Origin of the sequence: Sphingomonas sp. H160509 (genome assembly GCF_024124765.2) — a bacterium.
In the GTDB taxonomy this organism is placed as follows: domain Bacteria; phylum Pseudomonadota; class Alphaproteobacteria; order Sphingomonadales; family Sphingomonadaceae; genus Sphingomonas.
The window spans coordinates 889,098-946,768 of the sequence record NZ_JAMXSR020000002.1; the positions used below are offsets into that span (position 1 = coordinate 889,098).

A 57,671-nucleotide genomic window follows, 5' to 3' on the forward strand; every position below is an offset into this window, starting at 1 on the left:
ACCTATAAGGGCGGCGTCGACCGGCCCACCCCGCTCCGCTCGTTCGGTCGTCTGGTCAACGCGGGCGAATACCGCATCAGCGTCACCAAGCCCGCGATCTTCGCCGAATACCTGACCGAACAGCTGACGTTGCTGATCGAGGATTACGATGTCACCGTCGAGGCGGTCGAGGGTCGCCAGGAAATCCCGTTCCCCTATGTGATCGAGCCCGGCCACGCGCTGAGCCTCGACGAGGTCTCCGCCACTGAATTGTCGCGCCACTTCCCCGCGACCGAGGCTCGCGCATATCGGCGACGAGATCGCCGACGGCCTGTGGATCGCGCAGGACGAGACGCGCCCGCTCGCGCTGTTCGACGGCCTGCGTACCGATTTCAGCCTTGCCCGCCTGCGCCATTACATGGGCACGCCCGCCGAACATGCGCAGCGCTTCGTGCTGTTCACCAACTATCACCGCTATGTCGACGAGTTCGTCCGCTGGGCCGGCACGCAGTTGGGCGAAGGCTCGCGCTTCACCAGCCTGTCGGGCGCGGGCGGGATCACGATCTCGTCGGGTGACGATATCGACAAGATCATCTCCGACAGCGCATGGCGCCGTCACCAGATGCCCGCCTATCATTTGATGGCAGACGACCGCACCGGCATCACGCTGGTCAACATCGGCGTCGGGCCGTCGAACGCGAAGACGATCTGCGACCACCTCGCGGTGCTTCGTCCCGAGGCCTGGCTGATGATCGGCCATTGCGGCGGCTTGCGGCCCAGCCAGCGGATCGGCGACTATGTCCTCGCGCACGCGTATCTGCGCGACGACCATGTCCTCGACGACGTCCTGCCCCCCGAAATCCCGATCCCCGCGATCGCCGAAGTCCAGCTCGCGATGGCCAAGGCGGCGGAGATCGTCTCGGGTCAGTCGGGCGAGGAACTCAAGCGCCGCCTCCGCACCGGCACGATCGTCACCACCGACGACCGCAACTGGGAGCTTCGTTACTCGAAGTCGGCACTCCGCTTTTCGCTTAGCCGCGCGGTTGGCATCGACATGGAGTCCGCGACGATCGCTGCGCAGGGCTACCGGTTCCGCGTCCCCTACGGCACGCTGCTATGCGTCTCGGACAAGCCGCTCCACGGCGAACTGAAGCTGCCGGGCCAGGCCAACCGCTTCTACGAGCGCGCGATCAGCGAGCATCTGCGGATCGGGATCGAGACCTGCGAACAGCTCCGCCTCGAGGGCTCGAAGCTCCACAGCCGCAAGCTCCGCGCGTTCGACGAGCCGCCGTTCCGCTAAAAACCGGAGCGGATCGGACGGGAATGCGTTACGCTTCCGGAATCATTGCTGAGGGAAGATAGAAGTGGCCGACACCGACACGCCCGATACGGAAGCAAAGAAGCCCGCCGCCCGCCGTCGCGCGCCGCGCAAGACGAGCGCGCCGAAGGCTGCTCCGGCAGCGACGTCGTCCGCCAAGCCGGTCGCGCCCAAGCCCGTGCCGGTTGCGGACAAGCCTGTCACCGCCGCGTCGTCGAAACCAGTGGCCAAGCCGACGCCAAAGCCCCGCTCGACCAAGCGCAGCACGCCCCGCCCGGTGCCTGCACGAAACACGGCGACGCCTGTTCCGGTCGCCAAGCCACCGGAGAAGACCCGGGGGAAATGGGGGGCTGCTGCGATCTTCAGTGGAGTAGCGGTTGCTGGTGCCGCGGTTGGCGCGTTGCTGACCTTGCGCGGCAGCACGCCGAAGGCTCAGTCAGCGCCCAAGCCGAAGGGTACGCACGCGCATCAAGCGGACGGCACGGACTCGTCGAAGTCGTTCGACGCGGGCATCGCCGATCCAGGGACGGTCCCGGAGTAAGTATCCCCAAGATACTCCACCCCGGCGAAGGCCGGGGCCCAGTTGGAACGTCTTGCGTAACGAAGCTCATCGCTCCGTTAGCAACGTTTCCCAACTGGACCCCGGCCTTCGCCGGGGTGGTGCGTTGTAGGTGTCGCCCTCGTTGTTGATGTTCCCCCGCGGAGGCGAGGGCCCAGCTAAAGCCACGGAAGCGTTCGTAACCCCGGGCCCCCGCCTTCGCGGGGGAACTAGGAGGAAGCATTAGGGGTCAGATACCCGGCCCCCTCACCACCCAGTCGGCTTCCCCTTGTTCTGCACGTCCAGCCAAGCCTTCAACGGCGCGAAATACTCGACCAGCGCCGCGCCCGACATCTCCCGGCTGCCAGTGAACACCTGCAACGCATCCGGCCAAGGCTTCGATTGCCCCATGCTCAGCATCGCGTTCAGCTTCGTGCCCACCGCCTTGTTGTCGTAGAACGAGCAACGATGCAGCGGCCCCTTCCAGCCGGACTGGTCGCACGCCGCCTTGTAGAACTGGAACTGCAACACCCGCGCCAGGAAGTAGCGCGTGTACGGCACCGCTGCCGGGATATGGTATTTCGCGCCCGCATCGAATCTGGTCTCGTCACGTGCGACCGGCGGCTTGATCCCCTGATACTGAAGCCGCAACTGATCCCACGCCGCCTGATATCCGGTCGTCGGGATCGCGCCTGAGAACACGCCCCAGCGCCATTTGTCGATCAGCAGCCCGAACGGCAGGAACGCGACCTTGTCCATCGCCTGACGCAGCAGCAGCCCGATGTCCTTGTCCGCGGTCGGCACCTTCGCCTGGTCGAGCAGGCCGATTTTCACCAGATAATCCGGCGTGATCGACAGCGCGACGGTATCGCCGATCGCCTCGTGGAAGCCGTCGTTCGCACCGTTCGCATAGAGGAACGGCTGTGCCTTGTACGCGCGCTGATAGTAATTGTGGCCAAGTTCGTGGTGGATCGTGACGAAGTCGTCGGCATTCACCTTCGTGCACATCTTGATCCGGATATCGTCCTTGGCGTCGATATCCCACGCCGACGCATGACAGATCACGTCGCGGTCGGCAGGCTTGGTGATCTGCGACCGCTTCCAGAACGTCTCCGGCAGCGGTGCGAAGCCGAGCGACGAATAGAAGCCCTCGCCCTGCTTCACCATCCTGAGCGGATCATAGCCCTTCGCCTTGAGCAGATCGCCGGTGTCGAAACCCAGATCCCCCGCGCCCTTCGGCGCGACGATGTCGTAGATATTGCCCCATTCCTGCGCCCACATGTTGCCGAGCAGGTCGCTGCGGATCGGCCCGGTCTTCGCCTGCACCACGTCGCCGTATTTCTCGTTCAGCTTCCACCGCGTGTAGGTGTGGAGCGCCATGTAGAGCGGCTCGACCTGCTTCCAGATCTTGTCGGTCAGCGCGGCAAACTGTTCGGGCGTCATGTCGTAGCCCGAGCGCCACAACGCACCGACATCCTTGTAGCCCAGCTCGCGCGCGCCCTCGTTAGAGATCGCGGTCATCTTCGCATAGTCGCCGCGCATCGGCGCGCCGACCTTGTCGTTCCAGCTCGTCCACATCTCGGTCAGCTTGGCCGGATCGCGCGTCGAGCCCATCGCCGCCTCGATATCCGACCCGTTGATCGGCTTGCCGTCGAGCGTCCCCATTCCCTTGCCGTAGGAGGACGACATCTTGGTGGTCAGCGTCGACAGTTCCTCGGAAGCCCCTGCCCGCGTCGGCGCCGGTAGCGTCAGCCCGCCGCGCAGCAAGTCGAGCTTGCGCTTCGTATCGAACGACAGCCCCGGCAATGACGCATACCGCGCCGCGCCGAGCGCATACTTCACCCCGAGATCGGTCATTTCGGCGCCCGACTTCGCCGCCAGCGCATCGGTATCGTCGGTGATGTACGTCGCGTTGACCCACGCGACGCGGTTGGCATCCAGCGAGGCCGCGGCCATCGCCTTCTCCGCCTCGGCGACGAACGCGTCCGCCTGCGCTACGGTGGGCTTACCGGTTGCGACGGGTGTGGTTTGGGTCTGCGCGGACACGGGCGCGGCAATCGCGCACGCAAGCGCGATCAGAGAGACGGTACGGATCATGATCTTCCCCTGGATTATGCCTCCAGAGTGATACTCCGCCGTCGCCTGGTCAACAGTCTCTCGCCAGCCTTGCGATCCTCCCCCGCCAGGGGAAGGTGGCGCCAAAGGCAACGGAGGGGGGAGGAACGCGCAACGGAGGTGGTCGCTTACCTCCCCCTCCGTCTGGCAAGCGCCAGCCACCTCCCCCCTGGCGGGGGAGGATCGAGGACAGGGCGTCAGCCTGCAAGGAAGTCCGCGATCGCCTGGCCGAGTTCGGGCTTTACCACCGCGCTCATATGACCGCCCGGAGTCTCGACATACGTCCCGTTCGGCAATGCCGCCGCCAGGTCCGGTGCCGAACCATTATCCTGATCCTCGCCTCCGCACACGACCAACGTCGGCTGCTGGATAGCCTTCACGGACTCGAGCGGCGTATCGACGAACGTCTCGAGGATACCGAGCAACGCGACCGGATCGCCGCCCGTCGTCTTCAGAAACGCCTCCGCCAGCCACTCCGGCGTACCCTGCACATGCTGCCCCAGCTTGGTCAGGATATTCCGGAAATGCCCGGCGCGACGCGACGTCTGGGTGAGCCCTTCGAGACCCATGCCCGAGAAGATCAAGCGCCGCGGCGTCGCGCCCGTCGCCAGCATCCGCGAGGTCGTCCGCGCACCCAGCGAATACCCGCCAAGGTCATAGTCCGTCAGCCCAAGATGCGCGACCAGCGCGTGGCCATCCTCCGTCAGCGCATCCGCCGGATACGCTTCGAGCCCGTGCGGCTTGGCGGTTTCGCCGTGCGCGCGCAGGTCCGGCATGATCACACGAAAGCCCTTGGCGGCGATCTTGGCGGCATGGCCATAGCGGATCCAGTTGGTCTTCGCGTTGGAGAAATAGCCGTGGATCAACACCACCGGCCGCCCCTCGCCTACCTCCCGCCACGCGATCCGCGTGCCGTCGAAGCTCTCGAAAAACTGCGTCTCGGTCGGGGTGCTGGCCACGGTCATATCCTGCATTGGTTCGCCGCCAATTCGTAGCCGCCGCCGCCCAAGTCAACCCGCGCCCTCGTCTTCCGCGGCTTCCAACGTCGAGCGAGCCTGGAGCCCCAAACGAAAACGGGCGACCCGAAGGCCGCCCGTTCCCAACTTCCAAAGACAGGATCAGAACTGATACCCGATCCCGCCCGATGCACCGGCACGGCCCTGCGAGTCATAGGTGCCGCTCAGCTTGACGACCGTGTGGCCATCGCTGAACGCCTTCGACATCCCGACCGCGACCGCCGACTGGCCGGCATAGGTGCCGCCACCCATCGCGATCATCCCCTTGCCCGCTTCATACGCCTGCGGGAGTCCGGCTGCTGCCAGCGCGTTGGAGGTCCCGGCGAAGCTGTCCCGGCGGAGGTTGCGCAGATCGAAGTCGAGCGCCGCGATCCGTCCGTCGGTATAGGCGTTCGCCTGCGTCACCGCAGAGTTGATGCCCGAGTTCAGCTGCCCGACGTTGACCGCGTCGGTGGTCGACACGCCCGCCGCGACGTTGCTCAGCACGGTTGCCTGACCGCCTGCGTTGAACGTCACGTTGGTACGCGAAGGACCGTATTGCACCGAGTTGCTACCCAGCGCGAGCGCACTGTTCGCGGTGCCCTGTGCTGTCGCGACCGCCTGGTTGGTGGTGTAGAGCTGCCCACCGTTCACCGCTTCGGCAGACCCCGCCGCGACCGTACCTGCGGCCACGTTGGCGATCGTCACCGGCGCCGCCGCATTGCCGCCCGCCAGCGTCACGGTGTTGGTCCGCACGCCGTTGGCATCGGTGTTGTACGACACTGCGTTCACCGCCGTCAGCGCCAGGGCATAGACCTGCCCGCCATTGACCGCGTCGGTCGAACCCGCCGCGATCGAGCCGCCCGCGACGTTGTGCAGGCCGACGGGGCCAGCCGCCGCACCGACCAGCGTCAGGTCGTTGGTCTTCGTGCCGCCGTTCGGCGTGGTGGCGCTGCCGGGGTTGGAGTATTGCACCGGCCCGGTCGCACCGTTGCTGATCTGGTTGCCCAGGTTGGTGATCGCGGTCGTATTGTTCGCCACCTGCGTGTTGGTCGCCGCAAGCTGCGCGCCGTTGACCGCGTCGGTCGACCCGGCGGCAACGTTGCCCGCCGCGACGTTGGTGATGACCGTCCCGCCGGCACCGCCGAGCGTGATCGAGTTCTTCGTGCCGTTGTCGTACTGGACGGTGGTGGTGCCCAGTGCCGCGACCTGCGCCGCGACCCCTGCGACCTGGCCGACGTTGGCGGCATCGGTCGCCGCGGTGCCTGCCGCAACGTTGGTGATCTGGCGAGCGCCACCGGCCGACCCGACCGACACTTCACCGACCGAGTTCTGCAAGCCCGCGAGCCCCAGCGCGGCGTAGCCGAGCGTACCGCCACGAAGCGCCGAGGAGCCGGTGCCGATGGCAACGCTGTTGTCCGCGGTGGCGGTCGCTTCCGGCCCGATCGCGATGCTGTCGGTACCCGTCACGACGCTGTCGCCGCGGGTCGAGAGAACCCGGAAATACCGGATGCCCGCACCGCCGTTGATCGCACCATCGACCGCGTCGAAGACCGACTGGACGTTGCCATATTGCACCCCGCCGAACCCGATCGAGGCGAGTACGCGGTTGGTGGCCGCGTCGTAGCTCGACAGTCCACCCAGGCCTGCCGCGACGCTGGTGCCGAGCCCGACGAGCTGCCCGCCGTTGACCGCTTCGGTCGACCCTGCCGCAAGCGTTCCCGCTGCGACGTTGCCGAGCACGACCGGCGCGTTGCCTGCCCCACCCAGCGTTACGCGCGTCCGGGTCGGATCGTCATACTGCACCGACAGCGCGGCGAGATTGCCGACCTGGCCGGCAACGGTTGCCAGCTGGCCACCGTTGACCGCATCGGTCGAGCCGGCCGCCACCACGCCGTTGCCGACATTGTGCAAGGCGACGGCACCAGCCGCACCTCCGACGAGCGTCACGTCGTTCGACGGTACGCCGCCATTCGGCGTGGTCGGTGCACCTGCGCTCGAATATTGGAGCGCACCGATCGCGCCATTCGCGATGTTCGTCGTCAAGTTCGAGACGTTGGTATTGGTGGCGAACAGCTGGCTGCCGTTGACCGCCTCGGTCGAGGTCGCACCGAGCGCGCCTGCCGCGACGTTGCCGATCACGACGGGAGCTGCGCCCGTACTGACGCCGCCAAGCGTGATCCGCGAGCGGCCGACATCGTCATACTGCACCGCGAGTGCCGACAGGCCGCTGACTTGTCCGGAGACACTGGCGAGCTGACCACCGTTGACCGCATCGGTCGATCCCACCGCGACATTGCCATTCGCGACATTGTGCAATCCGACCGGGCCAGCCGCCGCACCGACCAGCGCGACGTCGTTGCTCGGCACGCCGCCATTGGGCGTGGTCGGCGTCGCGGCGTTGGAATATTGCACCGCGCCGATGCCGCCATTGCTGATGTTGGTGGTCAGGTTGGTCAGCGCGGTGTTGGTGTTGGTGACGTTGGTATTGGTCGCGAACAGCTGGCTGCCGTTCACTGCTTCGGTCGAGGTTGCGCCCAGCGTCCCCGCCGCGACGTTGCCGAGCACGACGGGTGCGGCACCAGCCCCGCCGAAGGTCACGCGCGACCGGCTGAGGTCGTCATACTGCACCGCCAAACCGTTCAGTGTGCCGACCTGCCCCGAGACCAGGGCAAGCTGACCGCCATTGACCGCGTCGGTCGAACCCACCGCGACCGCGCCATCCGCGACATTGTGCAGAGCGACCGCGCCGGCGGCACCGCCCACCAGCGTGGCGTCGTTCGACGGCACGCCACCGTTCGGCGTGGTCGGTGCACCCGCGCTGGAATATTGCAGCGCACCGATCGCGCCGTTGGCGATGTTGGTCGTCAGGTTGGTGACGTTGGTGTTGGTCGCGAACAGCTGACTGCCGTTGACCGCATCCGTGGAGGTCGCGCCGAGCGCACCTGCCGCGACGTTGCCGAGCCCGACCGGTGCCGCACCGAAGCCGCCCAAAGTCACGCGGGCGCGGGTCGCATCGTCATACTGGACCGCCAGTGTGTTGAGCGTGCCCACCTGATCGACGACCGTCGACAGCTGACCGCCGTTGACGGCATCGGTCGATCCCGTCGCGACGACACCCGCGGCGACATTGTGCAGCCCGACCGGTCCTGCAGCCGCACCGACCAGCGCGACGTCGTTGCTCGGCACGCCGCCATTCGGCACGGTCGGCGTCGCGGCGTTCGAATACTGGACGGCGCCGATGCCACCATTGCTGATGTTGGTGGTCAGGTTCGTCAGCGCGGTGTTGGTGTTGGTGACGTTGGTGTTGGTCGCGAACAACTGGCTGCCGTTCACCGCATCGGTCGAGGTCGCACCGAGCGCACCTGCCGCGACGTTGGTCAACGCGACGGGCGCCGCGCCAGTCCCGACACCGCCCAACGTCGCCCGCGTCCGCGTCGCGTCGTCATACTGGACGGCGAGCCCGGCCAGCGTGCCGACCTGATCCGTCACGGTCGACAATTGTCCGCCGTTGACCGCGTCGGTCGATCCGGCGGCAACGACGCCATTGGCGACATTGTGCAGCCCGACCGGGCCCGCCGCGACACCGACCAGGGCAGCGTCGTTGGAGGGAACGCCGCCATTCGGAACGGTCGGCGTCGCGGCGTTGGAATATTGCAGCGCGCCGATCGCGCCGTTGCTGATGTTGGTCGTCAGGTTCGTGACGTTGGCGTTGGTCGCGAACAGCTGGCTGCCGTTGACCGCATCGGTCGAGGTCGCGCCGAGCGTGCCTGCCGCAACGTTGCGCAGCGCCACCGCCGGCGCGCCGGTACCGGCTCCCCCAGCGTCACGCTGGTACGGGTCGCACCGTCATATTGGACCGCACCGCTTGCGAGCGTGCCGATCTGCGCCTGGACGCCGGTGAGCTGGGCGACGTTGACCGCATCGGTTGCCGCGGTGCCCGCCGCGACGTTGGTGATCTGGCGTTCGGCACCCGCCGCGCCGACCGAGACTTCGCCGGCCGAGTTCTGGGGAAAAGCGAGCCCGATCGCGGTATAGCCGGTTGCGGCCGCCCGCGAGGATACGCTGCCCGCGCCTAGCGCGACGCCGTTCGCTGCGGTCGCACTGGCACCGGTGCCGAGAGCGATCGCGCCGGTTGCATTGTCGGCGACCTGCGCCTGGCCGCCGAATGCGATCGCGCCAACCGCGCCCGCTCCGGTCCGAGCGGAGTTGCCGAACGCGATGGCATTGGGATCGGCTGCGAAGGCCTCGAATCCGTTCGCCCCGAGGCCGGTGATCCGATTGCCGCCGATCGCGATACCGGCCGGATTACGCAAGGTGAACCCGTCCGCCTGGGTGACGCAGGAGTCGTTCGGGCCGACCGCGACGCCATTGGAGTTGAGCACCGACAACGTGAGCGGCGCATTGTTCGCCGCATCGTTCAGGATACCGGCAACGTCGATGCTGAGCGCCGGGGTCGGCACGCTCGGCAGGTTGGCAACGAGCGGCGGCAGACCGAGAACGGACACCGTCAGTACCCCGGAGATGCTCTTCACGTTGCTGAGGATCGGGTTGACGGTGCTCTGGACCGGGGTTGCGATGCCGGTAACGACCGGGCTGAGGATGTCCGTGACTACCGAACGCGGTAGGCTGACCCCGAGCAGGCTCCAACGATGTTCGGCGCGGGCGTCGTCTGCGCCGACGCCGACTGCGCCGCGAACAGCGACGTGGTCGCCAGCCCGATCAACGAAGCGCCATCGCGCAGGCGGCGCAGCGTGCGGGTAAAGGTGGGCGACTTTGCAGGATGCGAAGCGAACGTCTTGGCGCCAGTCGGCGTCACGGCGTCTCGATTCTGCGGGCGAACAAACGCGTTGGACATCAAACAACCTCCACTGACGACTGCAACAGCAGCCCTGATTTTCCGCATCGTCGAACTCTAGATTCGACTATCGGAACGGGAGGATGTTCACCCCTGTAATACTAACAGTCTGTTACCGTAATAAATAAGCATAGATACGGAACAGACAAAGCAAGTTATCGTTATTCTACACAACTTAAATCCATATCGATCGGAAGATAAAACCGTTCTTGTTGCATAGATCGCGTTTGCGACCAGACTGTTGCTGTATCCGGTATTTCGGATCGTTAATGATCACATCCAAATTGGTCGCTATCCAACCGCCCCAGCAAAATCACCGCAATTCGGTTCGATCGGTGACTTCGGTCGCTCGCACTCGTCATGGGACGCGGATCGCAAAACCGCGCCGTCACACGAGGTGACGACGCGGTTTCGATCGGTCTTTTGGAGCGTGCTGGAGGCGCGATGGCCCCGCCCGACTACGCCCTCTGCAGATGCCGGCGCCCGAGCAACTCCGCGATCTGCACCGCGTTCAGTGCCGCCCCCTTGCGAAGGTTGTCGCTGACGCACCACAGGTTCAGGCCGTTCTCGACGGTCGGATCCTCGCGCACGCGGCTGATGTAGGTCGCGAAGTCGCCGACGCACTCGATCGGCGTAATGTAGCCGCCGTCCTCGCGCTTATCGACCAGCATGATGCCGGGCGCCTCGCGGAGGATGTTCTGCGCTTCCTCGGCCGAGATCTCGTTCTCGAACTCGATGTTGATCGATTCCGAATGGCCGACGAACACGGGTACGCGGACGCAGGTCGCGGTGACCTTGATCTTCTTGTCGAGGATCTTCTTGGTCTCGACCACCATCTTCCACTCTTCCTTGGTCGAGCCGTCGTCGAGGAAGCTGTCGATATGCGGGATCACGTTGAACGCGATCTGCTTGGTGAACAGCTTGGGCTCTGCGGGATCGCCGACGAAGATGTTGCGGCTCTGCTCGAACAGCTCGTCCATGCCCGCCTTGCCCGCGCCGGAGACCGACTGGTAGGTCGAGACGACCACGCGCAGGATCTTCGCCGCGTCGTGCAACGGCTTCAGCGCGACGACCATCTGCGCGGTCGAGCAGTTCGGGTTGGCGATGATGTTGCGGACCTTGTAGCCGTCGATCGCCTCGGGATTTACCTCGGGCACGATCAGCGGCACGTCGGGGTCCATGCGGTAGAGCGACGAATTGTCGATCACGACGCAGCCGGCAGCCGCCGCGATCGGCGCGTAGATCGCCGAACCCTCGGAGCCGATCGCGAACAGCGCCATGTCCCAGCCGTTCCAGTCGAAATGCTCGATGTTCGTGCATTTGATCTGCTTGCCGGTGTCGCCGTAATCGACCATCAACCCCTGGCTGCGCGACGACGCGACGCAGGCGATCTCGTCCGCCGGAAACTGGCGCTCCGCCAGGATGTTGAGGATCTCACGCCCGACATTGCCGGTCGCACCTGCGACCACCACCCGATAACCCATGTCTTAACTCCGATTGGACTTGGGCGGGCAGTACCGACGTTGCGCGGCGAGGTCCAACGGCTTTCGACTTGTTGCGCGGATAGGGGAGTTTGGGGGTAGTCGAGGTTTGGCCGGACCTGGGAGACGGCACCCCTCCCTTCCGTGTTCTCCCGCGAAGGCGGGAGCCCAGTCTGGGCCCCCGCCTTCGCGGGGGAACAAGCTAGTGCTCGGCAAAATGGATCAGCACCTGTCCAGCAGTAGCACCACCCCGGCGGAGGCCGGGGCCCAGTTGGGGGACGTTGCTAATTGAGCGCTGCGGTCCATTACTGCGACCTTTCCAACTGGGCCCCGGCCTTCGCCGGGGTGGTGTGTTGGGGAAGGTGCACAGCTAGATCCGCCCCCCGCCTCAATCGTGCGTACGCGCCTGCCACGTCGCATGCTCGATCCCGTGCACCTTCGCGAGGTGATCCGTGATCGCATCCAGCTCTTCCGCCGGCACGTTCGTCGCCACCAGCGTCGCCGCAATCTCCACCCGGTCCTCCCCCCGCTCGGTCACGTCCAGCTCCGCCACCTGCAACTGCGCCGCCTCCAGATGCTCGACCACCAGATCGCCGATCGGCCCCGCATCCGCCGCCGCCACCGTCACCATCACGCTATACGTAGCCTCGATCGTCCGCCCCTCGGTCGGGATTCGGTTGATCCCGTCGACCAGTGGCCGCAGCGCGGTGTTCGCCAGCAGCACGACGAAGGTGAGCAACCCCGCCTCTGCGATCATGTCGCTGCCCGCGCACGACCCCACCGCCGCCGAGCACCAGAGCGTCGCCGCAGTGTTCAGCCCGCGAACGTTCATCCCCTCCTTCATGATCACGCCCGCGCCGAGGAAGCCGATCCCCGACACGACATAGGCGATGATCCGGATCGACTCGACGTCGCCGCCCAGCCGTTGCCCGAGATCGACGAACGCCGCCGACCCGAGCGCGACCAGCGTGTTCGTCCGCAACCCCGCGGTTCGCTGGCGATATTGCCGTTCCGCCCCGATCAGCGTCCCGAACACGAACGCGGCGATATAGCTCACCACCGTGTCGAGGAACGGCCACAGGTGAAACGTCTCGACGAACCGCATCGGAAATTACTTAGCCGGCGCCGCAGCCGCCTCAGGCACCGGCTTGTCCTTCACCGTCCGGTCGAGGAAGTTCAGGATCGTCCCCCAGACATGCTCACTGATCCCCGGCCCCGCCACGCGGTGCGTATAGCCGGGGTAGAACATCATCTCGAACGGCGTCGCGGTCGCCTGCATCCGCGCGGCCACCTTGGTCGAATTGTCGAGGAACACGTTATCGTCCGCCATGCCGTGGATCAGCAGCAACGGATCGACGATCTTGTTGGCCTCCTCGACCGCCGCCGACGTCGCATAGCTCGCCGGGTCCTTCGCCGGATCGCCGAGATACCGCTCGGTATAATGCGTGTCGTACAGCTGCCAGTCGGTGACCGGCGCGCGCCGAGACCGCGGCCGCATACACGCCCGGCGTCTTCTCCAGCATCTTCAGCGACATGTAGCCGCCATAGGACCAGCCATAAGTCGCGATCTTGCTGGGTTCGACGAACGGCAGCGATTTCAGATAGTTCGCACCCGACAGCTGGTCCTCGACCTCGACCGTGCCCATCGCGTGATAGATCTGGTCCTCGAACGCCTTGCCGCGGTTGTACGAACCGCGATTGTCGATCTTGAAATAGATCCACCCGCGATCAACCAGATATTGCGGCAGCGCCCCCTGCCAACCGCGCGTGACGACCTGGCCGGTGCCTGGTCCGCCATAATGCTCGAAGAACACCGGGTATTTCTTGCCCGGCTCCAGCGGCGGCGTGATCATCTCCCAGTGGAGCGTCATGCCGTTCTTCGCCTTCAGCGTGCCGAACTTGGTCTCCTGATGGCTGGCGAGATACGGATAATAGGGATGCCCCTCGACCACCGCATTCTCGTTGATCCACGAGAGCCGCTTGCCGGTCGCATCCGCCAGATAGACCTGCGTCGGCTGCTTGGGATTCGAGCGCGAGATGATGAACCGGCTCGCGGCGGCGTCCATCGTCGCGCTGTTCCACCAGCCGGTTTCGGTCAGCTTGGTGATGACGTTCGGCTTGGCGACGTCGACCGAATAGAGCTGCTGCTCGAGCACATCGTGCTTGTTGCCGAGGAAGAACAGACGCCCCTTGGTTTCGTCCACGCCGACCAGATCGGTGACGACCCAGTCGCCCTTGGTCAGCTGCGTCCACTTGCCCGACGCGAACCGGTAGAGTTGGCCGTAACCGCTCCGCTCCGACCGCCAGATCAGGCTCCCGTCCTTGAGCACGTGATATGCATCCGACAGGTTGAGCCAGCTCTTCACGCCCGACTTCTCGGTGAACAGCACCGTGGACTTGCCCGTCGCCGGATCGACGCGAAGCATCTCCAGCAGTTTCTGGTCACGGCTCTGGCGCTGGACGAGCAGCATCCGGCCATCCGGCGTCCAGTCTACGCGCGCGAGATAGATATCGGGGTTGGTGCCGAGATCGACCTTCGCCTGACCCGAGCCATCGGGCTTCATGATGTACAGGTCGACCAGCACGTTGGGCGTACCGGCAGCCGGATAGCGCTGTTCGTAAACCTTGGTCCCGGTCGCGCCGATCGACGCGCGCGTCGCGGTATGGACCGGCGCCTCGTCGAAACGCTCCACCGCGACATATTGCTCGTCGGGCGACCACCAATAGCCCGTGCGGCGATCCATTTCCTCCTGCGCGACGAACTCCGCCTCGCCGAAATGCACGGTGCCGCCGCCGCCCGTCGTCACCAGCGCGCGCGTCGCCGCCGGCGAGCGGCTGCACGAAGACGTTCTGGTCGCGGACGAACGAGACGAAGCTGCCCATGGGGCTGACCACCGGGTTCAGCTCGCCGCCGGGCGTGTTGGTCAGCCGCTTCACCTTGCCGTCGAGGCCGGCGAGATACAGGTCGCCGTCGAGGGGCACGAGGATCGATTTGCCATCGGGTGCCCAGTCGTACGCGACGATGCCCTTCTGGCCGCCGATCCGCGCCCGCTCGCGCTGCATCTTCTCGGCCTCGGTCAGTTCCGCGCCGCTGCCGACGGTCTTCGAATCGACCAGCATTCGCGCTTGGCCCGTCGCGGTATCGACCGCCCAGAGATCGAAGCGCTCCTTCTCGTCGGCGCGGTTGCGCAAGCTCGTCAGCAGCGTGCCGTCGGGCGACAGGCGGACCGCTTTCGGCTGCGATCCCGACAGGTCCGGATTGCCGAACACGCGCGCCATCGTCAGGTCGCCGGGCTTGGCGGCTTCGACCGGACGTATCGGTGCAGGAGCGGGTGCAGCAGGCGCGGCCGGCGGCGTGACCTGATCAGCGGCCATCGCGGCGGTTCCGACCGAAGCAAGTGCAAGCCCGAGCAACCATGTGCGCATCCTGTAGTCTCCGTGGGATCACCCCGCCGGATACCGCCCGACGGACCCGAAAATGTTCGGTCGCGCGTTATCGCGGCGGCATGCTCTGCCGTAAAGGGCGCATCGTGATGCCGAGCGAACCGAAACGACCCCGACTCGCATCAGCGTCATTTCCCTCCAACACGGCATAATGAACGCTCCGTAAACTCCGTCTTTACGTCCTTCGTTTATGGCAAGCGGGACATCGTCGCGGATCGAGATTTCCGTGGTGCAGCACGGCCGGGGAATGATGGTTTCGAACGCGGGCATACAGGACGGGGAGCCGAGCGAGCGGAGCGCATGGGATGCGTTCGTCGCGCTCGCCGACGCGGACGGCAGCGCAGCGCATCCGCATCATGCGCGCCTGATCGCCGGCGGTCCGGGCCAGCGCAACCTCTCCGACGCGGTCCACGCGCTGTGCGCGGTCCACGGCGACCATCCCGGCCTAATCGTCGACGTGCTCGCCCGCGCGATCCAGCCCGAGGCATCGGACTGGCTCGCCGCCGCCGCCAGTGGCTTCGCGGACGAGCGCACCTATCTCGCACACCTCACCGCCGCGGTCGGCCCCCTACCCTCGACCCCAGGCCAGGCGGAGAGCGAGTCGGCGCTGGTCGGCGAACGTCACGCACTCGAAATGCTCGCCCGTTCGGAGCGTCGTGGATGTGCGACCGGGGCGGTGGCTGCGCTGCTCCATGACTGGCGCGCGATCCGCCGCGTCCTCGATGTCGCCGCCGAGCGGTTCGGAGTAGCCGTCCCCGCGATCACGCTTCCGTCCGAGACCGACACCGCCGCGCTCGTCGCGGAACTCGGTGCATCGCCCGGTTGCCAGCGCGCAATCCTGTTCGGCGCGGAGCAACTTTTTTGCACAGCACCGCGGCCTGTGGTCGCTGCTCGAAGCGCGATCGAGTGCCCGCGGCGACCTCTGACCGCTTGCGCTGACCGACGCTTCCCCTCTATCCATACCGGGTATTCAGAACCGGACGGGACATCGCATGAAGCGCTTCGAGGGCACCCAGAGCTACGTCGCGACCGACGATTTGAAAGTCGCGGTCAACGCCGCCGTCACGCTGCGCCGCCCGCTGCTGATCAAGGGCGAGCCCGGCACCGGCAAGACCGTGCTCGCCTACGAGATCGCCAAGGCACTCGGCGCGCCGCTGATCGAGTGGAACATCAAGTCGACCACCAAGGCGCAGCAGGGCCTGTACGAATATGACGCGGTCGCCCGCCTGCGCGACGGCCAGCTTGGCGACGCGCGCGTCCACGACATCGGCAACTATATCCGCAAGGGCAAGCTGTGGGAGGCGTTCACCCAGCCCGCGCCGCCCGTCCTGCTGATCGACGAGATCGACAAGGCCGATATCGAGTTCCCCAACGACCTGTTGCAGGAACTCGATCGGATGGAATTCCACGTCTACGAGACCAAGGAAACCGTGCGCGCGGTCGAGCGCCCGATCGTCATCATCACCAGCAACAACGAAAAAGAACTGCCCGACGCGTTCCTGCGCCGCTGCTTCTTCCACTACATCAAGTTCCCCGATCGCCAGACAATGCAGGCGATCGTCGACGTCCATTTCCCCGGCATCCAGAAGATCCTGGTCAGCAAGGCGATGGACCTGTTCTACGACGTCCGCGACGTGCCGGGCCTGAAGAAGAAACCGTCGACCAGCGAGTTGCTCGACTGGCTGAAGCTGCTGCTCCACGAAGACATGCCGCTCGACATCCTCCAGAACCGCGACCCGACCAAGGCGATCCCGCCGCTCCACGGCGCGCTGCTGAAGAACGAACAGGACGTCATGCTGTTCGAACGCCTCGCCTTCATGGCGAAGCGCCAGAAGAACCAGGGGGTAAACTCTAGAGGAACCGGCGGCCGTGCATGAGCACCGCCGCCGGTCCGATATTTCGAGCGTTACGTGACGTTCGGACCCGTCGGGATATAGTCCAGCGCCAGATGCGGCAGCGAGATCGGGCTGCGGAAGTTGAAGCGGTTCACCGTCGCCGGATCGGGGATGTGCAGCTTCTTGCCAAGCGTCACGAAATACCAGGCGGGTGACGCTCCGCTGATCGCGATGAACGAGCCCGCGGCGAGCGCCAGTCCCTTCGGCATGTTGTCGACGATATAGTCGCTGTTGATGATTCCGCTCCAGTCCTTGAAAAGGCTGTTGAAGGTAGCGGGATCGGGAATCCAGTGAAGCTCGCCCCACATGACCAGATAGATCGCACTCGTCGTGTGCGCCGCGACGCGGAGCCCGTCATACTGCTTCCAGTTCACGGCACTGGTGAGCAACGCTTCTGCCGCAACTGCATCGATTGTATCGCTGATATCGACCGACATGATCACAATCCTTTTATGGTGAAACGGTGATCACTCAGTCGGACAAGCGAAGTATTCCGATCGGGGAACCACGTAGTCTCTTTGAACGCAAATCCCGGGATCGGTCCGTCGATACGCGACCACTTCGGAGTTATTGCACGACGCCGCAGTTTTCGTGGGCCGTGTTCGAGAACTATACGTATTTGAATCAACAGGATCGACGTCACCGGCCGTTCAGCTATTCGGCGCCATTGTGACCGCAATTCGTCGAGACGGTCACGGCGATTGGCGAGCCGATCGCGGCGAAGTCCGACGGAATAGATATTGATGCACATTAACCATCTGCGGCAACAATAATGCCATACCTGTCCGGCAAGGTGACGGCATGAGATTGTATGCTTTCCGTCGTTGGGCGCCGGCACTGCTGGCAATCGGCATGGCCGCCCCCCGCATCCGCCTCTCTGCTCGACTATGTCGGCCAGTGCGTCCCCTTCGCGCGCGCCGCGTCGGGCATCCAGATCTACGGCAACGCCTGGACCTGGTGGGAGCAGGCCGACGGCAAGTACGAACGCACGCACAAGCCCAAGGAAGGCGCGGTCATCGTCTTCGCCAAGACCCCGCGCCTGCCGTTCGGCCACGTCGCGGTCGTCAGCCGGGTGGTCGAGAAGCGCGTCGTCATGCTCACCCACGCCAACTGGTCACGCCAGAACGGTGAGCGCGGCCATGCCGAGCAGGACGTCACGCTGTTCGACGTCTCGCGCAACAACGACTGGAGCGACGTGAAGGTCTGGTACAAGGACGTCGATGGCCTCGGCGGCGGGGTGTATCCAGTGTACGGCTTCATCTATGGCCACGCGCATGCGGCTGCCGAACTGACGAGCCGGAACCCTGATTATGTCGGCGCGCTGATCGATGCGTATGTGCCCGTAAGCGGCGAACCGATCGCCCGCTGACTTCGCCCCCTCCCCTGAAAGGGAGGGGTCGGGGGTGGGTCGGCTTCCGCACATCCGAACGGGAGTGGCTCAAGCTGGCCTACCCACCCCCAAGCCCCCTCCCTTCCAGGGGGGGGAGCCAGAAGACCCGCACGCTTCAATACTAAGCATTGCCGCCACCCTCGAAACCGTGCCACCACCGTAGCCGAAAAGACGGTGAGGATAACAATGCGGTTCAAGGCTCTTACGACGATCACCCTTGCGCTGCTCACAACGTCCGCGCTGGCGCAGAAGGAAAAGTCCCCGCCGCCCGGTGGCGACATCCCCGCCAAGTTCGTCCCCGCCAACGCCAGCTTCGACTTCGACCGCCGCGAGGTTGACATCCCGATGCGCGACGGTGTCACGCTCCACGCGGTCATCGTCCAGCGCAAGGGCGTCACCGACGCGCCGATCCTGCTCCAGCGCACCCCCCTACAACGCCGAGAGCGTCGCCAGCCGATCGTCCAGCCCGAGCGGCGCGATGAACTTGCGCGCATCCGACGCGATGTTCTTCGATGCCGGCTACATCCGCGTGTTCGAAGACGTCCGCGGCAAGAACGGCTCGAACGGCGCGTACATCAACGAACGCCCGCTGATCGGCCCGCTCAACAGGACCAAGGTCGACCACTCCACCGACGCGTACGACACGATCGACTGGCTCGTGAAGAACCTCGAAAACAGCAACGGCCGCGTCGGCATCATGGGTGGCAGCTACGACGGCATGATGGCCGCGATGGCGCTCGTGAACCCGCACCCCGCGCTGAAGGCCGCCGTCCCGATGAACCCGGTGATCAACACCTGGAAGGGCGACGACGACTTCCACGGCGGCGCGTTCCGCCAGATCGGCTACGACTATTACTACACGCAGGACGCCGCTAAGGGCGAAGCCGGCGACCTGTGGCGCGACGCGTACGACGATTACGACACGTTCCTGCGCGCCGGGTCCGCCAGCGCGTTCGTGAAGAGTCGCGGGCTAGAGCAGTTGCCGTTCGTCAACCGCCTCCACGATCACCCGACCTACGATGCGTTCTGGCAAGGCCAGGCACTCGAGACGATCCTGCCCAAGCAACCACAGACCGTGCAGACGCTCTGGGTCGCCAGCCAATGGGACCAGGAGGACATCTACGGCGCGGTCGCGGCGTATGAGGCCGTGTCGAAGGTCGACCCCAACCACGTCAACCACCTCGCGCTGGGCCCCTGGGCGCATGGCGGCGCGAACGGCGACGGCTCGACGCTCGGCGCGATCCGCTTCGATTCCGACACCGCGCTCTGGTTCCGCAAGAACGTGCTGCTGCCGTTCCTGAACGGCGCGCTGAAGACCGGCGGTAGCCCCGCACCGCTCGCCCCCCGTCACCGCGTTCCAGACCGGCACCAATCAGTGGCAGACCCTAGCCGGCTGGCCGAACGCGTCCGCTACGCAGAAACTCTATTTCCAGCCCGCCAGCGGCCTCGGCACCACCGCCCCCGCGCAGGACGGCCACGACGACTATATCTCCGACCCCGCGAAGCCGATCCCCTACCGCCTCCGCCCGATCCGCCCGACCTACGCGACCGGCTCGACGTGGCGGCAATGGCTGGTCGACGATCAGCGCCCCTTCTCCGATCGCACCGACGTCCTGACCTACCAGACGCCGCCGCTGACCAGCCCGGTCGCGATCGCCGGCGCGCCCGTCGCCGACCTGATCGCCAGCACCACCGGCACCGATGGCGATTTCGTAGTGAAGCTGATCGACGTCTACCCCGCCGAATATTCCGACAAGCCCGAGATGGGCGGCTACCAACTCGCCGTCTCGATGGACATTTTGCGCGGCCGCTACCGAGATAGCTTCGAGAAGCCGGCCCCGATCGTCGCTGGCCAGCCGACGCATTTCCGCGTCGTGCTACCCAACGCCAGCCACGTCTTCCTCCCCGGCCACCGCATCATGGTCCAGGTCCAGTCGAGCTGGTTCCCGCTCTACGACCGCAACCCGCAGACCTATGTCCCCAACATCTTCGACGCGAAGCCCGCCGACTACCGCAAGGCCACGATCAGCGTCTTCCACTCGACCGCGCAGCCCAGCGCGATCGAACTGCCGATCGCGGCTACCAAGTGAGGACGTGAGCCCATGTTCCTGAACTTCCTCGACGAACTCCGCAGCGCCGGCATCCCCGCCAGCCTCAAGGAGCACCTCATCCTGCTCGAGGCGCTCGACGCCGAGGTGATCGAGCGGACGCCGGAGGATTTCTACTATTTGTCCCGCGCGGTGTACGTGAAGGACGAGGGGCTGCTCGACAAGTTCGACCAGGTCTTCGCCAAGGTCTTCCGCGGCCTCGCCACCAGCTACGGCACGCCCGCCGGCGACGTCCCCGAGGACTGGCTGAAGGCGGTCGCCGAGAAATTCCTGACCCCCCGAGGAGATGGCCGCGATCAAGTCGCTCGGCTCGTGGGACGAGATCATGGAGACTCTCAAGAAACGCCTGGAGGAGCAGAAGGAACGCCACCAGGGCGGCAACAAATGGGTCGGCACCGGCGGCACGAGCCCGTATGGCAATGGCGGCTACAACCCCGAAGGCGTCCGCATCGGCGGCGAAAGCACGCACAAGCGCGCGCTGAAAGTCTGGGACCAGCGCGAGTTCCGCAACCTCGACAACACCAAGGAACTCGGCACCCGCAACATCAAGGTCGCGCTCCGCCGCCTCCGCCGCTTCGCCCGCGACGGCGCTGCCGACGAACTCGACATCGACGGCACGATCGCCGGCACCGCGCGCCAGGGCTATCTCGATATCGTCATGCGCGCCGAGCGTCGCAATGCGGTAAAACTGCTGCTGTTCCTCGACGTCGGCGGCTCGATGGACCCGTTCGTCAAGCTCTGCGAGGAACTGTTCTCGGCCGCGACCACCGAGTTCAAGAACCTCGAATTCTTCTACTTCCACAATTGCCCGTACGAAGGCGTGTGGAAGGACAACACGCGGCGCTTCGCCGAGCGCACGCCGATGTGGGACTTGCTCCACAAATACGGCCACGACTACAAGCTGATCTTCGTCGGCGACGCGTCGATGAGCCCGTACGAGATCACCCACCCCGGCGGCTCGGTCGAGCATTTCAACGAGGAGCCGGGCGCGGTGTGGATGCAGCGGCTGACGAATACCTACCCGGCGGCGGCGTGGCTCAACCCGGTGCCCGAGGCGCAATGGGGCTATTCGCAGTCGGTGCGGATCATCCGCGAGCTGATGACCGACCGGATGTACCCGCTGAGCCTCGCCGGGCTCGACGATGCGATGCGCGAGCTGACACGCAAACGGTGACTTCGGCACGGTAAGCCGCTGACCGTAACGGAACCGTCACGGACGCGATCGGTTTATCGGGCATCATCCCTTACCGAAGGACAAGCCCTATGTCGTCGATCCCCAACTCCGCCATGCCGCACGCCAAGGTCCATCACGACGACGACCACAAGCCGAAGCCCGACGCGAAGAAGACTGCGGCGACCAGCGATTGGGTCGAGGACGCGACCGACGCGGCAAAGGCTGGCCTCGCGACGGCAACGGATGCGGTGAAGTCGCACCCGAAGACCGCGATCGCGGTTGGTGCGACGGTGATCGCGGGTATTGCAGCAGCGATCGCAGCGCCTGCGTTGCGCGCGAAGGATGCGGCGGACAAGAAGGCACCCCCGAAGAAGCCCGATCCGAAGAAGCCGGCCAAGGCGAAGAAGCCGCACTGATACGTTAATACGAGAATACGGGGCTGCCGCCCACCCCACCCTGCACCACCCCGGCGAAGGCCGGGGCCCAGTTGGAAAGGTCGCAGTGGTGAGTTGCAGCCTCAGTTAGCAACGTCCCCCAACTGGGCCCCGGCCGCCGCCGGGGTGGAGATCCAACACTGGACGGCTTGCACTTCCTTGTTCTCCCGCGAAGGCGGGAGCCCAGACTGGGCTCCCGCCTTCGCGGGAGAACAGGCGTTTCCGCACTGGCCGGCAAACTAAACCCGATCCACAACCCCACCAGCCATCGCCACCGGAACCCCAGTCGTCCCCGGAAAACTGATCGCCAGCCCCTTCAACGTCCGAACCGCCATATACGCGAACCCCTCGGCCTCCAGCGCATCGCCGTTCCACCCGAGCACATCGGTAGGCTCCACCACCAACCCGGTCCGCTCGGCAATCATCGCCAGCATCGTCGGATTATGCCGACCACCCCCCGCCACCAGCAACCGAACCGGCCGACCCGGCAAATGCCGCAAGGCCTCCGCCACCGTCGCCGCCGTAAACGCGGTCAAAGTCGCCGCCCCATCAGCCGCCGACAGCCCCCGCGCCGGCTGGATCGTAAAGTCATTCCGATCCAGAGACTTAGGCGGAGGCGCATCGAAAAACGGATGATCGAGCATCGCCGTCAACACAGTCTCATCCACCCGCCCAGACGCCGCCAACGCCCCCCGGCATCATACCGGGCACCCGTCTCCGCCTCGACCCAGCTATCGATCAATCCATTCGCCGGCCCGGTATCGAACGCTACCAGCCCATCGCGGTCCGTCATCTGCGCCCGCTCCGGCGACATCTCGCGCAGAATCGTGCATGTCCCGCCCACCGGGAATGAAGGTGATGTTCCCCACCCCACCAAGGTTCAGCACCGCAACCGGCCCCTCGAGCCCCGCCGCCAATGCCGCATGATACACCGGCAGCAACGGCGCGCCCTGCCCACCAGCCGCGACATCAGCAGACCGAAAGTCCGACACCGTCGTGATCCCGGTCGCCCGCGCCACCGCCGCCCCGTCGCCGATCTGCCAAGTCCAGCGCCGATCCGGCCGATGCGCGATCGTCTGCCCGTGAAAGCCGATCACATCGACCTCCGCCGCCGCAACCCCCGCATCCGCCAGCAACTTGTGCACCGCAAACACGTGCGCCCGCGTGATCAGCTCCCCCCGCCGCGACTACCGGCGGACTGGCACGCGGCCGCTCGAACGTCAGCGCCATCCGCGTCGCCTCCGCCAGCTGCGCCCGCGCCGCATCCGAATACGGTTCGCCACGAAACGCGATCGGCCGCACGAACGCCTCGCCGTCGGTCTCGATCAACGCGGCATCGATCCCGTCGAGCGACGTCCCCGACATCAGTCCAATCGCCAGCATATCGGTTCCTTCCCGCGCAATCCGCCCATCCATGGCCGAAGCAAATTCGCCCGCCTAGAAAAAACCGAACTTTGCGCCTATGTGCGCGGGCTTCATGGCAACAACACTCCCCTCCCCGCCGAAGATCGGCATGGTCTCGCTCGGCTGTCCGAAGAACCTCGTCGACAGCGAACGGATCCTCACGCAGCTCCGCGGCGACGGCTATCAGATGTCGCCGGATTACGCCGGCGCCGACATCGTGCTCGTCAACACCTGCGGCTTCCTCGATTCCGCCAAGGAGGAAAGCCTCGAGGCGATCGGCGAAGCCATCGCCGAGAATGGCCGGGTCATTGTCACCGGCTGCATGGGCAAGGAAGCCGACGCGATCCGCGCGCGCTTCCCGCAGGTGCTCGCGATCACCGGCGCACACGAATACGAGCAGGTCGTCGGCGCGGTCCACGAGGCCGCCCCGATGCCGCCGTCGGCATTCCTGAACCTGATCCCCGACGCCGGCCTGAAGCTGACCCCGCGCCACTACAGCTATCTGAAGATCTCGGAAGGCTGCAACCACCGCTGTTCGTTCTGCATCATCCCGAGCCTGCGCGGCGACCTCGTCAGCCGCCGCCCCGACGCGATCCTGCGCGAGGCGGAGAAGCTCGTCGAAGCCGGCACCAAGGAACTGCTGGTCATCAGCCAGGACACCTCGGCGTACGGCGTCGACCTCCGCCACGCGAGTTGGCCGGTGAAGACCGGCGGCCCTATGGCACGCGGCGAAGCTCGCGAGGTCCGCGCGCACATGACCGACCTGTCGCGCGAACTCGGCAAGATCGCGCCCTGGGTCCGCCTCCACTACGTCTATCCGTACCCGCACGTTGATCACGTCATCCCGCTGATGGCGGAAGGCCTCGTGCTGCCGTATCTCGACATCCCGTTCCAGCACGCCGCGCCGTCGGTGCTGCGCCGGATGAAGCGCCCCGGCAACGATGCGAAGGTGCTCCAGCGCATCCACAACTGGCGGACGATCGCGCCCGACATCACGATCCGCTCGACCTTCGTCGTCGGCTTCCCCCGGCGAGACGGAGGAAGATTTCCAGTATCTGCTAGATTGGCTCGACGAAGCGCAGCTCGACCGTGTCGGCGCGTTCCGCTTCGAGCCGGTGGAAGGGGCGGCGGCGAACCTGTTGCCCGACCACGTGCCCGAAGAACTCAAGGAAGAGCGCTACGCCCGCATCATGGAAAAGACCGCGGCGATCTCCGCGGCCAAGTTGCAGGCCAAGATCGGCCGAACGCTCGACGTGATCATCGACGCGGTCGACGACGAAGGCGCCACCGGTCGCTCGAAGGCCGATGCGCCAGAAATCGACGGCGAAGTCTTCCTCCGTGACGCCGGCCACCTGACGGTGGGCGACATCGTCCCGGTCACGATCGAAGACGCCGACGATCACGACCTCTACGGCGTCCCCGTCGCCTAATCGTTCTCCCGCGAAAGCGGGAGCCCAGGATACCGAGCGATATCGCCCGTAACCCTGGGCTCCTGCGTTCGCAGGAGAACTACATTCAGACGACGTTGCGACCCGTGAACAGCTTCACCAGAACGACGATTACCGCGATCACCAGCAGGATGTGGATCAGTCCGCCTGCGACATGGAAGGCGAAGCCTGCCAGCCAGAGGATCAGCAGGATGACGGCGATGGTGTACAACATGGTTGTGTCCCCTAAGACGTGAAAAGGCTCCCGGTCGGACGATGAAACGTGCGTGTAACACGGCGTGTTCCGTCAACATTTCTGCCCTAGCCTAACTCCTTCAACCGCCACGGAATAAAAATCACGGCGTTGCGCGCGCACGCCGGTTCTGCTTCGTTGCGCGCATGATCCTCCGCCTCCTCGCCGTCGCCGCGCTCCTCCCAGCCCCCCGCCATCGCGCAATCGCTCACCCCCGCCGAAACCACGCAGATCGACACGCTGGTCACCGGCGCGCTCGGCGATACCGGCGTGCCGTCCGCCTCGATCGCGGTGGTCCGCGGCGGGCGGATCGTGTTCGCCAAGGCGTATGGCAAACCTTCCGAGGCGATCGCCAAGGCACACCCGAAGCTCCCCTACCAGATCGCCTCGATCTCGAAGCAGTTCACCGCCGCCGCGATCCTGCTGCTCGAGGACGAGGGCAAGCTGTCACTCGACGACAGCGTCGCGAAATACATTCCCGGCATCACCGGCGGCGACCGCATCACGATCCGCCAGTTGCTCAGCCATACCTCGGGCCTTCAGGATTACTGGCCGCAGGACTACAGCTTCGCGGCGATGGCCAAGCCCGTCACGCCGCAGCAGATCGTCGACCGTTGGGCCAAGAAGCCGCTCGATTTCCAGCCCGGCACACAGTGGCAATATTCCAACACAGGCTATGTCGTCGCCGGCTTGATCGTCGAAAAGGTCGCGCACCAGCCGCTGTTGAGCTTCCTCCAGCAGCGCATCTTCCAGCCGCTAGACATCCGCGCGCTCGACCAGGACAAGGCGATAGGCAAGGCCTACCCGCAAGGCTATGGCCGCTTCGCGCTCGGCCCCGTCCGCCCCGAAACGCCGAGCGCGGAAGGCTGGCTCTACGCCGCCGGCGAACTCTCGATGAGCGCCGAAGACCTCGCCAAATGGGACGTCGCCCGCCTCAACCGCACCACGCTCCCCCGCCGACGACTGGGCCGCGCAGGAAACGCCGGTGAAGCTCGCCGACGGATCGAGCAACGGCTACGGCCTCGGCGTCTTCACCGGCAGCGCGAACGGCCGCCGCTATGTCGAGCACAGCGGCGAGGCGGTCGGCTTCCTGTCCGAGAACACCGTCTATCCCGACGACAAGGCGGCCATCGTCGTCCTCACCAACAGCTGGTTCAGCGACGCAACGGGCCGCATCGCCGCCGGCGTCGCCAAGATCGTCCTGCCGCCCGCCGCCGCCAGCGCGGAGGACACGGCCGCACTCGCCCGCGCCCGCGCCGTCTACGACCAGCTCCGCACCGGTACGCTCGACCGCAAGGGCCTGACCGAAGACGCCAACTATTACTTCAAGCCGGTCGCGCTCGCGGACTACAAGAGCAGCCTCAGCGCGCTCGGCGAGCCCACCGCGTTCGCACAAACCGGTAAGACCCGCTTGCGCGGCGGCTTCGTCAACCGCACCTACCGCATCACCTATCCCGACCGCACGCTCTCGCTCAGCACCTATGCCGAGCCCGGCGCGAACGGCCGATACGAACAACTCCTGGTGGCGCCCGCTCAATGACCGACTTCGCTTCGATGCTCCAACCCGACCGCGGCCAGCCCGCACGGACGATCCACGTCGTCCACCCCGACGCCTATGAAGGCTGGCTCGCCAAGCAGTCGCAGCGCGTCCGCACGACGGTTGCCGCGCACCGCCTGATCGGCAAGCCCGGCGACCACGCGGTGCTGCCCGGCGAGACCGCGGACGACTGGTCGATGCTGCTGGTCTGCAACGAAGCGGTGACGTCCCCCTGGCGGATCGCCTCGCTCGGCGCCTCGCTCCCCGCCGGAACGTATCGCCTCGCAGAAGGACCAGTCGGCGCGGCCGGGCTCGGCTGGATGCTCGCCCAGCACCAGTTCACGCGGTACGTGAAGCCCGACGCGACCGGCCCGCGCGTGCTCCTGACCGCGGACGCCGCGCACATCGACGAGACGGTTCGCCTAGCCGAAGCCACCGCGCTCGTCCGCGACCTCGTCAACACCGGTGCCTTCGACATGGGCCCCGCCGACATCGAAGCCGCCACCGAGACGCTCGCCAAACGCCACAGCGCGACCGTCACGACCACGCGCGGCGATGCGCTAGCGACCGGCTACCCGATGATCCACGCGGTCGGCCAGGCGGCAAGCAAGGACCGCGCGCCGCGGCTGATCGAACTCGAATGGGGCGACCCATCGCATCCCCGCATCGCGCTGGTCGGCAAGGGTGTTACCTTCGACACCGGCGGGCTCGACATCAAGCCCTCCGCCGGCATGCGGCTGATGAAGAAGGACATGGGCGGCGCGGCGCATGCCCTGGCGCTCGCGAGCCTCGTGATGGCCGCGAAGCTTCCGGTCCGCCTCCATTTGCTCATCCCCGCGGTGGAAAACTCGATCGCCGGCAACGCCTTCCGCCCCGGCGACGTGCTCGCCACGCGCAAGGGCCTGACCGTCGAGAACACCAATACCGATGCCGAAGGGCGTCTCGTGCTCGGCGACGCGCTGACCAAGGCGGGCGAGAGCAATCCGGAACTGATCCTCGACTTCGCCACCCCTCACCGGCGCGGCGCGCGTCGCACTCGGCCCCGACCTGCCGCCGATGTTCACCGACGACGAGTCGCTCGCGGTGGACCTGCTCGCGGCCGGGCTGGGACAGAACGACCAGATGTGGCGTCTGCCGCTCTGGAACGGTTACGACGAGATGCTCAAGTCCGACATTGCCGACATGGTCAACGCCCCCGATGGTGGGTTCGCGGGCGCGATCACCGCTGCGCTCTTCCTGCGCCGGTTCGTGCCAAAGACCGCCGCGTGGGCGCATCTCGACGTGTTCGCGTGGCGGCCATCCGCCAAACCGGGGCGTCCGAAGGGTGGCGAGGCTTACGCTCTCCGCGCTGCCTTCGCGATGTTGGCGAAGCGGTACGGCGCCTAGCCGTTCCCCCGCGGAGGCGGGGGTCCAGGGTCACGAACGTCAGCCTGTGAGATCCTGGGCCCCCGCCTCCGCGGGGGAACAAGCTGATGCTTAGGACAGCGAAAGCGAAGACGACGTCAACCCGTGGCAAACTGCCCGAACGGCAGCAGCTTGTCCGCCAGAGCCTTCGTCGCATTCGCGTCACCAGCCCGCAACGGCACCAGCACCGCCACCGCAGCCTTGCGCACATACCCGTCGATAGCGGTCGGCGTCGGCGCCTTGCTAGCCGTCTCCACCAGCGCCCGTCCCCGAGCATCGTTCGGATCCAGCTCCAGCCGCAACAACCCGGCCAGTCCGGCGAACATCGCGCGGTTGCCACCCAGTGCCACCGACCGATCCAAAGCCTCGAACCCGGTCGCCTTCTGCGCGCCCGCGACAGCCCGCCCGACGAACCGCCCGAGCTTCGCGATCACCCCGACATGCCACGCGCCCAGCGCCGCCTGCGCCTCGGCATTGCGCGGATAACGGACGACTAGCGCCTCATATTGCTTCCGCGCGGCGATCGCCTCGCTTCGGTTGCCGAGCAGCTTGGCGCGATACCCCTTCGCCATCGCCTGCATGATCGCGGCCTCGGCGTCGTTCGGCGAACGGCTCAGCGCCTGCCCCGCCGCTGCCGCCGCCCGGTCGATCCGCGCCAGCGCGACATTGCGATCGCGGTCGACGAACCCGGCCTGCGTCAGCAACTCACGCGGCGTCTCGGCACGCGCAGCGATCGGACACAGGACGGCGCTCGCGATCAGCGAGGCACTCACGCAACCGGGGAACCACCTGGCCATATCAACCCTCGCACCGAAGTTATCCGATCAACGCCCCGGCCCGAAACTCGGCCGTCAGAATCGTGTCACGGACCATAAGACCGCCATGTTTATCGAGACTTAACACGCTCTACCCGAGATCCAGATCAGAAACGTCCAGATCAGGATCAAGATCGACCGGACCGCCCGTCACAGTCCCGCCGCAGCCTCGATGATCGGCACGAACTTCTCCGCGGTCAGGCTAGCACCACCGACCAGCGCCCCGTCGACGTTCGGCGTATCCAGAATCGACGCCGCATTCGCCCCCCGTCACCGACCCGCCGTACAGGATACGCACCCCGGCCGCCGCATCACCGATCAGCATGCGCAGTTTCGCGCGCGCAATCGCGTGGATCGCCGCGATTTCGTCCAGCGTCGGCGTGCGTCCCGTCCCGATCGCCCAGCGCGGCTCGTAAGCGAGCGTGAACCAGCTTCCGTCCGCATTGTCCGGCACCGACTTCTCGATCTGCGCCTGCACGACTCGCTCTGCACGGTCCGCATCGCGTTCCGCCTCGGTCTCGCCGCAGCACAGGATCACCTTCAGCCCCTGCCGCCGCGCCGCCGCCGCCTTCGCCCAGGCGTCATGGCTCGTCTCATGCTGGTCCGCGCGACGCTCGGAATGGCCGACGATCGTGAAGCTCGCGCCGACTTCCTTGACCATCGATGCCGACACGCATCCGGTATGCGCGCCCGAATCCGCCTCGTGCACATCCTCCGCGCCGATCGCCAACCCCGGCACGCGCTGCGACGCCGCGTCGATCAGCGTGAACGGCACCGCCACCGCGACATCAACGCCCGGCGCCGCAGCCGCTGCCGCAGCGATCGTATCGAGCTCGGCCAGCGCCGCGCGCGACCCGTTCATCTTCCAGTTTCCGGCTACAAGCTTACGCCGCATCGTCATCTCCCGCGTGTTTTGCCCAGCGATAGCGCCGCACCCGCCCCGCACAACCCCCACACAACCCCAAGCAACGTTGCGCGCCCGACTTGAAGAGCCGCCCCTCGCCCCCGTAAAGCAACCGCGTTCCCATCCCTGTCGATCGGCTGTCCATGCTCGCTTTCTTCCGCCGCCTTACCCATTCGAAGGTCGGCGTGATCATCACGTTTCTGGTACTCGGCGTGATCGCGCTCGCGTTCGCGGCGGGGGACGTCACCGGGCTCAGCTCGATGACCGGCGGTGCCGGGATCACCGGCGGCGACGTCGCCAAGGTCGGCAAGGCGGACGTCACCGCGAACCAGCTCAAGACGCAGGCGCAGACCGAGATGGAGGGCTTCCGCCAGCAGCAGCCGACGCTCGACATGGCGACCTTCGTCAACCAGGGCGGCTTCGATGGCACGCTCGACCGGATCATCTCCAGCATGGCGCTCGAGCAGTTCGGCCGTGCGCAGGGCATGGTCGTCAGCAAGCGCGCGATCGATGGCCAGATCGCCAGCATCCCCGCCTTGCAGGGCCCGACCGGCAAGTTCGACGAGAATCTCTACCGCCAGGTGCTCGCCCAGCGGAAGCTGACCGACGCGCAGATCCGCAGCGATATCGAGCGTGATACTTTCGCGCAGCAGCTGACTCTGCCCTCGAACGGCGCGACTCAGGTCGCCAGCCAGCTCGCGCTCCCCCTACGCGTCGCTGCTGCTCGAAAAGCGCACCGGCACGATCGGCTTCATCCCCGCCGCCGTGGTCCCCGCCGGCCCAGCGCCAAGCGATACGGACCTCAACACCTTCTATCAGCGCAACATCGCCCGCTATACCGTCCCCGAGCGCCGCGTCGTCCGCTACGCGATGATCACGCCCGAGGCCGTCAAGGCACAGGCCGTCCCGACCGACGCCGAGATCGCCAAGACCTACCAGCAGGACAGCGCACGCTACGCCGCGACCGAGAAGCGTGACATCACGCAGGTCGTCGTCGCCGACCAAGCCGGTGCCGCCGCGATCGCCGCCAAGGTGAAGGGTGGCACCAGCCTCGCCGACGCCGCTCGCGGTGCCGGTCTCGAAGCCTCGACCCAGACCGGTGTCGAGAAGGCTGCCTATGCCGGAACGACGTCCGCGCAGGTCGCCGATGCCGTCTTCGCGGCCGCCAGCGGTGCAGTGATCGGCCCGGTCCGCACGCCACTCGGCTGGACCGTCGCCAAGGTCGACAAGATCGAAAAGGTCGCGGCGCGTTCGCTCGATCAGGTCCGTGGCGAGATCGCTGCCGCGCTCGGTATCCGCAAGTCGGCCGAAGCGTTGTCGGCTATCCACGACAAGATCGACGATTCGCTGTCGAAGAATGCGACGTTCGACGAAGTCATCGCCGACCAGAAGCTCGCGGCCGTCACCACGCCCGCGCTGATCGCCAGCGGCATCAATCCCGACGATCCCGCCAGCAAGCCAGACCCTGCGCTGACGCCACTCGTCGCCGCAGCGTTCCAGGCGGCCGATGGCGACGGCCCGCAGCTGGTCCAGGTCGGCACCGATGGCGGTTTCGCCGTCGTCGCGCTCGGCCGCGTCGTCCATTCCGCCCCGCGTCCGCTGGCACAGGTTCGCGCCGCGGTGCTCAAGGACGTGACCGCCGATCGCGCTCGCCAGGCCGCCCGTCGCGTCGCCGGCGAAGTGCTCGCGCGCATCAACAAGGGTATGCCGATCCAGCAGTCGCTGGCGCAGACCAAGCTGCCGATGCCGCCCGCGCGTACGCTGACCGCTGCCCGTGCGCAGCTCGCCGCCGATCCGCGCGGTGCACCGCCCGCACTCGCGCTGATGTTCAGCATGGCGCCGAACACCGCTAAGACGCTCGCCGCCCCCGACGACAGCGGCTGGTTCGTCATCAAGCTCGACAACGTCCAGAGCGGCAACGCGGCTGGCAACGACGCGGCGATCAAGGCAGCGCGCGGCAACATCGCCCGCTCGGTCGGTCGCGAATATGTCGAGCAGTTCGCCAAGGCGGTCCGTGCCGATGTCGGCGTGAAGACCAACCCGTCCGCACTCGCGCGCGTCCGTGCCGACCTGCTCGGCCAGGGCGGCGCCGGGAACTGATCGTATGACGAGCGCGCGTGAAGCCTTGGCCGAAGGGCGTCCCGCGCTCGTCTGGCGTCGTCAGGTCGCCGACACCGAAACGCCGGTCGCCGCCGCGCTGAAGCTCATCGAGCCCGGGCGCGGCGACTTCCTGCTCGAATCGGTCGAGGGCGGCGAGACCCGCGGCCGCCATAGCCTGATCGGCCTCGCCCCCGACCTGCTGTTCCGCGCGCATGGCCACAGCGCCGAGATCAACCGCCACTGGGCAACCGATCGCGAGACGTTCGAGCCATGCCCGGTGCCCACGCTCGATGCGTTGCGCGCGCTCGTTGCGGAATGTCGCGCGGAGGTCCCCGCCGAACTCCCCCGCGCGCTCGCCTGCCTGGTCGGCTATTTTGGCTATGAGACGATCGGACTGGTCGAGACCCTGCCACAGCCGCCGGTCGATCCGCTCGGCCTGCCCGATATGATCTTCGTACGGCCGACCGTCATCCTGGTATTCGACCGCCTGACCGACGCACTGTACCTCGTCGCACCGGCCTGGCCCGATCCGGCACGCAATGCCGACGCGATAGTCACCGATGCCGAAGATCGTCTCGACGCGGTCGCCGCCAAGCTCGCCAGCACGCCCGTCCCCGCACCGATCCGCGCCGACGTCGCCGAGCCCGAATACACGCCCGCGCTGCCCGAAGGCCGCTACGGGGGAGATGGTCGCCACCGCGAAAGACTACATCCTCGCCGGCGACATCTTCCAGGTCGTGCTCGCGCAGCGCTTCAGCACGCCGTTCGCACTGCCGCCGTTCGAGCTCTACCGCTCGCTACGTCGCATCAACCCGTCGCCGTTCCTGTATCACCTCGACCTCCCCGGCTTCGCGCTGATCGGCTCGAGCCCGGAGATCCTCGTTCGCGTCCGCGACGACGAAGTGACGATCCGCCCGATCGCTGGCACGCGCCCACGCGGCAAGACCGCGGCCGAGGACGAGGCCAATCGCGTCAGCCTACTCGCCGACCCGAAGGAGCGCGCGGAACACCTGATGCTGCTCGATCTCGGCCGCAACGATGTCGGCCGCGCTGCGGCGCCGGGGTCGGTGAAGGTGACCGCCAGCTACGGCGTGGAATTCTATAGCCACGTTATGCACATCGTCTCGAACGTCGTCGGCACGCTGTCCCCCGACAAGGACGCACTCGACGCGCTGTTCGCCGGCTTCCCCCGCCGGCACCGTCAGCGGCGCGCCAAAAGTCCGCGCCTGCCAGATCATCGCCGAACTGGAGCCCGAACGCCGCGGTGCGTATGCAGGCGGCGTTGGTTATTTCTCGCCCGACGGCTCAATGGACTCCTGCATCGTGCTGAGGACGGCGGTGGTGAAGGACGGCACGATCCACGTGCAAGCCGGTGCCGGCATCGTCGCCGACAGCATCCCCGAATACGAACAGAGAGAATGCGAAGCGAAGGCTGGCGCAATCTTGGCGGCAGCGCGGGAAGCCGTCAGCCGAGCTAAGGCGCCGGGCTTCGGTCAATAATCCGGCGTTAGAGAGAATGTTTCCCCGCGAAGGCGGGGACCCAGACTGGGCTCCCGCCTTCGCGGGAGAACAAGATCTTCCGCCCTTACATGTTTTGCTTACGGCGTCGTATTCGTCTCGCTAGCCGGCGCCCGACGCTCCTGGGCATAGGCATTGTTCCGCGCCAGGAAGCAGCCCGACTGGCCACCAGTCCCGACCGCCGAGCACGTATCCGGCAACCCGCCGGCAACACGCCCGAGCTGATCCATCGACGCCGCACGATTGACCCAGCTCTGGTTCTGCGCCGCGATCGGCTTGTCGTCGCGCAACTGCTTCGGGATGCGATACGGCTGGTCGAGCGTCGAACACACCACGACTTCGCCGGCCGTCGACTTCGGGCACGCCTGGTCCCCGGTCAGCGTGACGCTGCGAATGCGCTGCGGCGGCGTGTCCACCTGCGCCTCCTGCGCGTACGCCATAGCGGGGAATGCGATCAGTGCGGCGAGGACGGCGGTACGAAACATGGATCAGGCTCCTTTGAGCGAATAACGTCCGTCATGCAGCATTGCTCCGCACTGAATGATGGTCGCCTGCCCGGGCGATATAGGAACCGCCATCGCCGTTCGCGACCTTGCCAAGGACAATTAGCGCCGAACCGTCCCGGCCGAGCGCTGTTGCACCGCGCCCCGCATCGGCTATGGCGACGCCATGATCCTCGTCGTCGACAATTACGACAGCTTCACCTGGAACCTCGTCCATTATCTAATGGAACTGGGTGTCGAGGTCGAAGTCGTCCGCAACGATGCGATCTCCGCCGGGCAGGCTCTGTCGTCGGGCGCGGACGCGTTCCTCATTTCCCCGGCCCCTGCACGCCCACCGAGGCGGGCGTAAGCCTCGACCTCGTCGCGGCCTGCGCGGATGCGGGCAAGCCGCTGCTCGGCGTGTGCCTCGGCCATCAGGCGATCGGCCAGCATTTCGGCGGCAAGGTCGAGCGCGGTGGCCTGATGCACGGCAAGACCTCGCCCGTCGTCCACGACGACACCGGGCTGTACGCCGGCCTGCCCTCGCCGTTCATCGCCACGCGCTATCACTCGCTGATCGTCAACGCGGTCCCCGACACTCTGGTGGTGAACGCGACTGCGCAGGACGGCACGGTGATGGGCTTCCGCCACAAGACACTGCCGATCCACGGCGTCCAGTTCCACCCGGAGAGCATCGCGACCGAACATGGCCACGAAATGCTGGCCAATTTCCTCAAGATGGCGAACATCCCCCACCAACTCCCCTCGCGCCTGCGGGAGGGGTCGGGGAGGGCCGCGCCGCATTTACGACGTCTGCGAAGGAAGTAGCCCCTCCCCTAACCCCCTCCCGCAAGCGGGAGGGGAATGTGACCACCACCACGCTCCTGCCCGACCCCAGCTCCCCCCTCTCCCGCGAATCAGCGCGCGAGGCATTCGCCGACATCCTCGACGCCCGCGCCAGCGACGACGCGATCGCCACCTTCCTCACCGATCTGGCGACCCGCGGCGAAACCAGCATCGAGATCGCCGAAGCCGCACGCGCACTGCGCAACCGGATGATCCCGATCGACGCCCCCGCCGGCGCGATCGACGTCTGCGGCACCGGCGGCGACGGACACCACACCTTGAACGTGTCGACCGCCGTCGCGCTGGTCGTCGCAGCGTGCGGAGTCCCCGTCGCCAAGCACGGCAACCGCGCCGCCTCGAGCAAGGCCGGCGCCGCCGACACGCTGGAGGTTCTTGGCCTCGACATGGACCGCGCCGGCGCCACCGCGGAGGCAAGCCTCAACGAGATCGGCATCGCCTTCCTGTTCGCCGCCAACCACCATCCGGCGATGAAGCGCATTACCCCGATCCGCCAACGCATCGGCAAACGGACGATCTTCAACCTGATGGGCCCGCTCGCCAACCCGGCCGGCACCACCCGCCAGCTCATCGGCATCGCCCGCCCCGACTACGTCACGCTCTACGCCGAAGCACTCGAACAGCTTGGCACGCAAGCCGCGCTCGTCGTCTCGGGCGAAGAAGGCCTCGACGAACTGTCGGGCGCCGGCCCCAGCATCGTCGCCTCGGTCGGCACCGTCGCGCTCCCCGCCAAAGTCGCCCCCGAAGACGCAGGCCTCACCCGCCACGCCATTACCGACATCCGCGGCGGCGACGCGGCCCACAACGCCGACGCACTCCGCCGCCTGCTCAAGGGGCGAGGCCGGCGCTTACCGTGACGCCGTCCTCCTCAACGCCGCCGCCGCCTTGATGGTCGCCGGCACCGTCCCCAATCTTGTCGACGGCGCAGCCAAAGCCGCAGCCGCCCTCGACACCGGCAGCGCCGACGCGCTGCTCGCCCGCTGGATCGCCTACTGACATGACCATGCTCGACCGTATCCTCGAGACCAAGCGCGCCGAAGTCGCCGCGCGCAAGGCAACGACCTCGCTCGCCGACATCGACGCGGGCATCGCCCGCATGTCGAAGCCGCGCGGCTTCCGCGCCGCGCTGGACGCCAAAACCGGCTACGCGCTGGTCGCCGAGGTCAAGAAAGCCAGTCCCTCGAAAGGCCTGATCCGCGCCGACTTCGATCCCGTCGCCCACGCCCGAGCCTACGAAGCCGGCGGCGCCGCCTGCCTCTCGGTGCTGACCGACGAAAAGTGGTTCCAGGGCTCCGACGCCTATCTCACCGCGGCGCGCGACGCCGTCTCGATCCCGGTCCTGCGGAAGGACTTCATGGTCGACCCATGGCAGTCGACCGAGGCACGCGCGATCGGTGCCGACTGCATCCTGATCATCGTCGCCGCGCTCGACGACATCCAGATGGCCGAGATCGAGGCCTCCGCGCTCGAATGCGGCATGGACGTCCTGGTCGAGGTCCACGACGCGCACGAGATGGAGCGCGCGCTCAGGCTAAAGTCGCGCCTGATCGGCGTCAACAACCGCGACCTGCGCGACTTCTCGGTCGATTTCCAGCGCACCTACGACCTTGTCGGCAAGGCCCCCAAGGACTGCACCTTCGTCGCCGAAAGCGGGCTCACGACGCGCGCCGAACTCGACGCGATGGCCGAACACGACATCCACTGCTTCCTGATCGGCGAAGCGCTCATGCGCCAGGACGACGTCGAAGCCGCCACCCGGGCGCTCGTCGGATGACCGGCCTCACCCACATCGACGAAGCCGGCGCGGCAAGAATGGTCGACGTCGGCGGTAAGGCGGTCACCGCCCGCGAAGCCATTGCCTCCGGCCGCATCTCCATGTCCGCCGAAGCCGCCGCGGCGATCGGCGCCGGCACCGCGAAAAAGGGCGACGTCCTCGCCGTCGCCCGCGTCGCCGGCATCATGGCCGCCAAGCGCACCAGCGACCTGATCCCGCTTTGCCACCCGCTCCCGCTCACGAAGGTGGAAATCGACCTCGTGGTGGACGAAACCGGCGTAACCGCCACCGCCACCGCCTCGACCGAAGGCAAGACCGGCGTAGAGATGGAAGCCCTGACGGCCGCCACGGTAACGCTCCTGACGATCTACGACATGGCCAAAGCGATCGACAAGACGATGGTCCTCACCGACATCCGCGTCCGCGCAAAGTCCGGCGGCAAATCCGGCAACTGGACCGCGTAACAAGGCACCCCTCTCCCCAAAGGGGAGAGGGAAAGACGCCAAAGGCGTCGAGGGTGAGGGCAAGCCAAGCAGAACGCGCCTAGCTAAAGCCCCTCAATCCCCACCCATAGCCCATTCATGATCCTCAACGATCGTCGACTCCACCGGCCGCCCCGCCGCATCGAGCGAAGGCTCATACCGAAACCGCTCCTCGATCAACCGGCACGTAAGCGTATCCAGCTCCCGGCTCCCGCTCGACCGGGTCACCCGGCACCGCGAAACCCGCCCATCGGTCTGGACCAGATACCGCACGGAAACCCGCCCCCGGATCCCCGTCTCAGCCGCCTCGCGCGGGTAATCGGAGTCCTTCAACCGCCCCCTGCGCCACCGCGGCGGAGTCTCCTCGCCACCACCGCCATCGCCGTCGCCATACCCACCGCTGCCGGTGCCATTACCAATCCCCCCACTCCCGGTCCCCGGTCCGCGAACATCCGAAGCGCCAGCCGTCGCCTGCGCGCCCACCCCAGCCTTCTCCGCAACGACGACAGGCGGCGGCACCACAACCGGCACCACCGGCGGCGGCGCCACCACCTCGGTCGCCTTCGACTTCAGATTAGGCGGTGACGCCGCCCCCTCCGGCTTGCGACTAGGCGAAGGCCGAGGCCTCACCTTCTCTTCGGGAGGCGGTGGCGGAGGCGGCGCCGCATCGAACACCTTCAACGCATCGCTCACCGCCGCCGGCATCGTCACCACCAGCCCATTAAGCAGCGCATAGCCAAGCACCCCCGGCAACAGGACAGCACCCACCGCCGCCCCGATCCTGTCTCTCGCCCGAGGCTGATTGCGTGTCATCATACTGATCTGGTGTCTCTTTCCCCAAACAAAGCCCCGTTCAGGATGAACCGGCGCTGGCCGAGCGTTTGGAGAAGACGATGCCGACTAGCCCGAACTCCTTGTCGGGCCGCGGAGAAAAACAGCGGAACACTATCAGCACCACCCCGGCGAAGGCCGGGGCCCAGTTGGGAAAGCCGAAGTAATCCGTAGCGACCGCTCCGCCAAACCCATGTTTCCCCGCGAAGGCGGGGACCCAGACTGGACTCCCGCCTTCGCGGGAGAACAAGGGTGCACCAGCCGCGCCGGACCGCCCCGCCGCCCTCCGAAACCCCAACAACACCTGTCCTACGTCCCAAACCCATGGCAAAGCGCCAGACACGCCAAAACTCCCCTCCCGCCGGACCTTCTACCGGACGAGACCGTTCCAAACCTGACCCCCCAGAACCGCACCCGCCAAATGTCTCCCAGCGTGTGAACTTCCTGCACTTCCAGCAGGAGAGCCGCCCAGAAACAGAGCCTTACGCATGACCCTAGTCCCTGTCGCCGAAGCTCAGACCCGCCTCTTCACCATGGCGCCCCTCGTCGGCCACGAGACCGTGACGCTACGCGAAGCCGCCGGCCGCTGGGCCGCCGAGGACATCCTCGCCCGCCGCACGCAGCCCGCCGCAGACCTCTCCGCGATGGACGGCTATGCGATCCGCTACGCCGACCTCCCCGGCCCCTGGAAAGTCATCGGCGAAAGCGCCGCCGGCCGCCCCTTCGCAGGCCACGTCGCCTCCAACGAGGCCACCCGCATCTTCACCGGAGCCGCCATGCCCGAAGGCGCCGACACGGTGATGGTCCAAGAAGAAGCCGAGCGAGACGGCGAGACCCTGATCCTGGCCGGCGAAGGCCCCCGACGCTCGGCCGCAACACCCGCCGCAAGGGCCTCGATTTCTCCACCGGCACCCGCCTGATCGCCGCCGGCGACCGCCTCAGCCCGGCGCGCATCGCCGTCGCCGCGACCGGCGGCCACGGCAGCCTCACCGTCAACCGCCGCGTGCGCGTCGCCGTCGCCGCCACCGGCGACGAACTCGTTCCCCCCGGCTCGACCACCGACGGCGTCGCGCTCCCCCGAATCGAACGGGATCATGCTCGGCGCAATGCTCGCCGACATGCCCGTCGACATCATCGATCTCGGCATCCTCCCCGACAATCTCGAAGTCCTCCGCGAAGCCTTCGCCAGCGTGCAGGCAGACCTGCTCGTCACCACCGGCGGCGCATCGGTAGGCGACCACGACCTCGTCCGCCCGGCGATCGAAGCCGCCGGCGGCACCATCGATTTCTGGCGGATCGCGCTGCGCCCCGGCAAGCCGATGATGGCCGGCCGGATCGGCGAGATGATGGTGCTCGGCCTCCCGGGCAATCCGGTCTCCGCGTTCGTCACCGCGACGTTGTTCGTCAAACCCGTCGTCGCGCACATGGCCGGCGCACGCGATCCGCTCCCCCAGTCGACCCACGCGCTACTCGGCGAAGACCTGCCCGCGAACAACGCCCGCACCGACTATCTCCGCGCCGAACTGCGCGACGGCAAAGCCTATGCCTCGACGATCCAAGACAGCTCGATGCTGCTCACGCTCGCCCGCTCGACCTGCCTGATCGTCCGTCCCGGCAACGCGCCCGTAGCAAAGACAGGCGAGATCGGCGGAAATCCTCGTGATCGCGTGATACGGACGCTTGACGGCGTTAATTATGTTCCATAGAAGTTCCCAGTCTGTTCCGGACGGAGAACCGCCATGCTCACGCGCAAGCAGCACGAACTCGTCTGCTTCATCAACGATCGCCTCAACGAAACCGGCGTCTCGCCGTCGTTCGAGGAGATGAAGGACGCACTCGACCTCAAGTCGAAGTCGGGCGTTCATCGTCTGATCAGCGCGCTCGAGGAGCGCAACTTCATCCGCCGCCTGCCGAACCGCGCGCGCGCGCTCGAAGTGCTGCGCATGCCCGAGCGTGCGGAAAGAAGACGCCGGCCAAGCCGTCGAACGTCAAGGCAGCCCCCGCCGCCGCGACGCCGCAACCGGCCAACGACGTCATCGAGATCCCCTTGCATGGCCGCATCGCCGCCGGCGTCCCGATCGAGGCGTTCGAAGGCAGCACCATGCTCGCCGTCCCCGCCGCGTTGCTAGGCACCGGCGAACACTACGCGCTCGAAGTCTCGGGCGACTCGATGGTCGAAGCCGGCATCCTCGACGGCGACTACGCCCTGATCCGCCGCACCGAGACCGCCCGAGACGGCGAGATCGTCGTCGCGCTGATCGAAGACAGCGAAGCCACCCTCAAATACTTCCGTCGCGAAGGTGCGATGGTCCGCCTCGACCCGGCGAACCGAGCCTACGACCCCCAACGCTACGCCCCCGCCCAAGTCCGCGTCCAAGGCAAACTCTCCGGCATCCTCCGCCGCTACGACTGAACTGCCGGGACCGACCGGCGTCATCACGACGCAGGTGGGTCTCGGTTTCTGTTTGCTCAGGAAAAGCGTCAGCCAAGCCCCTAAGCCAAGTTGCTCTTCCGGCCGACAACAGCGACGGGATCTTGTCGGCAAATTTAGCTAGATGCACTGGTCTGTCTAAAACGCGGCTAGATTTTTGGACGCCAAGCCAGTCCCCTCCAAGCGTCCGGAAGACCATCCCGCGGTCCGGCGCAGAAGCGCGGCCTCGGTTTGAACGCTTAATCTCTGCGCCTCAGCGCCTCTGCGCGAACATCTCGTCGTCAATCTCCAGCTCTGCCGAAGAATTGGTTCGCGCGGAGACGCGGAGGTGTTGCGCTTAGGGAAAACGAAGCACCTCCAAACGTCTTCGGAAGGAAGACAAAGCAGTCCCCAGCCCAAGCCACCCCATCATACCAGAACCTTCTCCGCGTCTCCGCGTCTCCGCGTCTCCGCGTGAACCAGTTCTTATTGCTGTGACCGTATGACACGACGGAAGATTTTGTTCACGCGAAGGCGCAAAGGCGCGAAGATATGGTGCCTGGATCAGCGCCTACCAGCTTTCGCTGGCGGCAAGAAACTGATGTCGGCTTATCGTGCATGAAGGTGTAAGGCCTCCCAAGTCGCATCACCTTCGCGCCTTTGCGCCTTCGCGTGAACAGTTCTATTTTTGACGGCCTCGGCTGGCGCGAAACGCCGACGCAGTACCGTGAAACCGGTCGTGGAGCGGCCTGAACGAGTACGCGGTGCGTTCGAGGAGAGGCGGATCGCGCCAGGGGTGACGATCGCCTGCGTTCAGGATGGTCACGACTGTCCCGCTCCCCAAGGTCAGCGCGACGCCGCCCGTACGCCGGAGTACACGACGATCCAGTTTCAGCCACCGCGGTACACACCGTTTCGGCAGACCGCGTTCGCTGACGACGACATCGGCGCCGTGACAGGCGGCGATGAACTCAGCAATCGGGACCATATAGGCGCTGCGGGTCGCGAGAATGCGCCACATCCGTCCTTGTCCAGCGATATCGGTGACGCAGAGATCGCGGCTGCACCGCGCATCGGGTTGGTCCGCCAGCAGCAACGGCTCGCCATCCTGCCCGCCGTTCTCGGCCAGCATGTCGCGCGTATAGTCCCCCGCCCGGTCGCGCAACATCGCCAGCCCCGCCGCGGTTCGTACCGCAACGTGGCGCCCGTCTCCCGTCACTAGAACGTCCGGGGCTGGCGTCGTCAGCGCCCAGGCTGCACCGATCACCAGCGGGACCAGCCCAAGTCGTCGCCACCGTGTCCGCCACAGTGCGATCCAAATTCCCCCGACGATCATCAGCGCGAACGCCGCCGTCGGCATTGCGGGCAAGGACCGCACCGAACCTGGTGCGATGGCAACACCGTGTGCCAGCCACAGCAGCGCATCGAGCGATCGCTGCACCAGCCACCATATCGGCGCCCCGAGCCCGGCCGCATCGAGCAGCAACGCCAAAGCTTCCAGCGGCATAACGACGAAGGTCGTCAAGGGAATGGCGACGATGTTGGCGAACGCGCCGTAGAGCCCGGCCTTGTGGAAATGATAGACCGCGATCGGCATGAGCGCGAACTCGACGAGCAGGCCGGTGAGCAACAGCGATACTACCCCACGAGCGAGACGGCGCGGTCGGCCCCTCCTCGTGTGGCCCGAAGAATACGCGAATCGCTGGATGTTCGTGCAGCGCCATGATTGCGGTGATTGCCGCAAACGAAAGCTGGAAGCTCGGTCCCGCCGCCGATTCGGGCAGCACGAGCATGACGCACGCCGCCCCCGCCGCGACGAGGCGCAAGGTCATCGCCTCACGCCCCATTGCGAGCGCCGCCAGCACAAGCAATGCCGCCACGCACGACCGGATCGTCGGGACCTGGCTACCGGTCAACAACGTATAGCCGATCGCTGCCGCCGCTCCCGCCAACGCAGCGATCAAAGGCAAGCGCGCATGTAGCGCCAACCACGGGCTCAGCGCCAGCAGCCGCAGCACGATCAACATCGTCGCCGCCACCGCCGCGGTGATGTGCAATCCGCTCACCGACAGCAGATGCGCGAGTCCGGCGCGGCGCATCGCTTCCGAATCCTCCTCGCTGATCGCACCGACGTCGCCGGTTGCGAGCGCTGCAGCGATACCGCCTGCGCTGCCGTCCAGTCGCGACACAATATGGTGCGACAACGCGACACGGATACCGGCTCCCGATTCGCTTCGCGTCGTCACGACTATTGGTGCGAAGCCCCGCCCCGTCGCACCGATCTCGCCGAACCACGCGACCCGGGCGAAGTCGTAGGCGCCGGGCACCGCAGGCAGTGGCGGCGGCATCAGCCGGGCTCGCAGATGCACGACCGCCCCAGGCCCCAACAGCTTAGGCGCATCCGCCTCCGCCAGATTGACGCGGACGCGGTATGGCAGGGCAACCGGTTGCCCGTCGGTCTCCGCGCCTTTCCCGATCGGCAGCAGCGTCAGCCGGACCAGCTTCCGCGCGACCAGCGGTTCGATCGCCTCCACCTTGGCCGAGAAACTCGCGATCGTCGGTCCGCCCAGCACTGGTCGCGCCACCGACTCCGATCGCGCCCAGATCAACGCCAGCCCCAGCGCCGCAGTCAGCAACCCAATCGCGAGCGACCGCGCCGCACGGCCACCCTGCCCGACCGCCAGACATGCCAACCCGCTCGCCACCAACAGCAGCATCGCCACGGACCACGCCGCCGGGTCCGGCAACGCGAACCACAGCGCGATCCCGCCGCCCAGCATTACCGGCAGCCACAACACCAGCTGGTCGCGCTCCGCCTCAAGCCAGCGTTCCACGGCAAGCCCGACGACAGCCCCCCATCGCGGCACGCCCATTTGTCGACGCCAAGGACGCATGCTAGGGGCGGCGACGGCTGTCATGGCCATCGTTTCTCCATCGTTTCATCAGTCTGGGAGCACCCGCGGTTGGGCGCAATATCTGATACGGGCACCGCCAATTCGGCCGCACCCGTGGTTACCCGTTTCGCTCCGTCGCCGACGGGGTTCCTGCATCTTGGCGGCGCGCGCACCGCGCTGTTCAACTGGCTGTTCGCCAAGGCGAATGGCGGCAAGTTCCTGCTGCGGATCGAGGATACCGACCGGGTCCGCTCGACCCAGCCGGCGATCGACGCGATCATCGACGGGATGCGCTGGCTCGGGCTCGACTGGGACGGCGACGTCGTCATGCAGTTCGCGGGTGCTGAGCGTCATGCGCAGGTCGCGCACGAGATGGTCGCGAACGGGCACGCCTATCGCTGCTACATGACCAACGACGAAATCGCCGCGATGCGCGCCGAGGCACAAGCCGCGAAGAAGCCGCTCCGCATCCGCAGCCCCTGGCGCGATCGGCCGGAGAGCGAGGCGCCGAACCTCCCCCACGTCGTCCGCCTGCGCGCGCCGCAGGAAGGCGCCGTCACGATCGAGGACCGCGTGCAAGGCGCCGTCACGGTCAAGAACGAAGAGATCGACGACCTCGTCCTGCTCCGCTCGGACGGCACGCCGACCTACATGCTGGCCGTCGTCGTCGACGATCACGACATGGGCGTCACGCACGTCATCCGCGGCGACGATCACCTCAACAACGCGTTCCGCCAGCTGCCGATCTACCGCGCGATGGGCTGGCCCGAGCCGATCTACGCGCACATTCCGCTGATCCACGGCCCCGATGGCGCCAAGCTGTCGAAGCGTCACGGCGCCGTCGGCATCGAGGCCTACCGCGACGAGATGGGGATCCTGCCCGAGGCGTTCGACAACTACTTGCTCCGCCTCGGCTGGGGTCACGGCGACGACGAAATCATCAGCCGCGAACAGGCGGTCGAATGGTTCGACCTGTCGGGCGTCGGCAAGTCGCCGTCGCGCTTCGACCTGAAGAAGCTTGAGAACCTGAACGGCCACTACATCCGCGAAGCCGACGACGCGCGCCTTGCGCAACTCGCCGCCGATCGCCTCGGCCACGACCTGCCGACCGGCGGACTCGATCTTCTGACTCGCGCAATGCCCGTCCTGAAACCACGTGCCGCAAACCTGAACGAGTTGGCCGAAGGGTCGAATTTCTTGTTCAGCCAGCGGCCCTTGGCGATGGACGACGCCGCGGCGAGCCTTTTACAGGGTGAAGCGAGTGCGATTTTGGTCAATGTCCATGCCGAACTTGACGCGCTCGCCACGTGGGATACGGAGGCGCTCGAAGGCGCGGTACGGCGCGTGGCCGAAGCGCGGGGCGTCAAGCTCGGCCAGGTCGCACAGCCGCTTCGCGCCGCGCTGACGGGACGCAAGACGTCACCGGGGATCTTCGATGTGCTCGACCTGCTCGGGCGCGACGAGAGCCTGGGACGGATCGCCGACCGGATGGCTAGCTGATAAGATTTCGAGGAAGGATACAAGCATGAGCGAGACCGCAACCCTCAAGGTCGACGGCAAGGATTTCGAGTATCCGGTGATGTCCGGTACGGTCGGACCCGATGTCATCGATATCCGCAAGCTGTACGCGCAGACGGACAATTTCACCTATGATCCGGGCTTCACCTCGACGGCGTCGTGCCAGTCGAAGCTGACCTATATCGATGGTGACGCGGGCACGCTGCTGCACCGCGGCTACACGATCGGCGAACTGGCCGAGCAGTCGAACTTCATGGAAGTCGCCTATCTGCTCCTCAACGGCGAACTGCCGAGCGAAGACGAGCTGGCGAACTTCTCGAACACGATCACGCGCCACACGATGGTGCATGAGCAGCTCGCGCAGTTCTTCCGTGGCTTCCGCCGCGATGCGCATCCGATGGCGATCCTGTGCGGCGTCGTTGGCGCGCTGTCGGCGTTCTATCACGATTCGACCGACATCCACGATCCGGCACAGCGCGTGATCGCGTCGCATCGCCTGATCGCCAAGATGCCGACGATCGCCGCGATGGCGTACAAGTACAGCGTCGGTCAGCCGTTCGTCTATCCGGACAACACGCTGAGCTACACCGGCAATTTCCCTGAAGATGACGTTCGGCGTCCCCGCCGAGAAGTATGTCGTGAACCCGATCGTCGAAAAGGCGATGGACCGCATCTTCATCCTCCACGCCGATCACGAGCAGAACGCGTCGACCTCGACCGTCCGACTCGCCGGTTCGTCGGGCGCTAACCCGTTCGCGTGCATCGCCGCTGGCATCGCCTGCCTGTGGGGCCCCGCGCATGGCGGCGCGAACGAAGCCGCGCTCAACATGCTGCATGAGATCGGCACCGTCGACCGCATCCCCGAGTACATCGCCCGCGCCAAGGACAAGAACGATCCGTTCCGCCTGATGGGCTTCGGTCACCGCGTCTACAAGAACTACGATCCCCGCGCGGCGGTCATGCAGACGACCGTCAAGGAAGTGCTCGGCGAGCTGGGCGTCACCGACCCCGTGTTCGACGTCGCGATCGAGCTCGAGCGTCTGGCGCTGAGCGATCCGTACTTCATCGAAAAGAAGCTCTTCCCGAACGTCGATTTCTATTCGGGCGTGATCCTCTCGGCGATCGGCTTCCCGACGTCGATGTTTACCGTCCTCTTCGCGCTCGCCCGCACGGTCGGCTGGGTCGCGCAGTGGAACGAGATGATCACCGATCCCGACCAGAAGATCGGCCGTCCGCGCCAGCTCTACAGCGGCCCGACCGCGCGTGACTACGTCCCGATGGCGTCACGCTGATGAAGACGCTCCGGCCGATCCTGATGGTCGTCGGCGTGCTCTGCGCGCTGATGGGTCTGCTCTGGATCGGCCAGGGGCTGGGATACGTCCACTGGCCGCAGTCGAGCTTCATGCTCGACCAGCGGCCATGGGCGGATCGCGGCGCATTCCTCGCGGCGTTCGGCCTAGCGCTGATCCTGGTGGCGCGCCGGATCCGCCGGTAACGTCAGCACGAACCGCGCGCCTTCGCCGGGTGCGCTCTCGACCGTGAGATCCCCCTGCATCGCCCGCGCGAGACGCCGTGCAATGTATAGGCCGAGCCCGTTGCCGCCAGCCTCAGATGGATCGACTCGCTCGAACTTCTCGAAAATCCGCACCTGATCCTCAGGCGCGACGCCCTTGCCCTTGTCCGCGACCACGACGACCGCGTGGGTCTGCGTCCGCGTCACCGTGACGATCACCTGCGCACCACGCGGCGAATAGCGCACCGCGTTGCCGACGAGATTGACCAGGACCTGCAACACGCGGCGGAAATCGCCGAGCGCCGGAACACGCACGTCCAGCGCCGGGCGCGTGATCGTGACGCCTGCGTTCGCCGCGCGCACCGACAACAGCCCAGCCGCCCGTCGCGCTACATCGGCAAGGTCGATCGGCTCGGGCACGAGTGAAAAATCGGGCCGCTCGACGGCCTGGAGATCGACGAGGTCATCGACCAGTTCGAGCAGATGCCGTCCGGCACTGGCGATATCCGCGGCGTAATCCGCGTAATCGCCCTGCACCGGACCATCCGCCTGCGCATTGATGCTGTCGGCATTGGCGACGATACGCGCGAGCGGAACCCGCAACGCCTTGTCGAGGCCGCTCGTAAAGGTCGGCGACAGTGTCTCGGTCGAGGCAGCAGGGGGACGGCGCGTCTTCGACTACCATGCGTGCAGCGCCAACGAACCCGGCAAAGTCGCCCGCCGCATCGTGTCGAACATTCGCCGTCAACGTCACCGCGCGTCCGGAACTCCGCAGCCGTGCCGGCTGCGCCGTCATCGGGCGTCGCCGGGCGAGAGAATCGAGGATCGGCAAAGCCCCATCCGCACCGGCATCCAGCGAAAACATCGCCGTCAGCGGCTGGCCCAGCAACGCGAAGGCGTCGAACCCGTGCTTCGGCCCTGCATCGAGCGTGACGAACGTCAGCCGTAGCGCGGAATCCGTCTCCCACCGCCAATCCGTATCGCTGCCGTGGAAATCGTCCTGCGTATCGGGCGACGGTCGCGCCGGCCGCCACGCCGCGATCTCGCGCCAGCCGCTCACCGTCAGCCGTACGTTCTCACCATCAGGCTGAGCCCGCACCCAAAGATCTACATCCGTTTCGTCGTCGGCGACGACCACGCCGCGCGACACGACGATCCCGAGCCGACGTGCGAGCCGGGCGATCGTCGCAAGCTGCGGCACCGCGAGTGGCGCACCGCGCATCCCGCCCGCCCGCTGGTTGAGCGCAACCAGCGCCGGGTCCGCAAACGACAGCGAGCCGTCGGGCGCGACGATCGCGTGTGCAATCGGGCTTTCGATCGAAGGGTCGAACACGCTCATCGCCGATCCGTACGCGCCAGCGCGCGCAACGCCATCCGAAAATCGCGGTTCAGTGCCAACGGTGCAAGCGACGCACGCGCATCCTCGACCCCGACCGACACGATCGCGTCGAGCGCATCTGCAAACGCCTCGATATCGCGCCGCGGATCCGCCTCCGACAGCGCCAGCCCGATCCGTGCGATCGTTGGCCGATCGAGATCGATCGCACGCAACGCCAACCACAGCCGATCGCCCTCCGGGTCCAGCGTGATGGCCCGCGCCTGATCGAACGCGATGCCGATCGCATGCGCCAGCACCGCGACGAACAACGACAGTCGCCGGTCGCCGATCGATTCGACCAGTACCGCGGGCAATTCATTCGGTCGCGCATCGAGCGCACCGGCGAGCCGCGTCGCCACCGCATCGGGCCGCTCGCCTTCGTCATGTGCCGCGAGACTGCGCTGTGCCGCATCGGTGATCGCCCGGTCGCTCTCGCGCGTGACGGACTTCAAGCCATCGCGCACGGCCGCCGCCACCCACCAGACGAGCCGATGATGCAGTTCGGCGGGCAACTCGCTGCCGCCGACCGATCCCTGCTCGTTCGCCACCCGCCGCCGGCTTTCCGCTGCCAGAAATGCAGACGCCGCCGATGCCACCACGCTGTCCGGCACCCCGGCCAGCCGTACCAGCAAGCTCGCTTCGTCGGGTTCCGCGACCTCCACCGGCAACGACGCGGCGATCAGGTCATGGCGTACGCGCGCGATCAGTTCGTCCATCAATTCTTCGTCGCGAAGCAATCCCGCCCGCGTAAGACGATCAAGAACGCCGCCCGCCCCGGCCTTCAACATCGCCTCGCCGGCCTGCGTCGCGCCGCCACCCGCCAGCAGTCGCGCGGCATGTCGGCGGATGTCCCATTCGATCGCTCCGACGATCGCGCCGAGCACTTGCGCGAGCATCAGCCGCGTTCGGTCGTCGAGCCGTGCGTCGGCGTCGAGAAAGAAATCCGCGATCGTTCCAGTCAGCCGCGCGTCCGCGCGCAGGCGTGCATCCTCGGCTCGCGCAACGGGATCATAGGGCGACACGACGTCACGCACTGGGTCTGGACCGACCGACATGATCCCGTGCTTAGCCTCCGGACGTTAAGGTCCGCCTAAGGCGTACGGCGAAGTCGCTCGATGACGACCGCCAGCGTCGCGGTCGCATACGCCGCGGTCAGGCCGAGCCCGAACACCGGGAACCCCAGGATCGCGAACAGCGCGACGATCAGCAGATAGGCCGCCGGACTTCCCCACCACATCTGCCGTTCGCGCTCGAGGATGGCGCGTTCGGCCAGCGCGCCCATCGCGACGAGCGCGGTACCGATCGCCAATGCAGTGTTGTTCCCCGCATAGCCGCTGACGAAAAACGCGAAGACCAGGATCGATGCCGCCGCCACGCCGCCGATCGCCAGGGTCTGCCCACGGGCCATCGGCGCATCGTCGCGCAGTCCGCTGAGCACCGAGCCGAGTGCCAAGGCTATGCATCCGACGAGGGACAATACCAGACCGATCGACGGCAGCCCGAAGCCGATCGTCACCAATCCGGCCACGCCCAGCGCCGCGCCAGCGGCTCCAACCGTGGTGCCCGCCGCACCACGATCGACCAGCAGCGGCAACGCGAGCCGCGCGATCGGTGCAAGAACGAAGCGATCGAACCAGCCCCGCCGCCCCGACACGATCGTCATCAGTACCGCGCGCCCGCGCTCTTCCAGCGTCCGCGCCTGACGCTCGATCCCGTGCCCACCGCGCACCGCATCGGTCGGCAACAGTACGTGCGTCGCGCGCGATTGCACTGCGAACCGCAACAGCGACGACTGGAGATCGTAATCCTGCGGCAAGCCCGCGACTTCGGCGATCCGGCTCGAACTCAGCCGAGCGACGCCGGCCCACGCCATCTGCCCGCCGACACGCTCGAACCCCGGCCCCGCATCGCTTTCGGGCACGACGAGCAGGCAATCGCCGTCTTCGATCGCCATCGCCTTGACGATCGCATCGGTGGTGACGAGCCCGTCGCCGAGCATGAGCACCGGTGCCAGCGGGTGAAGTTTCTCGCCAGCTTCCATTGCGGATCGTACCGTATCGACGCTCACGCCGCGTCGTCCGATACGGTTGATCGCCCCGAGCAATTCGGGGGTCATGCGCGCGACCACGATGATGATCTGCGAAACGCCGGCGGCGATCAGCAACCGCGCCTGATACTCGATTAACGTCACGCCGCTGAAGGGCAAGGTCGCAGCAAGACGATCGGGGCGATCGTCGGCGTCATGAATTGCAAATAATAGGCCGGCAAGCATCGCAGGCTGTTAGGCGGTACGCGCCGTCCTGCAAAGCCCGCGTTCGGCCGAACCGCCCTGCGCCAAGGCTCGGTTCGGCGTTACAGGCACGAAACCGCACCCCGATCGATACTCGAATTCTCGCGCGTTCCGTCGATCAAGGGTCGCCGACCTTATGGTCGCCGGATCGTACGCCGTGCCGCCCTGCTTACCGGACGGATGAACGCGCGAAGATCGCATCATCCGTTTTGTCCCGCTGCAATTCATGATACTTCCGCAGTTCATGAACGGGGGGTTCGTCAATGATCGGGTTTCGCGCGTCGGCAGGCAATGCCCATCCCATTCGCGCGGATATCGTGATGGATCCGGTGATAGAAAACATGTCCGACACCGTCACAGAAACGGGCTTCGACGAGGTTTATCAAGAGCCTGCGCCGGACCGCGGACACCTTTACGTGGGTGTCGCGGTCACCGTGGTGGTTATCTGGCTGGCTGCGATGCTGTGGCTCGCGCGCGGTTCGCTCGCGACCATCGAGCCGGTTGCCTTAGTCCAGTTCGTCGCTGCGCTCTGCGTCGTCCCCGCGCTGATCGGCATCGTCTGGCTGCTCGCGATGCGCACCAGCCGTAGCGAGGCGCACCGGTTCGGCATCACCGCGCAGGCGATGCGCGACGAGGCCGCCAGCCTCGAGCGGACCGTCGCCGCCCTGTCGAACACGATCGACGCCAACCGCCAGCAACTCGCCGAACAATTGAACGCGTTGATGGCGATGGGCGGCGGCGCAACCGAGCAACTCGCAGCGATCGGTCGCGGCATGGTCTCCGAAATCGATCAGGCTGCAGCCCATGCGCGCAACCTCGCCACCTCGACCGCCGGCGCGCAGACGAGCCTCGGCGTCCTGATCGCCACCCTCCCCCGCGCGCAGGCGGATATCGACGACGTCGCCAAGCGCCTCGAACGCACAGGCCTGTCAGCGAGCGAACATGCCGCTGCCCTCGACGCGCAGATCGTCGCGCTGGCCGAACGCGGCCGCGACGCCGACGCGATGGCCAGCGGTGCTGCACAGCGCCTCGCCGCGCACATTGTCCGGATGGAGGCGACCAGCCAGACCGCCGGCGCGCATCTCGAATCTGTCACCGACGGCATGTCCGCAGCAGTCGACGCGCTGCTCAACCGCACCGCAGACGCGGTCGACCTGTCGCGTCGCGGCATCGCCGCGCAGGGTGACGCGATGCTGGCGATGGTCGGCGCGAACCAGGCCGCACTCGACAGCGCCGCTCGCGACAGCGCCGAAGCGCTCGCCAAGCGGATCGCCAGCGTCGAGGACGCGATCGAACGCGTCGCGATCCGCCTCGACCTGCAACGCAGCGCGGGCGACCGGATCGTCGACGATCTCCACACCGGGCTCGGCGAAGTCGAGGCACGGATCGAATTGCTCCACCGCCACGGCACCGAGCGCACCCAGGATCTCGCGGTATCGATCAGCGCGCTCGGTGGCTCCGCCGACGCGATGACCGAAGCGCTGCGGGCCGGCGACGACATGGCGCATCGGACGATCGCGACGACCGAAACACTGCTCGTCGCCCTCGACTCTGCCGCGCGCGAGATCGACGAAACGATGCCAGCCGCACTCGGCCGCCTCGATACGCAGGTCCTCGCCAGCAAGAGCATCGTCGTTTCGGCACGCCCCGAACTGCTCGCGCTCGTCACTGCCGCGGAGAGCACGCACGACGCGATCGAGGCGATCGCCGGGGTGATCGGCGAACAGCGCCATGTGCTCGACACGCTCTCGACCGACCTGCTCAACACGCTCAACACCGGCCGCGCGAAGGCCGATGCGCTCGGTCACATGGTCGACGAGGCGATCGGCCGGACGCAGCATTTCGCCGAAGACGCCGCGCCGCAGTTGATCGAGGCGCTCCACCGCGTGCGCGAGACCGCCGCGGTCGCCGCCGACAAGGCGCGCGAGACGCTGTCGAAGGTCATTCCCGAAGCCGCAGCCGCACTCGAAGCCGCCAGCGCCGACGCCATGCGCCGCGCGACCAACGACACCGTCGAACGGCAGGTCAAGGCGCTTACCGATGCCACCGGCGCCGCAGTCGACGCCGCCACCGGCGCGACCGAACGCCTCGCGCGCGAAGTCCAGGCGATCGTCGACCAGACCGCGATCGTCGAAACGCGGCTCCAGGAAGCGCGAACCGAGCGCGAGGATGCAGACCAGGACACCTTCGCGCGCCGCGTCTCTCTGCTGATCGAGATCGCTCAATTCAGCGTCGATCGACATTACCAAGGCGATCGCCCCCCGAAATCTCCGACAGCGCCTGGGGCGCATATCTCAAGGGCGATCGCGGTGTCTTCACGCGACGTGCAGTCCGTATCCTAGACGCCAGCGAAGTCCGCGAGATCGCCGGTCTGTACGACGAGGACGAGACCTTCCGCGAGATGGTCAACCGCTACATCCACGACTTCGAAGCAATGCTCCGCACGATCCTGACGCAACGCGACGGCTCGCCGCTCGGCGTGACGTTGCTGTCATCCGACATGGGCAAGCTGTACGTCGCACTGGCACAAGCGATCGAACGCCTACGCTGAACGAAGCTCCCGAAATGGTCCAGCGCCCCCGCTAACGCGGCCCTAGCCAGCGGACCAATCCGCCACCGGACTCATATTTCGAGGCTCACATGCCCAGACTGAACACCAAGATCTGCGTCATAACCGGCGCAGCACGTGGCATCGGCCGCGTGATCGCCGAGCGCTTCCATGACGATGGCGCCATCGTCATCCTCACCGACATCGATGAAGCCGCCGGCGCCGAGACTGCGGCGGCGATAGACTGCCGGTTCGAAAGGCTCGACGTCCGCGAAGAGACGGATTGGCAGCGCTTGGCGGAGATCGTTCCGGTGGTCGACGTGCTCGTGAACAATGCGGGCGTAACGGGTTTCGAGCAAGGCATGGTCGCGCATGATCCCGAGCATGCAACCTTGTCGGGTTGGCGCGCGGTCCATGCGGTCAACCTCGACGGCACGTTCCTCGGCTGCCGCTATGCGATCGGTGCGATGAAAACGGCGGGCACGGGCTCGATCATCAACATCTCGTCGAGATCCGGGCTTGTCGGCATCCCGCTTGCCGCGGCCTATGCTTCCTCAAAGGCGGCGGTCCGCAATCACAGCAAGACGGTGGCGCTGTACTGCGCGCAGCAGGGGTGGAAGATCCGCTGCAACTCGGTGCATCCCGCGGCGATCCTGACGCCGATCTGGGAGCCGATGCTCGGGGATGGTGCGGACCGGGAGGCGCGGATGGCGGCGCTGGTGGCGGATACGCCGTTGAAGCGGTTCGGGATGCCGGACGAGGTTGCCGCGGTCGCGGTCATGCTCGCGTCGGACGAGGCGACGTATATTACGGGGACGGAGATCAACATCGATGGCGGTTTGCTGGCGGGCTCTGCCGCGTCACCGGGGTAACGCCCCTTACGATCCACCCCCGTAAGGGGGAGGTGTCACCGAGGTGACGGAGGGGGAGGACACGGAAGAAAGTTTGGCGCATGCCTCCCCCCTCCGTCTGGCCAAGGCCAGCCACCTCCCCCAGCGGGGGAGGATCGTTAAGGCCCCTCAGCGCGTGACCATATTCCCGCGGTCGAACAGATCGACCGACTGCGGCGTGATCCACCCGTACGAATAATTCAGCTGGAACAGCACGAACAATACCGTCGCCACGACCGTCACCCGCCACGCCGTTCGCCCCGAACGAAACTCATGCGGCGCGCTTTCCGCCTGGCCGGGGACGTGCTCGCCCCCGACCTCGCGCGTCGTCTTCACGCCGAACGGCAGGACCAGGAACACCGAGAACGACCAGAACAGGACGTAGATCGCGAGTGCCGAGGTCCAGCGCATCGGGTCAGCCCTCGATCAGCAGGACGTCGACGATCGGCTGCTTGCCGGTCCAGCGCTTGGCGACCTTGCGCACCGCGAGACGGATCTGCTCGCGCATCTTCTCGCTCTCGCGCTTGCCACCACGTACCGTGTCCGCGGCCGCCTGGACCGCATCGGTAATGAACGCCGCGCGATCTTCCTCGACCGGCACGCCCTGCACGCGGACCTGCGGCTGGCCAACCATCCGGCCGTCCTTGCCGAGCGCGACACCAACCGAAATCTGGCCGTTGATCGCCAGCTTCCGCCGCTCGCTCAGCGTCGCGCCGTCCGCCGGCAGGATCACGTCGCCGTCGAGCACGAGACGCCCGACCGTCGCATTGCCGATCTTCGCCGGGCCCTTGGGCGCCAAACGGATGATGTCGCCATTGCTCTGCACTATCGCGCGCGGAATGCCCTGCTCGAGACCGAAGCGCGCATGCTCCATCATGTGGCGCATCTCGCCATGCGTCGGCACGAGCACCTCCGGCCGCAGCCAGTCGTACATCTGCGCGAGTTCCGGCTGACCCGGATGGCCTGAGACATGGACGTGCGCCTGGCGCTCGGTGATCATGCGGATGCCCTTGGCCGCCAGCGTGTTCTGGATGCGACCGATCTGCACCTCGTTGCCCGGGATCTGCTTCGACGAGAAGATCACCGTGTCGTCGGCGTCGAGCGTGATCGTGTGCTGGCCATTGGCGACACGCGCCAGCGCCGCGCGCTCTTCACCCTGGCCACCGGTGGCGATAATCAGCACCTTGTTCTTGGGCAGGCGCATCGCTTCGTCGGGGCTGATCGTGTCGGGGAAGTCCTTCAGATAGCCCGTCGCGCGCGCCACCTTGATGATCCGGTCGAGCGAACGCCCGGTCACGCACAGCTTGCGCCCGGTTTCCTTCGCGACTTCGCCGAACGTGTGCAGCCGCGCGGCGTTCGACGCGAAGCTGGTGATCATCACGCGGCCCTTGGCCTTGCTGACCTCCTCGAACAGACCTTTCCGCACGGTGCTTTCGCTACCCGACGCGGTGGCGTTGAAGATGTTGGTCGAGATCGCAGACGAGGACGTCGACGCCCTTGTCGCCGATCGCCATGAAGCCCTCGGGCGTGGTCGGATTGCCGATCACCGGGTTCTTGTCGAGCTTCCAGTCGCCGGTGTGGAACACGCGACCATAAGGCGTGTCGATCAGCAGCGCGTTAGCTTCCGGGATCGAATGCGACATCTCGACGAAGGTGAAGCCAAACGGCCCGAGCTGGAAATTGCCACCCATCGGGATCATCTTGAGCTTCACGCGGTTGGCGATGCCCTCTTCCTCGAGCTTGCCGCGGATCAGGCCCATCGTGAACGGCGTCGCGTAGATCGGCACGCCGAGGTCTTCGGCGAGATACGGCAGCGAGCCGATATGATCTTCATGACCGTGCGTGATGACGATGCCGAGCAGATCGTCGATCCGGTCCTCGATAAAGGACAGGTCTGGCAGGATGACGTCGACACCGGGATATTGCGGGTCGGCGAAGGTGATGCCGAGATCGACCATCACCCACTTGCCCTGACAGCCGTACAGGTTGACGTTCATGCCGATTTCGCCGGAGCCGCCAAGGCCACAGAAAAGGAGTTCGTTCTTCGGAGTCATTGATTACTTTCAGGATTATACAGGAATATGGCCCGCAGGCCGGTCGGCGCGAGCCCAATGGCCCTAGATATGGTGACGATCCCACATCATCGCCAGCCCCTGGATCGTCAGGTCGGCTTCGATGACGTCGAACACGTCGGTCTGTTTCTCGAATAATGTGGCGAGGCCGCCAGTGGCGACGACCTTAACGGGACGGCCGATCTCGCGTTTCATCCGCGCGACCAGCCCCCTCGATCATCGCGACATAGCCCCAATAAATGCCGATGTGCATCTGCGAGACGGTGTTGAGCCCGATGACGCTGGTATCCGTTGGCGCCTCGATCGCGATCCGCGGCAGTTTCGCGGCGGCGGTCACGAGCGCGTCGAGCGACAGGTTGATCCCGGGCGCGATGATCCCGCCCTTGTACGCGCCGCTATAGTCGACGACGTCGAACGTGGTCGCGGTGCCGAAATCGATGACGATCAAGTCGCCCGGATGCAGCGCATGCGCGGCGATCGTGTTGACCGCACGATCGGCGCCAAGCGAAGCCGGCTCGTCGACGTCGATTGCGATGCCCCATTCGACCGGCGCATGGCCGGCGATCAGCGCGTCGGTGTTGAAGTATTTCGACGCGAGTACCTGCAGATTGTGGAGCGCGCGCGGGACGACGGTGGCGACGATGACGCCCCTCGACCGCAGTACGATCATGCCCGCCAAGCTGCATCAACTGGCTCAGCCACACCGCATACTCGTCCGCCGTGCGCCGCGGGTCGGTCGCGATCCGCCAGCGCGCAATGATCTCGCCGCTCTCGACAAGCGCGAACACGACATTGGTATTGCCGGCATCGATCGCGAGCAGCATCAGCGGGGCCTCAAAGCAGGAAGACGTCGGCAGCGTGAATGACACGACGCTCGCCAGACGCCAAGCGGAGGATCAGCGCGCCGTCGCTGTCGAGCCCGACGAACAGGCCGTCGATCCCGCTGCCGTCGGGGAGGCGAGCGGTCAGCGCGGTCCCGGCAGGGTGGGCGCAATCGACCCAGCGCTCGCGAACCGGTGCGACACCCTCGGTCCGCCAGCGGCCGATCCAGCGCGCGAAACTGTCCGCGAGGATGTCGAGGAACATCGCCGGATCGATCAGCACGCCGTGCGCGGCGAGATCGGTCGTCGCACGGTCGGGCAGATCCGGATGATGCGCGATATTGACGCCATAGCCGACGATCACTGCATTGTCGGCGCGTTCGAGCAGGATACCCGATAGCTTGGCGTCCGCGAGCAACAGGTCGTTCGGCCATTTCAGGACCAGCGTCTCGCTCGCGTCGGTCGTGCCCTGGCAGATCCCGGCGACGAGGAACGTCGACACGGTTTCCTGCAAGGCAACTGCGGCAACCAGCGCGAGGCTGGCAGCCGGCGGATCGTTCGGCCGCAACCGGACCAACGTGCTCGCGTAGAGGTTACCCTCGGGCGACGACCATTCGCGCCCGAGCCGCCCCCGCCCCGCCGTCTGCCGGACAGCGCGCAGCCAAAGACCGTCCTCGGCACCGCCGCGTGCAAGCTCCAGCAGGTCGGCGTTGGTCGATCCTGTTTCCGCGACGGTGCGGATGATGCTCAGAACAACGCCCGTGCGGCCGCCATCGTCCACGCGCCGAGCACGGGGATGAGGGAGGTAGCCGGCTGGCGACACGAACACGGCGGCGACAGCGATCAGGCCACCCTCGACCTTGCTCTCCATCGGCGCAAACGCGGGGGCCGGATCGTCGAAGTACATCGTCTTGACCACGCGCAGGTAATAATACGCGCCGATCACGGAGGCGGCGATGCCGACTACTGCCAGCGGGAACAGCCCGGCGTCGACCGCTGCGCTGAACACCGCGAACTTCGCGTAGAAGCCGAACAGCGGCGGGATGCCGGCGAGGCTGAACATGAAAATCGCAAGCGCCGCCGCCAAGGCAGGCCGCGTCCGTGACATGCCGGCGAGGCTGTCGATCGTCTCGACCGGCTGGCCGTCGTCACCGCGCATCTGCAACACCACCAGGAAAGACCCCAGCGTCATCGCGACGTAGATCGTCAGGTACATCAGCACGCCCGACACGCCTTCCGGCGTCCCGGCAGCAAGACCGATCAGCGCGAAGCCGACGTTGTTGATCGACGAGTAAGCGAGCAGCCGCTTGATGTTGGTCTGGCCGATCGCCGCGACCGCACCGAGGATGATCGAGGCGAGTGCCGCGAAGATCACGATCTGGCGCCACTGGTCGGTCGCCGGGCCCATCGCATCGACCGCCACGCGGACGCTGAGCGCTAGCGCCGCGACCTTCGGGGCGGATGCGAAGAACGCGGTGACCGGGGTCGGTGCGCCCCTCGTACACGTCGGGCGTCCACATATGGAACGGCACGGCGCTGATCTTGAAGGCGAGCCCTGCGAACACAAACACCAGACCGAACAGCAGGCCGAGCGACTTGGTGCCCGCATAGGCTTCCGAGATACCCGAGAACAACGTCGTGCCGCTGAACCCGTAAACCAGCGAGATGCCGTACAGCAGGATGCCGCTGGCGAGGGCGCCGAGCACGAAATACTTCAGGCCCGCTTCCGCCGAACGCCCGTCGCGCCGCATGAAGCTGGCGAGGACATAGGCTGCAAGGCTCTGGAGCTCGAGACCGACATACAGCGTCAGCA

Annotated in this window: 36 protein-coding genes and 22 pseudogenes (2 of these 58 cut by a window edge); 31 read left to right on the forward strand and 27 right to left on the reverse strand. The window is 66.4% G+C overall.

The genetic code is table 11. The annotated features are described in order from the left end of the window. Together NHF48_RS05880 and NHF48_RS05885 are read left to right on the forward strand one after the other, a co-directional pair. Positions 1-1,279: pseudogene (locus tag NHF48_RS05880) on the forward strand (AMP nucleosidase); it begins 159 nt to the left of the window's first position. 64 nt (positions 1,280-1,343) lie between these two features. After that, positions 1,344-1,838 carry a hypothetical protein gene (locus NHF48_RS05885; RefSeq protein WP_253070559.1) on the forward strand — a complete coding sequence of 165 codons (495 nt, stop codon included), beginning with the start codon at positions 1,344-1,346 and terminating at the stop codon, positions 1,836-1,838. A gap of 264 nt (positions 1,839-2,102) precedes the next feature. Here NHF48_RS05885 and NHF48_RS05890 read toward each other — a convergent pair whose 3' ends face one another. From NHF48_RS05890 to NHF48_RS05920, 7 genes and pseudogenes are all read right to left on the reverse strand, one after another. Beyond that, positions 2,103-3,932, reverse strand: coding sequence for a M2 family metallopeptidase (locus tag NHF48_RS05890; RefSeq protein ID WP_253070560.1), 1,830 nt, complete (start codon positions 3,930-3,932; stop codon positions 2,103-2,105). A 215-nt stretch (positions 3,933-4,147) separates the two neighbouring features. Then, the gene (locus tag NHF48_RS05895; protein WP_446741111.1) at positions 4,148-4,924 is read right to left on the reverse strand and encodes an alpha/beta fold hydrolase; all 777 of its coding nucleotides are present in this window, start codon (positions 4,922-4,924) and stop codon (positions 4,148-4,150) included. A 144-nt stretch (positions 4,925-5,068) separates the two neighbouring features. Beyond that, positions 5,069-8,740 carry a beta strand repeat-containing protein gene (locus NHF48_RS05900; RefSeq protein WP_253070562.1) on the reverse strand — a complete coding sequence of 1,224 codons (3,672 nt, stop codon included), beginning with the start codon at positions 8,738-8,740 and terminating at the stop codon, positions 5,069-5,071. Continuing rightward, positions 8,638-9,810 (reverse strand): hypothetical protein, encoded by a 1,173-nt coding sequence (locus NHF48_RS05905; protein WP_253070563.1) that lies wholly within the window; start codon positions 9,808-9,810, stop codon positions 8,638-8,640. Before NHF48_RS05905 ends, NHF48_RS05900 begins: the two co-directional genes overlap by 103 nt. Positions 9,811-10,261: 451 nt before the next feature. Further along, positions 10,262-11,287 carry an aspartate-semialdehyde dehydrogenase gene (locus NHF48_RS05910; RefSeq protein ID WP_253070564.1) on the reverse strand — a complete coding sequence of 342 codons (1,026 nt, stop codon included), beginning with the start codon at positions 11,285-11,287 and terminating at the stop codon, positions 10,262-10,264. 385 nt (positions 11,288-11,672) lie between these two features. Then, the gene (locus NHF48_RS05915) at positions 11,673-12,389 is read right to left on the reverse strand and encodes an MgtC/SapB family protein (RefSeq protein WP_253070565.1); all 717 of its coding nucleotides are present in this window, start codon (positions 12,387-12,389) and stop codon (positions 11,673-11,675) included. Positions 12,390-12,395: 6 nt separating this feature from the next. Next, positions 12,396-14,710 (reverse strand): annotated as a pseudogene (locus NHF48_RS05920) (S9 family peptidase). Between the two features lie 268 nt (positions 14,711-14,978). Between NHF48_RS05920 and NHF48_RS25790 the strand changes: the two are divergent. Next, a pseudogene (locus tag NHF48_RS25790) lies at positions 14,979-15,533 on the forward strand (DUF6975 family protein); the annotation flags it as partial. 187 nt (positions 15,534-15,720) lie between these two features. Beyond that, positions 15,721-16,605 (forward strand): AAA family ATPase, encoded by an 885-nt coding sequence (locus tag NHF48_RS05930; RefSeq protein ID WP_253070567.1) that lies wholly within the window; start codon positions 15,721-15,723, stop codon positions 16,603-16,605. A 29-nt stretch (positions 16,606-16,634) separates the two neighbouring features. On the opposite strand, the gene NHF48_RS05935 is transcribed toward NHF48_RS05930, so the two are convergent. Further along, complete coding sequence (locus NHF48_RS05935; protein ID WP_253070568.1) at positions 16,635-17,060, reverse strand: hypothetical protein; 426 nt, start codon at positions 17,058-17,060, stop codon at positions 16,635-16,637. Positions 17,061-17,434: 374 nt separating this feature from the next. Here NHF48_RS05935 and NHF48_RS05940 point away from each other — a divergent pair, with 374 nt between their 5' ends. The 5 genes and pseudogenes from NHF48_RS05940 to NHF48_RS05960 all read left to right on the forward strand — a co-directional run bounded on the left by NHF48_RS05940 (position 17,435) and on the right by NHF48_RS05960 (position 21,711). Beyond that, positions 17,435-17,992, forward strand: a complete 558-nt coding sequence (locus NHF48_RS05940) for a CHAP domain-containing protein (protein WP_253070569.1) — start codon at positions 17,435-17,437, stop codon at positions 17,990-17,992. Between the two features lie 499 nt (positions 17,993-18,491). After that, positions 18,492-19,283: pseudogene (locus NHF48_RS05945) on the forward strand (CocE/NonD family hydrolase); the annotation flags it as partial. A 124-nt stretch (positions 19,284-19,407) separates the two neighbouring features. Then, positions 19,408-20,103: pseudogene (locus NHF48_RS05950) on the forward strand (CocE/NonD family hydrolase); the annotation flags it as partial. A gap of 12 nt (positions 20,104-20,115) precedes the next feature. After that, positions 20,116-21,295, forward strand: a pseudogene (locus NHF48_RS05955) (vWA domain-containing protein). Positions 21,296-21,384: 89 nt separating this feature from the next. After that, positions 21,385-21,711: a hypothetical protein gene (locus NHF48_RS05960; protein ID WP_253070570.1), complete on the forward strand. Its 327-nt coding sequence runs from the start codon at positions 21,385-21,387 to the stop codon at positions 21,709-21,711. A 257-nt stretch (positions 21,712-21,968) separates the two neighbouring features. Here the strand turns inward: NHF48_RS05960 and NHF48_RS05965 are convergent. Then, positions 21,969-23,112: pseudogene (locus NHF48_RS05965) on the reverse strand (anhydro-N-acetylmuramic acid kinase). A 94-nt stretch (positions 23,113-23,206) separates the two neighbouring features. Between NHF48_RS05965 and rimO the strand changes: the two are divergent. Next, positions 23,207-24,563: pseudogene (gene rimO / locus NHF48_RS05970) on the forward strand (30S ribosomal protein S12 methylthiotransferase RimO). Positions 24,564-24,648: 85 nt separating this feature from the next. Here the strand turns inward: rimO and NHF48_RS05975 are convergent. Beyond that, entirely contained in the window at positions 24,649-24,795 is a 147-nt protein-coding gene (locus tag NHF48_RS05975; RefSeq protein WP_107954842.1) for a lmo0937 family membrane protein, read from the reverse strand. An 86-nt stretch (positions 24,796-24,881) separates the two neighbouring features. After that, the gene (locus tag NHF48_RS05980; RefSeq protein WP_253070571.1) at positions 24,882-25,169 is read right to left on the reverse strand and encodes a hypothetical protein; all 288 of its coding nucleotides are present in this window, start codon (positions 25,167-25,169) and stop codon (positions 24,882-24,884) included. On the opposite strand from NHF48_RS05980, the pseudogene NHF48_RS24730 reads away from it, so the two are divergent. The 3 genes and pseudogenes from NHF48_RS24730 to NHF48_RS06000 form a co-directional block, all read left to right on the forward strand. Continuing rightward, positions 25,105-25,722 (forward strand): annotated as a pseudogene (locus NHF48_RS24730) (serine hydrolase domain-containing protein); the annotation flags it as partial. The gene NHF48_RS05980 and the pseudogene NHF48_RS24730 sit on opposite strands and share 65 nt — an antisense overlap. Before the next feature lie 76 nt (positions 25,723-25,798). Then, positions 25,799-26,353: a hypothetical protein gene (locus tag NHF48_RS05995; protein ID WP_253070574.1), complete on the forward strand. Its 555-nt coding sequence runs from the start codon at positions 25,799-25,801 to the stop codon at positions 26,351-26,353. Beyond that, a pseudogene (locus tag NHF48_RS06000) lies at positions 26,350-27,736 on the forward strand (leucyl aminopeptidase family protein). The gene NHF48_RS05995 and the pseudogene NHF48_RS06000 overlap by 4 nt, the downstream one beginning before the upstream one ends. Before the next feature lie 116 nt (positions 27,737-27,852). Here the strand turns inward: NHF48_RS06000 and NHF48_RS06005 are convergent. Both NHF48_RS06005 and tpiA read right to left on the reverse strand, forming a co-directional pair. Beyond that, positions 27,853-28,551: a hypothetical protein gene (locus tag NHF48_RS06005; RefSeq protein ID WP_056482189.1), complete on the reverse strand. Its 699-nt coding sequence runs from the start codon at positions 28,549-28,551 to the stop codon at positions 27,853-27,855. Between the two features lie 168 nt (positions 28,552-28,719). Further along, positions 28,720-29,431, reverse strand: a pseudogene (gene tpiA / locus NHF48_RS06010) (triose-phosphate isomerase). A gap of 185 nt (positions 29,432-29,616) precedes the next feature. On the opposite strand from tpiA, the gene NHF48_RS06015 reads away from it, so the two are divergent. The 5 genes and pseudogenes from NHF48_RS06015 (at position 29,617) to NHF48_RS24745 (ending at position 33,073) form a co-directional block, all read left to right on the forward strand. Next, positions 29,617-30,450, forward strand: a complete 834-nt coding sequence (locus NHF48_RS06015; RefSeq protein WP_253070576.1) for a SurA N-terminal domain-containing protein — start codon at positions 29,617-29,619, stop codon at positions 30,448-30,450. Next, a complete protein-coding gene (locus tag NHF48_RS06020; RefSeq protein WP_253070577.1) occupies positions 30,344-31,573 on the forward strand; it encodes a peptidylprolyl isomerase in 1,230 nt (409 codons plus the stop codon). The genes NHF48_RS06015 and NHF48_RS06020 overlap by 107 nt, the downstream gene beginning before the upstream one ends. Positions 31,574-31,577: 4 nt before the next feature. After that, positions 31,578-32,021: pseudogene (locus tag NHF48_RS24735) on the forward strand (anthranilate synthase component I); the annotation flags it as partial. Between the two features lie 238 nt (positions 32,022-32,259). Further along, a pseudogene (locus NHF48_RS24740) lies at positions 32,260-32,634 on the forward strand (chorismate-binding protein); the annotation flags it as partial. A 40-nt stretch (positions 32,635-32,674) separates the two neighbouring features. Next, positions 32,675-33,073, forward strand: a complete 399-nt coding sequence (locus NHF48_RS24745; RefSeq protein WP_342454724.1) for a chorismate-binding protein — start codon at positions 32,675-32,677, stop codon at positions 33,071-33,073. A 98-nt stretch (positions 33,074-33,171) separates the two neighbouring features. Here the strand turns inward: NHF48_RS24745 and NHF48_RS06030 are convergent, their stop codons facing one another. Next, positions 33,172-33,576, reverse strand: coding sequence for a hypothetical protein (locus NHF48_RS06030; protein ID WP_136190384.1), 405 nt, complete (start codon positions 33,574-33,576; stop codon positions 33,172-33,174). Between the two features lie 184 nt (positions 33,577-33,760). Between NHF48_RS06030 and NHF48_RS06035 the strand changes: the two are divergent. From NHF48_RS06035 to moaC, 4 genes and pseudogenes are all read left to right on the forward strand, one after another. After that, positions 33,761-34,401 (forward strand): annotated as a pseudogene (locus NHF48_RS06035) (anthranilate synthase component II). A 38-nt stretch (positions 34,402-34,439) separates the two neighbouring features. After that, positions 34,440-35,433 (forward strand): annotated as a pseudogene (gene trpD, locus NHF48_RS06040) (anthranilate phosphoribosyltransferase). Position 35,434: 1 nt separating this feature from the next. Then, positions 35,435-36,211 (forward strand): indole-3-glycerol phosphate synthase TrpC, encoded by a 777-nt coding sequence (gene trpC / locus NHF48_RS06045; protein WP_056048598.1) that lies wholly within the window; start codon positions 35,435-35,437, stop codon positions 36,209-36,211. After that, on the forward strand, positions 36,208-36,675 hold the full coding sequence (moaC, locus tag NHF48_RS06050) for a cyclic pyranopterin monophosphate synthase MoaC (RefSeq protein ID WP_253070578.1): 468 nt from the start codon (positions 36,208-36,210) through the stop codon (positions 36,673-36,675). The genes trpC and moaC overlap by 4 nt, the downstream gene beginning before the upstream one ends. 93 nt (positions 36,676-36,768) lie before the next feature. On the opposite strand, the gene NHF48_RS06055 is transcribed toward moaC, so the two are convergent. After that, positions 36,769-37,461 (reverse strand): energy transducer TonB, encoded by a 693-nt coding sequence (locus NHF48_RS06055; protein ID WP_253070579.1) that lies wholly within the window; start codon positions 37,459-37,461, stop codon positions 36,769-36,771. Between the two features lie 551 nt (positions 37,462-38,012). On the opposite strand from NHF48_RS06055, the gene NHF48_RS24750 reads away from it, so the two are divergent. From NHF48_RS24750 to lexA, 3 genes and pseudogenes are all read left to right on the forward strand, one after another. Further along, positions 38,013-38,444 (forward strand): hypothetical protein, encoded by a 432-nt coding sequence (locus NHF48_RS24750; RefSeq protein WP_342454591.1) that lies wholly within the window; start codon positions 38,013-38,015, stop codon positions 38,442-38,444. A gap of 174 nt (positions 38,445-38,618) precedes the next feature. Beyond that, positions 38,619-39,230: a molybdopterin-binding protein gene (locus NHF48_RS24755; RefSeq protein WP_342454592.1), complete on the forward strand. Its 612-nt coding sequence runs from the start codon at positions 38,619-38,621 to the stop codon at positions 39,228-39,230. 33 nt (positions 39,231-39,263) lie between these two features. After that, a pseudogene (lexA, locus tag NHF48_RS06065) lies at positions 39,264-39,937 on the forward strand (transcriptional repressor LexA). Positions 39,938-40,616: 679 nt separating this feature from the next. Here the strand turns inward: lexA and NHF48_RS24760 are convergent. From NHF48_RS24760 to NHF48_RS24770, 3 genes and pseudogenes are all read right to left on the reverse strand, one after another. Then, entirely contained in the window at positions 40,617-40,922 is a 306-nt protein-coding gene (locus NHF48_RS24760) for a hypothetical protein (protein WP_342454772.1), read from the reverse strand. A gap of 366 nt (positions 40,923-41,288) precedes the next feature. Continuing rightward, positions 41,289-41,531 (reverse strand): annotated as a pseudogene (locus tag NHF48_RS24765) (ComEC/Rec2 family competence protein); the annotation flags it as partial. Between the two features lie 148 nt (positions 41,532-41,679). Next, positions 41,680-42,858 (reverse strand): annotated as a pseudogene (locus tag NHF48_RS24770) (ComEC/Rec2 family competence protein); the annotation flags it as partial. A gap of 39 nt (positions 42,859-42,897) precedes the next feature. Between NHF48_RS24770 and gltX the strand changes: the two are divergent. The 3 genes and pseudogenes from gltX to NHF48_RS06085 all read left to right on the forward strand — a co-directional run bounded on the left by gltX (position 42,898) and on the right by NHF48_RS06085 (position 45,841). Then, a complete protein-coding gene (gene gltX / locus NHF48_RS06075) occupies positions 42,898-44,328 on the forward strand; it encodes a glutamate--tRNA ligase (RefSeq protein ID WP_274705127.1) in 1,431 nt (476 codons plus the stop codon). 25 nt (positions 44,329-44,353) lie between these two features. Beyond that, positions 44,354-45,638 (forward strand): annotated as a pseudogene (locus tag NHF48_RS06080) (citrate synthase). Further along, a complete protein-coding gene (locus NHF48_RS06085; protein ID WP_056058354.1) occupies positions 45,638-45,841 on the forward strand; it encodes a hypothetical protein in 204 nt (67 codons plus the stop codon). The pseudogene NHF48_RS06080 and the gene NHF48_RS06085 overlap by 1 nt, the downstream one beginning before the upstream one ends. On the opposite strand, the gene NHF48_RS24775 is transcribed toward NHF48_RS06085, so the two are convergent. Genes NHF48_RS24775 through NHF48_RS06100 form a run of 4 tightly spaced genes read right to left on the reverse strand, consistent with a single transcriptional unit; the run spans position 45,803 to position 49,443 of the window. Continuing rightward, entirely contained in the window at positions 45,803-46,396 is a 594-nt protein-coding gene (locus tag NHF48_RS24775) for a sensor histidine kinase (protein ID WP_342454593.1), read from the reverse strand. The genes NHF48_RS06085 and NHF48_RS24775 overlap by 39 nt on opposite strands. Beyond that, positions 46,323-47,198 carry a hypothetical protein gene (locus NHF48_RS24780; protein WP_342454594.1) on the reverse strand — a complete coding sequence of 292 codons (876 nt, stop codon included), beginning with the start codon at positions 47,196-47,198 and terminating at the stop codon, positions 46,323-46,325. The genes NHF48_RS24775 and NHF48_RS24780 overlap by 74 nt, the downstream gene beginning before the upstream one ends. Then, positions 47,195-48,292, reverse strand: coding sequence for a DUF2336 domain-containing protein (locus NHF48_RS06095; protein ID WP_253070581.1), 1,098 nt, complete (start codon positions 48,290-48,292; stop codon positions 47,195-47,197). The genes NHF48_RS24780 and NHF48_RS06095 overlap by 4 nt, the downstream gene beginning before the upstream one ends. Before the next feature lie 35 nt (positions 48,293-48,327). After that, positions 48,328-49,443, reverse strand: a complete 1,116-nt coding sequence (locus tag NHF48_RS06100) for a hypothetical protein (protein ID WP_263816753.1) — start codon at positions 49,441-49,443, stop codon at positions 48,328-48,330. A 347-nt stretch (positions 49,444-49,790) separates the two neighbouring features. Here NHF48_RS06100 and NHF48_RS06105 point away from each other — a divergent pair, with 347 nt between their 5' ends. The 3 genes from NHF48_RS06105 (at position 49,791) to NHF48_RS06115 (ending at position 52,947) form a co-directional block, all read left to right on the forward strand. Further along, a complete protein-coding gene (locus NHF48_RS06105; RefSeq protein WP_253070583.1) occupies positions 49,791-51,869 on the forward strand; it encodes a hypothetical protein in 2,079 nt (692 codons plus the stop codon). Positions 51,870-51,928: 59 nt separating this feature from the next. Then, positions 51,929-52,078, forward strand: coding sequence for a hypothetical protein (locus tag NHF48_RS06110; protein ID WP_253070584.1), 150 nt, complete (start codon positions 51,929-51,931; stop codon positions 52,076-52,078). 89 nt (positions 52,079-52,167) lie between these two features. Continuing rightward, positions 52,168-52,947 carry an SDR family oxidoreductase gene (locus NHF48_RS06115; protein ID WP_253070585.1) on the forward strand — a complete coding sequence of 260 codons (780 nt, stop codon included), beginning with the start codon at positions 52,168-52,170 and terminating at the stop codon, positions 52,945-52,947. A 147-nt stretch (positions 52,948-53,094) separates the two neighbouring features. Here NHF48_RS06115 and NHF48_RS06120 read toward each other — a convergent pair whose 3' ends face one another. The 5 genes and pseudogenes from NHF48_RS06120 to nuoN all read right to left on the reverse strand — a co-directional run. After that, positions 53,095-53,376: a DUF1467 family protein gene (locus NHF48_RS06120; protein WP_093397299.1), complete on the reverse strand. Its 282-nt coding sequence runs from the start codon at positions 53,374-53,376 to the stop codon at positions 53,095-53,097. Positions 53,377-53,380: 4 nt separating this feature from the next. Continuing rightward, positions 53,381-55,019 (reverse strand): annotated as a pseudogene (locus tag NHF48_RS06125) (ribonuclease J). Between the two features lie 63 nt (positions 55,020-55,082). Further along, positions 55,083-55,861: pseudogene (locus NHF48_RS06130) on the reverse strand (type III pantothenate kinase). A gap of 10 nt (positions 55,862-55,871) precedes the next feature. Next, complete coding sequence (locus NHF48_RS06135) at positions 55,872-56,603, reverse strand: biotin--[acetyl-CoA-carboxylase] ligase (protein WP_253072351.1); 732 nt, start codon at positions 56,601-56,603, stop codon at positions 55,872-55,874. 2 nt (positions 56,604-56,605) lie between these two features. Beyond that, positions 56,606-57,671: pseudogene (gene nuoN / locus NHF48_RS06140) on the reverse strand (NADH-quinone oxidoreductase subunit NuoN) (it continues 382 nt past the right edge of the window).

Excerpts from the sequence above, each read along its gene's own strand:
- NHF48_RS05890 (WP_253070560.1), bottom strand. The coding sequence starts at position 3,932 with ATGATCCGTACCGTCTCTCTGATCGCGCTTGCGTGCGCGATTGCCGCG.
- NHF48_RS05895 (WP_446741111.1), bottom strand. The coding sequence starts at position 4,924 with ATGCAGGATATGACCGTGGCCAGCACCCCGACCGAGACGCAGTTTTTC.
- NHF48_RS05910 (WP_253070564.1), bottom strand. The coding sequence starts at position 11,287 with ATGGGTTATCGGGTGGTGGTCGCAGGTGCGACCGGCAATGTCGGGCGT.
- NHF48_RS05915 (WP_253070565.1), bottom strand. The coding sequence starts at position 12,389 with ATGCGGTTCGTCGAGACGTTTCACCTGTGGCCGTTCCTCGACACGGTG.
- NHF48_RS05930 (WP_253070567.1), top strand. The coding sequence starts at position 15,721 with ATGAAGCGCTTCGAGGGCACCCAGAGCTACGTCGCGACCGACGATTTG.
- NHF48_RS05935 (WP_253070568.1), bottom strand. The coding sequence starts at position 17,060 with ATGTCGGTCGATATCAGCGATACAATCGATGCAGTTGCGGCAGAAGCG.
- NHF48_RS05940 (WP_253070569.1), top strand. The coding sequence starts at position 17,435 with ATGCTTTCCGTCGTTGGGCGCCGGCACTGCTGGCAATCGGCATGGCCG.
- NHF48_RS05960 (WP_253070570.1), top strand. The coding sequence starts at position 21,385 with ATGTCGTCGATCCCCAACTCCGCCATGCCGCACGCCAAGGTCCATCAC.
- NHF48_RS05975 (WP_107954842.1), bottom strand. The coding sequence starts at position 24,795 with ATGTTGTACACCATCGCCGTCATCCTGCTGATCCTCTGGCTGGCAGGC.
- NHF48_RS06005 (WP_056482189.1), bottom strand. The coding sequence starts at position 28,551 with ATGGCCAGGTGGTTCCCCGGTTGCGTGAGTGCCTCGCTGATCGCGAGC.
- NHF48_RS06015 (WP_253070576.1), top strand. The coding sequence starts at position 29,617 with ATGCTCGCTTTCTTCCGCCGCCTTACCCATTCGAAGGTCGGCGTGATC.
- NHF48_RS06020 (WP_253070577.1), top strand. The coding sequence starts at position 30,344 with ATGATCACGCCCGAGGCCGTCAAGGCACAGGCCGTCCCGACCGACGCC.
- NHF48_RS06030 (WP_136190384.1), bottom strand. The coding sequence starts at position 33,576 with ATGTTTCGTACCGCCGTCCTCGCCGCACTGATCGCATTCCCCGCTATG.
- trpC (WP_056048598.1), top strand. The coding sequence starts at position 35,435 with ATGACCATGCTCGACCGTATCCTCGAGACCAAGCGCGCCGAAGTCGCC.
- moaC (WP_253070578.1), top strand. The coding sequence starts at position 36,208 with ATGACCGGCCTCACCCACATCGACGAAGCCGGCGCGGCAAGAATGGTC.
- NHF48_RS24750 (WP_342454591.1), top strand. The coding sequence starts at position 38,013 with ATGACCCTAGTCCCTGTCGCCGAAGCTCAGACCCGCCTCTTCACCATG.
- NHF48_RS24755 (WP_342454592.1), top strand. The coding sequence starts at position 38,619 with ATGCTCGGCGCAATGCTCGCCGACATGCCCGTCGACATCATCGATCTC.
- NHF48_RS24760 (WP_342454772.1), bottom strand. The coding sequence starts at position 40,922 with ATGGTCCCGATTGCTGAGTTCATCGCCGCCTGTCACGGCGCCGATGTC.
- NHF48_RS06085 (WP_056058354.1), top strand. The coding sequence starts at position 45,638 with ATGAAGACGCTCCGGCCGATCCTGATGGTCGTCGGCGTGCTCTGCGCG.
- NHF48_RS24780 (WP_342454594.1), bottom strand. The coding sequence starts at position 47,198 with ATGAGCGTGTTCGACCCTTCGATCGAAAGCCCGATTGCACACGCGATC.
- NHF48_RS06095 (WP_253070581.1), bottom strand. The coding sequence starts at position 48,292 with ATGTCGGTCGGTCCAGACCCAGTGCGTGACGTCGTGTCGCCCTATGAT.
- NHF48_RS06105 (WP_253070583.1), top strand. The coding sequence starts at position 49,791 with ATGATCGGGTTTCGCGCGTCGGCAGGCAATGCCCATCCCATTCGCGCG.
- NHF48_RS06110 (WP_253070584.1), top strand. The coding sequence starts at position 51,929 with ATGGTCAACCGCTACATCCACGACTTCGAAGCAATGCTCCGCACGATC.
- NHF48_RS06115 (WP_253070585.1), top strand. The coding sequence starts at position 52,168 with ATGCCCAGACTGAACACCAAGATCTGCGTCATAACCGGCGCAGCACGT.
- NHF48_RS06120 (WP_093397299.1), bottom strand. The coding sequence starts at position 53,376 with ATGCGCTGGACCTCGGCACTCGCGATCTACGTCCTGTTCTGGTCGTTC.